This is a genomic window from Methylobacterium sp. 13MFTsu3.1M2, from assembly GCF_900112625.1.
GTDB lineage: Bacteria > Pseudomonadota > Alphaproteobacteria > Rhizobiales > Beijerinckiaceae > Methylobacterium.
Genome location: NZ_FOMM01000018.1, coordinates 110,043 through 158,879, shown reverse-complemented (window position 1 = coordinate 158,879; position 48,837 = coordinate 110,043). Strand labels below are relative to the sequence as shown.

The following is a 48,837-nucleotide window of genomic DNA, read 5'->3' as shown; positions in this document are numbered from 1 at the left end:
CGTGGTCAGCGGCACGGTCGCGGTCACCGGCCCGCGCGAGAGCCGCACGAAGGTCTCGTTGACCGGCGCGCGGTTGCCGCCGGCGGCGGCGATGACGTCGAGGATGCGGTCGCCGTGGCCTGAGAGCGGCAGGCGGGCGCCGGCGGCGCCCTCGCCGGTGACGGTGACGGCCTGGGAGATCGGGCGGGTGACCGAGACCAGCACCTGGGGCTGGATGGCCTTGCCGGCGAGTTCGTTCTCGATGAGCGCCTGGACGTCCTGGGTGCGGCGGCCGGCGACCTTGATGCGGCCGGCATAGGGCACCGAGATGGCGCCGTCGCGCCCGACGGGCTGCTCGGGGATGAGGGCGGACTTGGATCCGGCGGAGAAGCGGTCGGCGACGAGGGGTCCGGAGAACAGGCCGCCGGATCCGGCCTCCCAGATGGAGACCGAGACCATGTCGCCGATGCCGATGACCGGCTCGGAGGAGGGGCGATGGTCGCCGAAGGAGGCGAGCAGGCTGTCGAGGGGGCGGCCGCGCAGGGCCTCGACCACGGAGGGGGTGACGTCGATGATCTCGTAGCGGGCAAGGATCCCGCCGTCGGCCGTGGCGACCTCGGCCCCGGCCTGGATCGCGCTCGCCGTCGGACCCGCCGCGGGCATGTACGTGCAGCCGCCGGCAGATCCAGCCGCGAGGGCGGCCATCAGGGCGGTGCACGCCGTCTTACGCAGCATCACAAAGATTTCTCCTCGCCGAGCCCGCGCCATCGCTGGCCCGGGCCGGGATACCCAGTTTGACCGCCAAACGCTGCGATCGCTTTAACGACCGCGCCGGTGCGGCGGCCGCCGTGCGGACGGTCGCGCTATCCGTAGGCAATGCGTCACCAGCGTGGCACGGCCACGCTTATGCCGCGCAAGCTTAACCGTATCATGTCCCCGCGGCGATGTCCGCAGGTGCCGTCGCGAGGGCCCCGCGGAGCGCCCGACCGAGCTCGTCGGCGGCGATGTCGGCGCGGCGCGGGACCGCCTGCGGGCGGCCGAAGCGGAACAGGGCGTACTCGGTCGTCCGCCCGCCGAAGCCCGGCTTGCAGCTCGGCAGCGACGGTGCGTGGTCGCCGAACACGCAGAGCGTGATGGTCTGGCCGCGCTCGCGGGCGACGGCGTCCAGGCCCGCGACGAGATCCTCGACCATCCGCCCGGTATTGGCGACGTGATGGAGGTACTGCGCCTGCGGATCGTCGATGCCCGGCAGCCGCCCGGGCTTCCAGGGGCCGTGGTTCTCCATGGTCACGCAGAACAGGAACAGCGGCGCGCGCCGGGCTCGGACTTCCGCGAGGAGGCGCGCGCCGAGGGCGACGTCCCCGACATAGGGCCCGACGCGCGGCGCCTCCGCGAACGCTTCGCCCATCACGAGATCGGCGAAGCCGAAGGCCTCCATCACCCGCGCCCGGCGGAAGAAGTCGCGGTGGAACGGGTGCAGGAACAGGGTCCCGTAGCCCCGACTCCCGGCGAGCCGGGCGAGGCTCGTCGGCTCGTCGCCGCTGCGCGACGTGTAGGGGTCGTAGCGGCCGAAGCCGAGGCTCTCGGACGGACGGCCTGTGAGCACCGCGTGCTCGCTGCGCATCGTGTAGGCACCGTGCGCCGGAACCCGCAGGCGCCCGTACTGCGCGGCCCGGGTTCTGAACAGGTCCATCGCCGGCAGTTTCGCGCCGCCGAGCCGCTCCGGATCGACGAAGGATTCGAGCTGGATCACCACGACGACATCGTCGCCCGGGCCCTCCGGCAGGGTCGGCGCCGCGGGCACCGGCACGCCGCCCGCCATCGCGCGGGCGGTGTAGCCGAGGAGGCTCGCCGGGAGGCCGACCCGGGTCACGTCGGCCTCCAGGTCGGGCTCGGGGAACCAGCGGGCGATCAGCCGGGCGAGCGGCGGCCGCGGGGCGGCCTTGACCAGCAGCCAGAGCGCGAGCGGGAGGCCGAGCATCGCCAGCACCCGCGGCACGGTCGCGGCGGGCAGCACGCTCGGCTCGATCCAGTACCACAGCGCGGTGAACGCCGCGGTGAGCAGGACCGGCACGGCGATGCGCGGGTCCCACAGGGGCGGGATGTAGTAGAGCTGCGGATGCCGCGGCACCTGGGGCAGCAGGGCGAAATCGCTGAACAGCAGCGGCTCGCCGATCACCGAGCGCTTCGCGCGGCTGACGACGATCAGGATCGCCACGGTGATCACGCAGGTCAGCCCCGCGAGCCAGGGCCGCCAGGAGAACTCGAACCAGAACAGCAGGATCAGCAGGTAGCCGAGCAGCCGCAGGCCGAGATCCCGGGGCGCGAGGCTCGCCCGGGTGGTCGAGTCGCCCGCGAACACCTCCAGGGCGAGGCACACGGCGAGCGCGAGACCGGTGGCGATGAGGAACGTCGTCAAGACACGGGCACTCGGCGTGGGGCGGGCCTGCTCGCCGCCGGCATCCGGTCCGGCAGGAAACAGCGCGCGGGAGCAAGGGCTTGCGAGCCGTTCCTGATCCGGAATGATCGGAAACGGTCCCGGGGCGGGCGGTTGCGGGCGGACTCTAGCAGCGCGCGCTATCGCTTTGGTGTCACATCAGGGTCTCGCGGAACCGGATTCGCGCCGCGCGCCGCGCCCTAGCGCGGTCCGCCGCCGGCCTCGCGGCCGACGCCGCGCCGGCTGCGCAGGGCCCGCACGACGGGATTGAGGAGGCCGTAGCGGGCACGCATCACCAGGTGGGCCGTCCGGCCGAGGGAGAGGGCGTTGCGCGGCGCTGCCGCCCGGGCCGCGCTGAGGCGGTCGAGGAGCTGTTCCGGCGTGCACGGCTTCATCGCCACCGGGTCGAGGTAGCGCGCGTAGAGGATCATGGCGCCGGCCACCAGCTCATCGAGGCTCAGCCGGCGGCCGCGGTCGGCGCCCGGCGCGAGATCCTCCGACAGGCCCCAGCCGGAGTAGAACGGCCGGCCGTGGGTCGCCACGGTGAGGCCGCGGATCAGGGCCTCGAACCCGGCGAGGGACGTCATGGTCTCGACGTGATGCACCCGGTCGAGGAGGTCGACGATGCTGATGCCGCCCACGATCCGGTCGGCCAGGGTCAGGGCCTCCGCCTCCGGGATGATGCCGGGACGGAACCCGGCCTCCACGTCGGGATGCGGCTTGTAGAGCAGGAACGCGTCCGGGTTGCGCTGCCGCGCCGCCTCCAGCAGCGCCCGGTTCGAGCGGACCAGCGGCGAGCCGTGGCGCACCGAGGCGTCGTCCTCCACCTGGCCGGGCACGAGGACGATCCGCCGGCCGGCCGGCCAGTCGAGCGCGGCGGCGTCGAGGCCGACATTGTACTTGCTGAGCCGGCGCGCCACGACCTCCTCGCGCAGGCGCCGTGCCCGGGCGACGAGGTCCGGGGTGAAGTCGGCCTCGGCGAGCAGCCGCTGCAGGCGGCTCTCCCGGCGCGGGTCGTAGTAGATGCCGAGGTCGTCCACCACGATGGAGGCGCCGGGTTGCAGGCTGGCGCCGAGCCCCACGGAGCGCAGGAACCCGTCCTCCACGCGGGCCAGCGGCAGGCCGGCCCGCGCGCAGGCTTCCTCGAGCTGGCCGGGAGCCCGCGTCGCCCAGGCGAGGAGGCGGCCGCCGTGGCGCTGTCCCGCGGCGATCGCGGCCTCGGTGGTCATGGTGTGGATCGGCCGGCCGGCGGGGCCCGCGCCCAGGACGTCGAGGGCGGGCCGCTTCCAGCGCGACATCCCGACATAGACCACCCGCCGGTCGTTCTCGGCAAAGCGCGTGGCGAGCCACGCCACCCGCTCGGCGCAGGTCGCGCGGTCGATCGGCGCCCCGGTCCAGGGGTCGAGGTAATGGACGCCGCCCTCCCCGCCGAGAGGCGCCCCGTCGAGGGTGATCCGCAGGGATGCGAAGCCGGACTCCGGCGAGTCGTAGGGGCTCAGGAGCGGCCCGGGCGCGACCACGAGCCGGCGCCGTCCCGTCAGCGCCAGCAGGCGCCCGGCGAGGCTCCCCGCGCCCCAGGTCGCGCCGACGGCGCCGGGGCGCGCCGGACCGAAGGCGAGGCCCGTCGCGGCCTCGATCTCCGCCCGCAGGCGGCGGATCGTGCGGCCGGTCGCGTAGAGCGACGGGGTCGGGTCAGCGGGCATGGTCGGTGCGTCCGGCTCCGGTCGGGTGAGGTGCGGAACAGGCCTGTAGCGCATTTTCGCCGGCATGGGATGGTGATGCAACGCGGGGACAACCTGAGCGCGCGTCGCCGTCGCCACGTCCTGGAAAGGATTTGGACATATCGTCGCCGCGATTGCCCGCCTATTCCGGAGGCTAGGCCGCAGACGCGGGACCGTTGCAGACGGGCCACGCCGGCGCGGAAACGCCATGCCGCGGCATGGCTTCGGATTGCGGGCTCGCCGGGCACCGTGCCACCTCAAGAGTCTCTCGCCGGTTCGGTTCATCCGGCCCAGGGTCAAGGACAGAAGCGCCGCGGAATGCAACAGCCCGCCCTCGACGCCCTCCGCGACCGCCCCGCGACCTTCCTCTTCCTGCAGGGCATCGCGACGCCGTTCTTCTCCGATCTCGGACAGGCGCTGCGCGCGCGGGGACACTCCGTCCGGCGCATCAATCTCTGCCCCGGCGACTGGCTGTTCTGGAGCGGCGAGGCCGAGAATTACCGCGGTCGCCGCGAGACCTGGGGCGAGTATCTCGACGCCTATCTCGACCGCGAGGGCGTGACCGACATCGTGCTGTTCGGCGATTGCCGGCCGTTCCACAAGGCGGCCCGCATGATCGCCGAGTATCGCGGCCTGCGGGTGCACGTGTTCGAGGAGGGCTATATCCGCCCGAACTGGATCACCTGCGAGCTGGGCGGCGTGAACGGCTTCTCGTCCCTCCCCCGGACGGCCGCCGAGATCCGCGCCCTGGCGCGGCGCCTGCCGCAACCCGGCCGGGCGATGCCCTCCACGGGCGACATGGCCCGGCGCAGCGTCTGGGACGTCGGCTACAACCTCGCCAACGTCCTGTTCCCCTACCTCTTCCCCCATTTCCGCAGCCACCGGCCGACCCATATCGCGGCCGAGTATGCGGGCTGGATCAAGAAGTTCGCCCGCCGCGCGCATACCCGCCGCGAGGCGGCGCGCTGCGATGAGATCTACCGCGCGGTCGGCTGCGACTACTTCCTGCTGCCGCTGCAGCTCGACAGCGACTACCAGATCCGGGTCCACTCGCCGTTCCTCGGCGTCGAGGGCTTCATGGACCGGGTGATTAAGTCCTTCGCGGACGGCTCGTCGGCGCCGACCCGGCTGCTGGTGAAGCTGCACCCGCTCGACAGCGGCCTGATCAACTGGCGCAAGTTCGCCCGCGCCTCGGCCCGCCGCCACGGCGTCAGCGACCGGCTCGACTTCATCGACGGCGGCGACCTGCCGGCCCTGATCAAGGGCGCCCGCGGCGTGGTCATCGTCAACTCGACGGTGGGGATGCTGTCCCTGGAGATGGGCTGCCCGACCCACGCGGTCGGCACCGCGATCTACAACATGGCCGGCCTGACCCATCAGGGCGACCTCGACAGCTTCTGGAAGAATCCGACGCCGCCGGAGACGGACCTGATGGCGGATTTCCGCCGCGTGGTCCTGCACCGGACCCAGGTCAACGGCGGCTTCTTCTCCAAGGAGGCGATCGACCGCGCGGTGGCCGGCTCGGTACCGCGGATGGAGGCCGCCCTCCCCGACGCGATGCTGGCGGCGGCGCGGGCGGTGAGTGAGGCAGCCGAGCGCGACGGCGAGCTCGCGCCGGTCTACTGACCGGGCTCGCCCGGCTCCCGGGCCGTCGCCATTCGGCGGCCTTTGAAGCGCGTTTAACCGCCGGTGAGCCGTTCCCGGCCTTGATCTTTCCCCGCGCGGCGGCGTAACCCGCCCCATGCCCCGCATTCTGATCACCGGCGCGTCGAGCGGCATCGGCGCCGCGCTGGCGCGCCATTACGCGCAAACCGGCGCGAGCCTCATCCTCGTCGGCCGCAACGCCGAGCGGCTGGAGGCGGTCGCCCGGGACTGCCGCGCCAGCGGCGCCGCCGTCGAGACCGCCCGCCTCGACACCCGCGACCGGGCCGCCACCGTGGCGCTGGTCCACCGGTCGGATGCCGAGGCCCCCCTCGACCTCGTCATCGCCAACGCGGCGGTGAACGGCGGCAACCAGGAAGGGCAGGTGGAGGCCGAGGATGTGGCCTTCGAGACCGCCGACATCAATTACACCGGCACGCTCAACGTGATCCTGCCCGCCCTGACGCTGATGCTCCAGCGCGGGCGCGGCCAGATCGTGCTGCTGTCGTCGCTCGCGGCCTACGCGCCGCTCCAGGACGCGCCAGCCTATAGCGGTGCCAAGGCCGCGCTCGTCGCCCACGGTCTCGCCCTGCGCCAGAAGGTCGCGCCCCGCGGCGTGAAGGTCAACGTCGTCACCCCGGGCTACGTGAAGACGCCGATGGGCGGCGAGCTCAAGGGTTGGCGGCCGCTCGAGATCAGCGCCGAGGAGGCGGCCGTGCGGATCGCCAAGGGCATCGCGGCCAACCGCGACGTGATCGCGTTCCCGTTCATCCTCACGGCGCTCGCGCGCACCGTGCTGCTCCTGCCCGAGAACGTCCGCAAGGCCGGCCTCTACGCCTTCCGTTTCCAGCGCCGGAAGCGGCGCTGATGGCGCGACCCCGGATCGCGCTGTTCGTTCTGGAGGCACTGCCGAACGCCCGCGCGGTGCGCCGGCTCGTCGCCGATCTCCGGGCCGACATCGCGCTGGTCGGGCTCTCCAACGCCGAGCGGCCGTCGAGCGGCGGCCTCACTGGGCAGATCCGGCGGCACCTCGCGCGCTCGGGCCCCGGGATCCTGCCCTACCTCGCGGTCAATTTCGGCCTGCCGGACCTGCTGCGGCCCCTGGCACCCCTGACCCAAGCGGCGTCGGGAAGCGGCGACGCGCCGGAGGCGACGCCGCTCAGGACCCTGTGCCGCCGCCTCGGCGTCCCGACCCTGACGGTCGACGACGTCAACGGTCCCGACGTCGCGCGGGCCCTCCGGGACGCGGCGCCGGACCTGATCCTCACCTACCATTTCGACCAGATCCTGAAGCCCGAGACCATCGGGCTGGCGCGGCTCGGCGGGATCAACGGGCATCCCGGCCTGCTGCCCCGCCACCGGGGCCCGGTGCCGACGATCCACGCGCTGGCCGACGGGCCCGGGCAGTTCGGCATGACCCTGCACCGGCTGGCCGCCGCGATCGACACCGGCGCGATCCTCGCCCAGGAGGCGCTGGCGCTGCCCGAGGGTACCACCGCGACCCGGGCCTCGGTGGCGCTCCACGCCCACGGGCGCGGGATGCTCGACCGGTTGCTCGAGGACGTCACCCGGAGCGGAACCCTGCCGGATGGGCGGTCCGAGCCCGTTCTGCCCTACTGCCCGTTCCCCGACCGCGCGATGCTGGCCGCGCTGCGCCGCCGCGGCCTTCGCCTGACCAACGGGCAGGATCTTCGGGACGCGCTGAGCCTCTCCGCGCGGGCGTCTTAACCCCCGGTTAAGGCTGTTCGGCAAGGATTCGGTCAGATTCTCGCCGTCGACAGGGCCCGCGCATGCCGGATACCAGCGCCCTCAACTCGGCCGCTGGCGCCCTGGCCGCCGGCCGGCAGGTGCAGAGCGGGCGGATCCGCGCGATCTCCGAGAACCTCGCCAACGCCGATTCGGTCCCGACCACCCCGGGCGGTGCCCCCTACGCCCGCAAGATCGCGGTGTTCGCCCCGGTGGCGGCCGACAGCCCCCGCGACCCGGTCGGCCGGATCGTCCGCGACACCACCGGCTTCCGCACCCGCTACGACCCGACCAATCCCGGGGCCGACCCGACCGGCTATGTCCGTCTGCCGAACGTCAACGTCGCGGTCGAATCGGCCGACCTCCAGCGGGTGGTCCGGAACTACGAATTGAGCCTGAGCGCCTCGGCCTCGATCAAGACGCTCGCGCAGGCCACCATCAACCTGATCAGCTGAGCCGGCCGTGCCGCCGGCCGTAGCCGGCGTAGATCGCGAGGCCGATCGCCAGCCAGACCGCGAGGCGGATCCAGGTGTCGGCCGGGAGCGAGGCCATCAGCGTCACGCAGGACAGGATCCCCAGTCCCGCGATGAGGGTCACCGCCGGCACGCGGAACGGGCGCGCCCGGTCCGGATCGGTCCGGCGCAGGATCAGCACCGTCGCGCAGACGAGGCAGAAGGCCAGGAGCGTGCCGATACTGACGATCTCGCCCAGGACGTCGATGGGCACGAGCCCCGCCACGGCCGCCGTGAACAGGCCGATCACCAGCTGGCTCGCCACGGGCACCCGCGTTACTGGATGGACCCGGCAGAAGATCCTCGGGAGCAGCCCGTCGCGGGCGATGGCGAAGAAGATCCGGCTCTGCCCGTAGAGAGCGGTCAGCGCCGAGGTGGTCAGACCGATCAGGGCGCCGGCCTTGATGATCGTGGCGAAGCCCGTCAGGCCGATCACGTCGACCGCCTTGGCGACCGGGTCGGCGACGTCCAGGTCGCGATAGGGCACGAGTCCCGTGAGGACGGCCGCCATGGCCACGTACAGGATCGTGGTGATCAGCAGCGACCCGATCAGGCCGACCGGCGCGTCGCGCTGCGGCGCCCGGCACTCGCCCGCGGCCGTCGCCACGGTCTCGAAGCCCACGAAGGCGAAGAACACCACCGCGGCGCCGCGGAACACGCCGCTCCAGCCGTAGGCGCCGAAGGTCCCGGCATTCTCCGGCACGAACGGGTGCCAGAGTTCGGGCCGCAGATGGGCCACGCCGACACCCACGAAAGCCAGGATGATCGCGACCTTGCAGGCGACCAGCAGGCCGTTGACCAGGGAGGCTTCCGCGGTGGCGCGCATCAGCAGGGCGCTGAGCAGCAGCACGATCCCGGCCGCCGGGAGGTTGACGAGGCCGCCGGCGCCGGGCGCCCCGGCTAGGGCCGGCGGCAGATGCAGGCCGAACTCCGCCGCGAGGGACTGCGCGTAGCCCGACCAGCCCACCGCCACGGTCGCCGCGGCCACGGCGAACTCGAGGACGAGGTCCCAGCCGATGATCCAGGCGGGAAGCCGCCCGAGGCTCGCGCGGGTGTAGGTGTAGGTCGATCCCGGCTCGGGGATCATGGCGGCCAGCTCGGCGTAGCACAGGCCGACGAGGCCGCAGGCGACGCCGCCGATCACGAAGGAGAGGCTGAGCGCCGGGCCCGCGTACTGCGCCGCCGCCGTCCCGGTGAGCACGAAGATGCCGGCGCCGATCGTGGCGCCGAGGCCGATGGCGACGAGGCCCGGCGCGGTGAGGCTCCGGGCGAGTCCGCGCCCCGCGCCCGCCCGTTCACCCGTGGTCACCGCGGACTCCGCCATCGCGTCCGTTCTCCCTCGCCCGGATCGTCACCCGGCACTTTTCATGCCCGGACGGTGGCCTCCGCGGAACCGCCCGGACCGGCGCCGCACCGTCCTCATCCCGAGTCGATACAGCCTACCGCCGCACCGCGCCCACGGGATCGGGTTCAGGCGCCCCGCCGCGCGCTTCCGGGTCGCCCCCGCCGGGCGGGGACGGTGCGGCGGCGATCATCCGGGTGTCGGTCCGGAACGCCCGGGCGACGAGGCCGCAGAAGCGGATGAAGGCGCTGCCCTGCGAGGTGATGACGTAGCCGTCACCCGCTCGCGCGACGTTGCCGGAGGCCTGCTGCTCGGCCAAGCGCCGCTCCATCTGCCGGAACTCGCCGAGATAGACCCGCTCGAACACCGCCCGCGCGCGCTCAGGCGTGAAGCGCTCCCCGGGATGGGCGGCCATCTGGCCGAGCAGGAACACGCTGATCGACCGGTCGACCGTCACCGGCAGGATCACGAAGGCGCTGAGGTTCAGGGACAGCGACAGGACGCAGGCGCCGAGGGCGTCCCGTCGGCGCAATCCCCAGGCCCGGCCGAGCCCGGCCAGCGCCGCCGTGACCGCCAGGGTCAGCAGGAAGGCCACCGCGAGCAGGATCAGTCCGCGGTAGAACAGGATCGTCACGCCGGACCACAGATCCGTCTGGAACAGCAGCACGAAGCAGGCGAAGCCGACGACGACGGCGCCGGCCTGCAGCAGCGCCTGGGCGCAGAGCCAGCGCAGGGCCTGCCCGGCGCGCGGGCGGGTGGGTGCCGCGGGGCTGGGTTCAGTCACGGAGATCCTCCACGGAGATCCTGGACCCGCAGGATCCGGACGAGCGGATCGGCGTAGACCGCGGGGCTGCGCCAGACCCAGGAATCGGGGCTGCTCCAGGGGGCGTCCTGCGCGGTGACGACCAGGGCGCCGATCCCGGCCGCTTCGGCGCGCCGCCGCACCTCGGCGCCGTCCAGGCGGTCGCGGAAGACCGGCGCGACGTCGGCGAGCCGCGACGCCACGGCGTCCGGCGGGGCGCCGAACAGGCGCGCCTCCGCGTCGGCCACCCCCGTCGGCTGGAGGCCGTAGAGCCCGAAATCGAACACCCGGTGCGGCACCGGCGACTGCTGCAGCACCAGGTCCCGGGGCAGGTGCGTGCCCGCCCAGGCGTAGGCCGCGCGCAGCGCCCGGTCGATATCGGGACGGCCGGCGAGGCGGGCGAAGGCGGGCCGGTCCGAGGCGGGATAGGCGCGCATCCCGACGAAGCCGTAGAGGGTCGTCGCGTAGCCGAAGATCAGCAGCGCGGCGAGGAGACCGGGGAATCGGAGCCGCCGCGCCTCGCTCAGGCGGGTCAGGGCCACCACGGTCCAGACCAGGGTCGCGACCTGCGCGAGCAGGACCACGCGCGCGCCGAGGTCGTTGTTGAGGATCGCCGAGCGCAGGACGCCGCCGAGGAGCAGGCTGGCCGCGGCGCAGAGCGTGAGCAGGCGCCCGGCCTCGCGCCCGTGCGCCTCCCGGCGGGGCACGAGGCGCCAGAATAGCAGCGCACCGGCGGCGCAGACCCCCAGGGCCGTGTAGTAGTTCAGCGGCAGGAGGATCAGGCGGAGCGCGCTCAGGGCCGGCTCGTCGACGAGGCCGTCGAGCGGCCCGAATCGCCGGATCGAGAACCGGATCGGCGCGCCGCCGTCGGTCCGGTTGGCCAGGACGCTCAGCAGGTAAGGGGCGGCCAGCGCGGCGCTGAGCAGGCCGGCAACCGCCAGCCGGGCCGCGGCGCGCCAGCGGCGCTCCAGGCCGAGCAGCACCAGCCAGGCACCGGCCGCTCCCGCCGTGCCGAGGCAGACCCAGACGGACAGGCCCGCGCAGGCCGCGAAGGCGAGTGCCGCGACGCCGATCGCCGCCGCCTCCGCGCGCCTGTCCGGCCGTGTCCGGTCCGCGACCTCCGCCAGGGCCAGGAGTCCGAGCCACCCGGCCTGGGCGCCGGCGACGTGGTGCGGCACCCAGACCAGCGAGGCCGGCCAGTTGAGGACCTGCTCGTTCAGCCATTCCGGGACCGGCAGCCAGGTCCCGGACGTCGTCCGGTCGGCGAGGACCAGCAGGATGTCGAGGCTTCCGGCCGGCAGCAGCATCAGCACCGCGCGGCGCACGAGCCGGGGCGCGGCGTCCGCGACGAGTCCGGTCGCCGCGAGCAGACGGTCGATCAGGCCGAGGAGCGCGAGGCCGGTCCAGAAGGCCACGCCCGCGAAGGCGGTCCGCCCGTCGACCAGCCGTCCGCCCGCCCAGTCGACCAGGGCGGTGAGCGTGTAGAAGCCGTAATAGTAGCCCGCCCGCTCGGGCCGGGCGAAGAACGGGTCCACCGGCGGCAATCCGTGCTCCACGATCGCGCGGGTCAGGGCGGCGTGCTTGACGAGGTCGATGATCGTCACGGGCCGGTAGAGGGCGGTGCCGGTATCGACGTCGATCAGCGCGTAGGCCACGACGCCGAGCCAGAGCAGCGCGAGGGCGAGCGCCGCCGGGTCGAGGGACTCGCGCAGGCTCCGCGAGACCGGCCGCAGTGCGGCGAGCCCGAGGGCGCCGGTCGCGAGGGCCGCGACCGGGACGCCGCCCGCCTGGATCAGCAGGCTGTCGAGGGCCGGCAGCAGCCCGATCCCGAGGAGCGCCCCGCACAGGAGGCGGTCGCCGGGCGCGAGCGAGCGGAACCCGAGGATGCCGGTCAGGCCGCCCAGGGCATAGCCCGGCACGAGAACGAGGGGGATACCGAGCAGCGTCGCGACGGCGACGCCGCACGCATCCGAGAAGGTGCCGTTCATCGCCGGGCCGCGTCGCGTGAGCGGTTCCGGGTAGCACGGCGGCGTTAACCGTTCTTTGGACGGGCCCGGACAGCCGCGACGCGCCACCGCTGCGGCCCGCCCGGCTCGGGACTGGCATAACCGTCGGTTTCGTGTATGGATCGCGCGGCCTCGACCCGGGTTGCCGGGCGGGGCTTGAACCGCTTGGCGCTGTGACCGTGCTGGACGACATCCCGGCACCGGCCGAACGCCGAGCCCGCGCGCGCCCGTTTGGGGCGCCGCATCCGACCAGCACAACCCGAAAGGCACGCGATGTCGATCACGGCAGAGCGCAAGACCGCGCTCATCAAGGAACACCGCAAGGACGCCAAGGACACCGGGTCCCCCGAGGTCCAGGTGGCGATCCTCACCGAGCGGATCACCAACCTGACCGGCCACTTCAAGACCCACGGCAAGGACAACCATTCCCGCCGCGGCCTCCTGAAGCTGGTCTCGCAGCGCCGCTCGCTGCTCGACTACGTCAAGCGCAAGGACGAGGCCCGCTACCGCGCCCTCATCGAGCGTCTCGGCATCCGCCGCTAAGGCACGTCTCGCGCGGTTCCGGGCCCGGCCCGGGGCCGCGTTTCACCATCACGGGCTGCCGGAATGGGTCCGGCCTCCCGACAAACGGGCCGCTTCGAGGCGCCAGCGTCGGGGCAGGATCGCGAGACACTTCGCCGAGGATATTCCGGCGCAGTGTCTCGCCGTCTTGCCCCCGGGCGGCGCCGGGCTTGGGCCCGCCGCAGGCAAGGAAGAGATTGAGAATGTTCGACGTTCAACGCGAAGAGCTGATGTGGGGCGACCGCAAGCTCGTCCTGGAGACCGGCAAGGTCGCGCGCCAGGCCGACGGCGCCGTCATCGCCACCTACGGTGAGACCTCGGTGCTCGCGACCGTGGTCGCCGCCAAGGAGCCGAAGCCCGGCATCGACTTCATGCCGCTCACCGTGAACTACCAGGAGCGCGCCTACGCCGCCGGCCGCATCCCGGGCGGCTACTTCAAGCGCGAGGGCCGTCCCTCCGAGAAGGAGACTCTGGTCTCCCGCCTGATCGACCGCCCGATCCGCCCGCTCTTCATCGACGGCTGGCGCAACGACACGCAGGTCGTCGTCACCGTCCTGACCCACGATCTCGAGAACGATCCCGACATCGTCGCGATGGTCGCGGCCTCCGCGGCCCTGACCATCTCGGGCGTGCCGTTCATGGGCCCGATCGGCGGCGCCCGCGTCGGCTACATCAACGGCGGCTACCGGCTGAACCCGCTGGTCACCGAGACCAAGGAAGAGTCGAGCCTCGACCTCGTCGTCGCCGGCACGCAGGACGCGGTGCTGATGGTCGAGTCGGAGGCCAAGGAGCTCTCCGAGGACGTGATGCTCGGCGCCGTGATGTTCGGCCACAAGCACTTCCAGCCGGTGATCGAGGCGATCATCCGTCTCGCCGAGAAGGCCGCCAAGGAGCCGCGCGACTTCAAGGCCCCCGAGAACGCCGACGTCGAGAAGGCCGTGCTGGAGGTCTGCGAGGCGGAACTCCGCGCCGCCTACACCAAGACCGTCAAGCAGGAGCGCTACGCCGCCGTCGACGCCGTGAAGGCGAAGGTGATGGCCGCCCTCTGCCCCGAGGGCGCCGAGAAGTTCCCGGCCGAGAAGGTCAAGGCCGCCTTCAAGGAGGCCCAGTCGAAGGTGGTCCGCTGGAACATCCTCGACAGCGGCGCCCGCATCGACGGCCGCGACGTGAAGACGGTCCGCTCGATCCTCTCCGAGGTCGGCGTGCTGCCCCGCGCCCACGGCTCGGCCCTGTTCACCCGCGGCGAGACCCAGGCCCTCGTGGTTGCCACCCTCGGCACCGGCGAGGACGAGCAGTTCATCGACGCGCTGGAAGGCACCTACAAGGAGCGCTTCCTGCTCCACTACAACTTTCCTCCCTACAGCGTCGGCGAGACCGGCCGGATGGGCTCGCCGGGCCGCCGCGAGATCGGCCACGGCAAGCTCGCCTGGCGGGCGATCCGCCCGGTCCTGCCGCCGGCCCACGAGTTCCCCTACACGATCCGCGTCGTGTCGGAGATCACCGAGTCCAACGGCTCGTCCTCGATGGCCTCGGTCTGCGGCGGCTCGCTGTCGCTGATGGATGCCGGCGTGCCGCTGCGCCGTCCGGTGGCGGGCATCGCCATGGGCCTCATCCTCGAGGGTGAGCGCTTCGCGGTCCTGTCCGACATCCTCGGCGACGAGGATCACCTCGGCGACATGGACTTCAAGGTGGCCGGCACGGACGAGGGCGTGACCTCGCTCCAGATGGACATCAAGATCGCCGGCATCACCGAGGAGATCATGAAGATCGCCCTCGCCCAGGCGAAGGACGGCCGCGCCCACATCCTGGCCGAGATGGCCAAGGCGCTGACGGCGGCCCGTCCGGAGCTCGGCGAGTACGCGCCGCGCATCGAGACGATGCAGATCCCGACGGACAAGATCCGCGACGTGATCGGCACCGGCGGCAAGGTGATCCGCGAGATCGTCGAGAAGACCGGCGCCAAGATCAACATCGAGGACACGGGCGTCGTGAAGATCGCCTCGGCCGACGGCAAGGCGATCAAGGCGGCCTACAACTGGATCCGCTCGATCGTGGCGGAGCCGGAGGTCGGCGTGATCTATGACGGCACGATCGTGAAGTGCATGGAGTTCGGCGCCTTTGTGAACTTCTTCGGCGCCAAGGACGGCCTGGTCCACATCTCGGAGCTTGCCGCGAACCGGGTCGCCAAGGTGACGGACGTCGTCAAGGAAGGCGACAAGGTCAAGGTGAAGTTCCTCGGTCAGGACGACCGCGGCAAGATCCGCCTGTCCATGAAGGTCGTCGACCAGCAGACCGGCGAGGACATCACCGAGAAGGTGAAGGCTCAGCGCGACGCCGACCGGGCCGAGCGCGGCGACGAGCCGCGCGAGCCCCGCGAGGGCGGCCGCCACCGTGGCGAGCGCCGCCGCGAGGCCGGCGAGTAAGCACGCGGGACGCCCGCGCCGGCCTCGGTCGGCGGGGATGTCTTAGACGGGCGCGGTCCTCCGGGGCCGCGCCCTTTTCGTTGCGCCGCCGGGAGGGGGCTCCGCCGGTCGTCGGCCGGGAACGGGGCGCCGGATGCCGCGTTCCCCCGCGACTTCCCAATCGGAGACCCTCATGGCCAACGACATGATGCACGACATCTTCAGCGGGCAGCCGAATCTGTCGACGACGGAGCGCGCCGTCTCGGTGGCGCTGGGCCTCGGCATCGCCGCGGCCGCCGCGCAGCCCCGTCCCAACAAGCTCCTGAGCCTGCTGGCCCTCGTGGTCGGCGTGGGCCTCGCCGTGCGCGGCGCCACCGGCCACTGCGCCGTGAAGGCCGCGTCCGAGCATCTCTGAGCCTCAGCCCTCGGAGGGCTTCGGCGCCTCCGTCTTTAGGAGCGCAGCGAAGCATTCCAGGCAGCGCGACGTTCGACGTGGTCGCGCTGCCCTGGGTCACGTCGCTGCGCTCGTGATGATGGAGAGCGCTGTGTTGAGACTCGCCACCGGGATGCGTCGGTCAAAAAAAGGGGCGCCCCGCGGGGCGCCCCTCGTCGTATCCGGACCTGCCGGACGGATCAGTAGGTGGTGGTGCGGCGGCCGGCGATCAGGCCGTAGATGAACAGCACGACCACGGCCCCCACGATGGCGCCGATGAAGCCCGCGCCCTGGTTCGGCCCGTACCAGCCGATCGCCTGGCCCAGGAAGGTCGCCACGAAGGCGCCGACGATGCCGAGGATCGTGGTCAGGATGAAGCCGGCGGGCTCGTTCGGGCCCGGCATGAGGAACTTGGCGATGACGCCGGCGAGAAACCCGATGATGATGGTCCAGAGAATACCCATGACTGACCCCAAGGCGTGATTGTCGATGGCGGCAGAACGCTTCGAGGCCCGCGACGGTTGCCCGCACCCCGACCGCCGATGACGATTTTCCTCGGGTTCCCGCGGCGCGTGCGCGCGCGGCCCTTTACGGCTGGGCCGGTGCGGCGGCAGATACGCCGGTTCTCGAGGATGTGGAGACGGGTATGGACATTCAGCGGATCGAGCCGGGCAAGCGGATGTCGCAGGCCGTCACCTTCGGCGACATGGTCTACCTCGCCGGGCAGGTCGCGTCCGACACGGTCGGCACCGGGGTCACGATCCAGACCCAGCAGATCCTGTCGGAGATCGACCGGCTGCTCGCCGCGGCCGGCAGCGACAAGGCGCGGATCCTCTCGGCCACCATCTACCTCGCCGACATCGCGACGTTCGCGGAGATGAACGCCGCCTGGGACGCCTGGGTGTCTCCGGAGAACGCGCCGGCCCGCGCCACCGTCGAGGCCAAGCTCGCCGCGCCGGAGTACTTGGTCGAGATCGTGATCGTGGCCGCGAGGAGCCGGTGATCGGCCCGCGCCGGACCGTCCTGGCGGCGGCCGCGGCCGTCCTCGCGGGAGGGCTCCTGGCGGTCCTGCCCCTCGTGCGGCCGGCACCGGCCGCCGAGGAGCGGGTCGTCAACATCTACAACTGGTCGGACTATATCGACCCGCAGGTGCTCGAGGCCTTCACCCGCGAGACCGGGATCAAGGTCGTCTACGACACCTACGACAACAACGAGATCCTGGAGACCAAGCTGCTCGCGGGCCGGTCGGGCTACGACATCGTCGTGCCGTCGGGACCGTACCTGCAGCGGCTGATCCGGGCCGGCGCGTTCCTGCCCCTCGACAAGTCGAAGCTGAAGAACCTCGGCAACCTCTGGCCCGAGGTGACCAGCCGGCTGGCGGCCTACGATCCCAGCAACACCTACGCCGTCGACTACATGTGGGGCACGACCGGCATCGGCTACAACGTCGCCGCGGTACGCGAGCGCCTGGGCGCCGGCGCGGCGGTCAATTCGTGGTCCGTCGTCCTCAATCCCGCTTCGGCCAACAAGCTGAAGGAGTGCGGGATCATGGTGCTCGACAGCCCCGAGGACCTGATCCCCAGCATGCTCCCGGCCTTCGGCGCCAAGGCGGATTCCAAGCGCTGGGACGACATGACCCTGGTGACCGACGCCCTCTACAAGGTGCGCGGCGCCGTGCGGAAGTTCCACTCGTCGGAATACATCCAGGCGCTGGCCAACGGCGATATCTGCCTGGCCGTCGGCTATTCGGGCGACATCATGCAGGCCAAGCGCCGGGCCGAGGAGGCCAAGAACGGGATCGACATCGCCTACGTCGTGCCCAAGGAAGGCGCCCTGATGTGGTTCGACACCTTCGCGATCCCGAAGGATGCCGCCCACCCGGCCGAGGCGCTGGCCTTCATCGACTACATGATGCGGCCCGAGGTGGCGGCGGCCAACACCAACTTCGTCTCCTACGCCAGCGGCAACCTCGCGGCCAAGAAGTTCGTGAAGCCCGAGATCCTGAGCAATCCCGGCATCTACCCGGACGAGGCGACGATGCAGCGCCTGTCCATCAACACGGCCTGGGACGACCGCACCCAGCGCTTCGTCACCCGCCTCTGGACCCGGGTCCGCACCGGGCGCTGACGCGGATCCCGGCCGGGACTCCGTCAGCGTTCCGGATCCGCCGGGATGCCGCTGTGGGCGAGCCACGCGCGGACCGCCGCGCGGGTCTCGCGCCCGGAATCGTTGAGCAGGCGCTCAGGGGTGGTGAAGAAGTACGGCTGGAAAGTCTTTCGCTGCGCGTTGCGCAGGGTCGGGTCGATCCCGGCCTCGAGCAGCCTCAGCACCCAGGGATTGGCCGCGCCGACCTGTGCCGCCACGTGGAGCAGCGAGTTGCCGGTGGCGTCGACCCGGCTCGGGTCCGCGCCGGCCCGCAGCAGCAGCCCGATCTGTGCCTCGCGCCGGTTCTGTACGGCGCGGAACAGCGGCGTCCACTGACCGCGCGGGCTCACCGGGTCGACCGGCGCGCCGTGGCGCAGCAGGATCTCCAGGTAGGTCGGATCCTCGACCATCGCCGCCATGTGCAGCGCGGTCTCCTGATCGAGCCCCGGCACAGACGGGTCCGCCCCCGCGTCGAGCAGGGCCGACAGCGCGCGCGGCCGCGCGTTCCAGATCGCCCATTCGAGCAGGGTGAGGTTCCGGCCGCCGCGGACGGAGAGATCCAGGCCGGGCGCCAGCGCGGCGATGCGCGCGACGTCACCGCGGGCGACCGCCGCGGCGATCGCGGCGAGCGGGGACGCCTCGAAGGCGCCGCTGTGGTCCCCGGTCGGGGTCTCCATGACCGTTCGCTCCTCGGCGCCGCCTGATTCGGCGCTGCGCGACGCGGGTCATGTGATCGATAAACACGGAGGCGCCGCAAGGCCCCCTCCGCAAGTGTCGCCGCCGGGGCGCACCGGCGGCGCACGACGTGGTCAAGAAGCGATCTCGCCGCGGCGCCGGTCGAGACCGTCCGCGGCGAGCCTCGTCGATCCCGGAATCGATGACCTAGTGCTTCAGATCGTCCGGAACCTTGCCGCCGTTCTCGGCGAGCTTCTGCATGACCTGCTTGTGCAGCCAGATGTTCATGCTGGCCGAATCGTCCTTGTCGCCGGTGTAGTGGAGCTCGTCGGCGAGCTGCTTGCGCGCGGCGAGGCCGGAATCGAGGCCCAGCAGCTTCATCAGGTCGACGATCGAGTGCCGCCAGTCGAGCGTCTGCGGGTTCTTCTCGGCGAGGCCGGTGAGCACCGCCGCGACGTCCACGGGCTCGCTGCGGCCGGCCGAGCCGGGGGCCGACGTGGAGGGCGTGCTCGTGCCGGCCTGGCCGCCGGAGCCGGCGTTGGGCGCGGGCGCGGCGTCCGCGGTGCCGCCACCGAACGGATGGAGGATCTTGCTGACGATGCTGCCGAGGAGGCTCATGGATCCGCTCCGATAATCGAGGCCCGATCTCCGCGTCGGGCGGCCATTCAACTGGCTGTGAGCCTTGGCGTTCCGCGATCCGGCAGGCTCGGGACGGTCGGCGCGGCGCGGCCCGGAGCGATCACGACCTCGGCCAGAGGGCGAGGACGAGCGCGGCCCGCTCCTCCGCGAGCGTGCCGTCCGGGACCGGGCGGCCCGCGCGGGCGTACCAGTAGCGCGCGTTGCCGTCGTCGCCCTCGACCCGGTGGAGATGGGCGTGGACCCAGGCCGCGTCGGACCCGTCGGCGTCCTGGACGAGGCGGTGCGCCCGCTCCCAGGCGGCGGAGGCCGGGCCGGACGCGTCCCGGGCGAGCCACCAGAGCGCGGCGAGCGGGGCGTCCCAGACGCTCGGCGGCTCGGACGCAGCGAGTGTCGCGGCGAAGGCGGCGGGGAGGCTCTCGGTCACGGCTGTCTCCTTCCCGGGCGTTTCAGCGGCCGGCGGCGCGCTCCGGCTGCCAGCGCCCGCGGCGCTGCCGGGCCGACCACGCGTAGCGGGCATCGCCGTCGAGGCGGTCGAGATGGTCGGAGAGGCGGTTGCGCTCGAGCCACGACAGGGCCGCCTCCAGCTCCGGGAGGGTCATGGTCGCGCGGCCCTTGCCGAGCACGCGCTTGAGAACGGCGTTGTAGCGGTGGGCGAGATTGCCGCCGCGGGGCACGCGCAGCGAGGTCTCGTCCTCGACCGCCTGGGCGGCCACCGCGGCGGCGAGCCGCTGGCGCAGGGTCCGCTCGGTGACGGAGGGCGGTTCGGGCGCGGGCGCCGCGGCGACCGGTTCGGGGAGGCGCGGGCGCAGCAGGGCGTAGCGCATCCCGATCGCGTTGCTCTCCAGGGGCGTGATCCCGCCCGGCTCGTCGTCGCGCCAGCGGGTCCGCTCCGGCACGACGGCGCTCGCCGGCCGCTCGCGGGGCGGCCGGACGCTGCTGCCCTGCTCGGTCTCGAGTTCGAGGCGGAACCGCGCGAAGAGCGGGTCGTCGGGGTGGAAGATCAGCGCCTGCTGCCCGTCGTAGGGGCCGGCATGGGGATCGACCCGGGTGGCCCGGGCGAGCATCTGCTCGAGCCAGGGCCGGGAGCGGATATGGGTCAGGGCCGCGACCACCGCGACCTCCGGGGCGTCGAGCCCCTCGTACGCCATCGCCACCGTCACCAGCACGGCCGGTTCCGGCGTGAGCCGGAACGCGGCCAGGGCCGCGTGGGCGTCGCCCTGGCCGGAGGTCGCGAGCCGGACATCGCGCGCGCCCTGCCCGGCCGGCATCCAGTCCCGCAGGGTCGCGAGATAGGCCCGCGCACTCGCCTGATCGGGCGCCACCACGAGGAGCTTGCCGAGCCCCCGGGCCGGTTCGCCGGGCGGGAGATCGCGCTCGGCCCGGCGCCGGGCGCGCAGGCGCTTGGTGGCGAAGAACGCCTCGCTCAGAAGGTCGCGGGCGAAGCCGGTCCGCAGGGCGGTGAACAGCGCGGGCCGAGTGGTGATCCGGACCGAGCCCGCGCCGAGCCGATGCGGCCCGACGCGCGGGCTGTCGCCCGCGATCCGGCCGCCCTCCAGCCAGCTCGCCTCGCCGTCGATGGCGCCGAACGTCACCGGCAGCACCGCCCGCTCGGCCAGCGCCTGCGCCCGCGAGTAGCCGATGACCGCGAGGCCGGGGGCGTCGAGATCGAGTTCCGGCCCGCGGCCGGGCGCGGCGGGCTGGTAGGGCAGTCCGAGAATCCGCCGCCCGTCCGCCCGCTCCAGCGTCCCGGACAGGTACAGGCGCACGGTCGCCGCCTCCATGACGGGCAGCATCGCGCGGGACCACGCGCCCGCCTCGGCATCCTCCGCGGAGGCTTCGTCGGCGCCCGGGCGACCGGGGACCGGCAGGTGATGAACCTCGTCGACCACCAGCAGGGTGCGGTGCGCCCGCGCCTCCGCGAGGTGGAGCGCCGGGGCGGCGGCGACCGCCTGATAGGTGGTGACGTAGCCGGCCAGACCCCGCGCCGGGTCGCGCTCGTTGTCGGCGGCCCGGACGCTGAGGGCGTGCCCGAAGGCCGCGCGCCACAGCGGGTCGGCGAAGGCTTCCTCGGCCTGCAGCCGCAGGGAATCCCGCGGCACCACCCAGACCACGCGCTCGACGAGCCCCGCCTCGATCAGCCGGTGCGCGGCGATGACCGGCAGCAGCGACTTGCCCCCGCCCGGCGTGACCGCCGCCAGGATCTTCCGGACATGGGCCGCCTCCCCGCTCGCCATGGCCGCGACCAGGGCCATCAGCGTGCGCTGGTGCGACCGCAGGGACGGGGCGGGACGGGTCAAGGGCCGGCGAAGCAGGGCGACATCGCCACACCGTGGCCGATCCGGATTCCTTTGTGAATCCCCGGAGTCGCGGAACGTTCGCGTTTTCGTCCCAATGGCGGAGCCGCGGGCACCGCGAGGCCGGAAGAGGGTCGACTCTGCAAGCGCGGCCGCCCGTATCGCGGCGACGCCGAGCGAAACCGCCCCGCTCTCCACGATTGCCGCGTCCGGTGAGGCGGATCGGTCCACCATAAGCGTTGACACCCGGCCCACCCCTCACCATAAGGGCGCCGCGGGCGATGCCCGCCTTGGGGGAATGTCCCGAGCGGCAAAGGGGGCGGACTGTAAATCCGCTGCGTAAGCTTCGTAGGTTCGAGTCCTACTTCCCCCACCAAGTTCTTCCCGATCCCGTCAGCCTTGTTTCGCCAGCGCGGCCTCGATGCGCGCGGCCGCGGCGGCCGAGAAGCCCTTCCCCTCGAGCCCTTGTCCCGCGGCCGCCTGACCGGTGAGCGAGCGGCGCTTGCCCCCCGGCAGATGCGCCTGCCGCAGGGCGTGGGCGTCCCGGTGACTGGCATGGGTGATCGCGATGGCCAGCGCGTCGGCGGCGTCCGCGACGCGGAACTCGGCCTTCGGCAGAAGGAAGCGGACCATCGCCTGGATCTGCACCTTCTCGGCGTGGCCGGAGCCCGCGACGGTCTTCTTGATGAGGTTGGGGGCGTACTCGAACACCGGCAGTCCGGCGAGGGCCGGCACGAGCAGTGCCATCGCCCGCGCATGGCCCAGCTTGAGCGTCGCCTGGGCGTCCTTGTTGACGAAGGTCTCCTCCACGGCGACCTCGTCGGGCCGCACGGCCTCGACGACGCGGCCGATCCCCTCGAACAGCTCCCGCAGCCGCAGGGCCAGCGGAAGCTCCCCGTCTGAGGTCACGACCCCGCAATCGCCGTAGGTGAGCTTCGTGCCCTGCGCGGTGATCAGGCCCCAGCCGGTTCGGCGGAGTCCGGGGTCGATCCCGAGAATGCGGACGGCGCTGGTCATGAGGCTCCACGGCTCGGTGAACGGCCCGAGGCTGCCGTACGTATCGTGAACGCTTGGTTTCACCAAGGTTCCGGGCGCGGAAGCGGTCGGCCGTGGCCGGCCCGGCACGGTGCCGGGTCGAACTCACCCCCGGCGACCGAGGAGGATCAGCGCCGTTCCGGCGAGGCAGACCGCGCTGCCCGCGAGGTCCCACCGGTCGGGCCGCTGACCCTCCGCGAGCCACAGCCACAGGACCGAGGCCGCGACGTAGACGCCGCCGTAGGCCGCGAAGGCGCGCCCCGCCGCGGGGCTGTCCACGAGGGTCAGGAGGGCCGCGAAGGCCGCCAGCGAGGCGAGGCCCGGCAGCGCCCACCAGGCCGACCGCCCGAGCCGCAGCCAGGCCCAGAACGCGAAGCAGCCGGCGATCTCGGCGAGGGCGGCGGCCGCGTAGGCGAGGAGGGTCATCGCGTCAGCTTGGCACGGCGCACCGCGCGGGACGAGTCCAGCGCCGGGGACGGATTGCGACCGGCATTAAGCTCCCGGCAAGGAGGATCCGGTCGAGTGTCGCCATGAGCACGCATGCGAGCACCCGCGAGACCCAGGGCGACCGGCTGCTGTTTCCGGGGGACGCCCGCCTCCGCGACGCCGTCCTCGCCTGGATCGAGGCGCTGGCGCGGGAGCGGCGGATGTCGTCCAACACCGTCGAGGCGTACGGGCGCGACCTCCGGCAGTTCCTCCACCACCTCGCGTCCCGTCAGGGGACGCCGACGATCCCGATGCTGATCGGCCTCAAGGTGCGGGACATCCGCGGCTTCATGGCCGCGCGCCGGGCCGACGAGGTCTCCGGGCGCTCGCTGATGCGCATGCTGGCGGGTCTGCGCTCCTTCGCGCGCTTCCTCGAGCGGGAGGGCTTCGGCACCGTCTCGGCCCTGGGCGGTGTGCGCTCGCCCAAGGTCCCACGGCGGCTTCCCCGTCCCCTGCCTGTCTCCGCCGCGGTGGCGCTGACCGATACCGCGATCCGCGCCGGCGAGGAGCGGGAGCCCTGGGTCCTCGCCCGGGACGCCGCCGTTCTGGCGCTACTCTACGGCGCCGGGCTGCGCATCTCCGAGGCCCTGGGCCTGACCCGCCGTGACGCACCCCTGCCCGGGGTCGATCAGGTCACCGTGCTCGGCAAGGGCGGCAAGCAGCGCATGGTGCCGATCCTGCCCGTCGTGGCGCAGGCCGTGGCGGACTACGTCGCCGCCTGTCCCCTGCCGCTGCTGCCGGAGGGACCGCTGTTTCTCGGTGCCCGGGGTGGCCCGCTCTCGCCGCGCATCATCCAGTACACGGTCGCGCGCGCCCGCGGCGCCCTGGGCCTGCCCGAGAGCGCCACACCGCACGCCCTGCGGCATTCCTTCGCAACCCATCTCCTGGCGCGCCAGGGCGAACTCAGGGCGATCCAGGAACTCCTGGGCCACGCCTCGCTCTCCACGACGCAGCTCTACACGCAGGTCGACGCCGCCCGCCTCATGAGTGCCTACGCGGCGGCCCATCCGCGGGCTGGCCATTGAGCAAGATTGCTAAAAACTTCGACTTCGAGAGCCTTCATCATCGTCTATAGGCGCGTCTTCCGGTTCGCCCAGTGCAGAATCCCGCTCTTTAAGAGCTTCGTCACGATCTTCAGCCAATATGGGCAACGAACGGGATGGGGTTGGGCGGGCGTCATGGATCTTCAGGATGGGAGGGCGCCGGCACGTGTCGTAATCGCGGATTGCGATCCGGGCCGCCGCGTCTCCCTGAGAGAGATCGTCCTGCGATTCGATCCCAGCGCGGTGATCGATGAGGCGACCTCGGGTCAGGCGCTCTGCGACATCCTCCTCCGCCACCGTCCCACCCTGGCCTTCGTGGGAATGCAGCTCGACGATCTCAGCGGCCCCGAAGCCGTCGCCGTCGCGCGCCGGGCGGGTGCGGAGCCCCCCTGCCTGGTGCTGGTGGCGACCCGCGTGCTGCCGCACTGGCAGGAGATCGCTACGAGCCTCGGCGCCTACGAAGTCCTGAAGACGCCCCTCGACCCGAGCCATATCGAGCCGCTGCTCCACGCGGATGCCCGCCGTCGCGCACCGACCCGGGCCCTGCTCGCCTGCTCGACTCCGGCCGGGCGGTCGGCCATCAGCCGCGTCGTGGCGCGCAGCGGGTTCGCGATCGAGCTCGACGAGACGGATGACGGCCGCCACGCCCTCAAGCAGCTGAAGCTCGCCGCCTACGACTTCGCCTTCATCGACGTGAAGCTCGGCGGCATCGACGGGCTCGAACTGGCCTGCCAGATCCAGCCCCTCGGCCTCCCGACCCGGATCACCCTGCTGACCACATCCGAGCTGGAGCCCGTCGCTCAGGCTGGCCGCTACTTCGGCGTCGACGCCGTGCTGCGGATGCCGTTCTACGCCCGCGACATCGACCTCGCCCTGCACAACGCGCTGGGCCTGCGCCGGCCGTATCTGCTGAACGCCCTGACGGCCCCGCCCGCGCCGAGCGCGCTGCTGCGGATCGCCGACCTGCCGAATTCCAGGCGCAAGATCGCCTGACCCCGCGCCGGGCCGTCGCTCTGCGGGCCAGTCAGGTTCGAGGCGCGCGGTGTGTGACGGAACGCGAAGGCCCCTTTCCCGCAGGGGAGAGGGGGCCTTCGCGCAGGCGGTCGAGCCCGCCGAGGTAGCAATCCGCGCAGCCGTGGGCCTTGGCCCGTCAGACGTGGATGGCGCGCTTGTTGACCGCCAGCGCGGCTTCCTTGACGGCCTCGGTCAGCGTCGGGTGCGCGTGGCAAGTGCGGGCGATGTCCTCCGACGAGGCGCCGAACTCCATCGCGACCGCCACCTCGGCGATCAGGTTGCCGGCATCCGCGCCCACGATGTGCACGCCGAGTACCCGGTCGGTCTGGGCGTCGGCCAGCACCTTCACGAACCCGTCGGTGGTGCCGTTCGCCTTGGCCCGGCCATTGGCCGTGAAGGGGAACTTGCCGGCGTTGTAGGCCACGCCGTCCTTCTTCAACTCCTCCTCGGTCTTGCCGACCGAGGCGACCTCCGGGAACGTGTAGACCACGTTCGGGATCACGCCGTAATTCACGTGGCCGGACTGGCCGGCCAGCATCTCGGCGATCGCTACGCCCTCGTCCTCGGCCTTGTGGGCGAGCATCGGGCCGGCAATCACGTCGCCGATGGCGTAGATGCCGGTGACGTTGGTGGCGTAGTGGGAATCGGTGAGGATCCGGCCCTTGTCGTCCCGCTGGACACCGACCGTGTCGAGGCCGAGGCCCTCCGTGTAGGGCGTCCGGCCGATGCAGACGAGGACCACGTCGGCCTGCAGCGTCTCCGCCGTACCGCCCGCGGCCGGCTCGACCGTGACCGCCGCGCCGCCCTTCTTGCCGACCTCGACGCCCGTCACCTTGGTGGACAGCTTGAAGGCGATGCCCTGCTTGGTCAGGATCCGCTGGAACTGCTTGCCGACCTCGCCGTCCATGCCCGGCAGCACCCGGTCGAGATACTCGACCACGGTCACCTCGGAGCCGAGCCGGCGCCAGACGGAACCCAGCTCCAGCCCGATCACGCCGGCGCCGATGACGAGGAGCTTCTTCGGCACCCGGTCGAGTTCCAGGGCGCCGGTGGAGGAGACCACGACCTTCTCGTCGATGGTGACGCCGGGCAGGCGCGCCACGTCCGAGCCGGTCGCGATGACGATGCTCTTCGTCTCGAGCATCTGGTTGCCGCCGTCCTCGGCGATGACCTCGACGCGGCCGGCGCCGGCGATCCGGCCGGTGCCGTGGAAGGTGTCGACCTTGTTCTTCTTGAGCAGGAACTCGACGCCCTTGGTGTTGCCGGCGACGCCCTCGGCCTTGAAGGCCATCATCTTCTTGAGGTCGAGCTTCGGCGTGCCGACGTCGATGCCGAGATCGGCGAAGTGCGTGTTGGCCTCCTCGAAGGCCTCGGACGCGTGCAGCAGGGCCTTTGACGGGATGCAGCCGACATTGAGGCAGGTGCCGCCGTGCGTCGCGCGCTTCTCGACCACCGCGGTCCGCAGGCCGAGCTGCGCCGCGCGGATCGCGCAGACGTAGCCGCCGGGGCCGGTGCCGATGACGACGAGATCGTAGGACATGAGGCTTCGCTTCCGCTCGGTCGTGCCGCGTGCGAGACGGGCAGGGAATGTCAGGTGGGGCTTGGCCTCAGCGGCCGCCGCCGATGTCGAGGATGGCGCCCGTGGTGTAGGAGGCCTCGTCCGAGAGGAGCCACACGATCGGTGCGGCCACCTCCTCGGCGGTGCCGGCCCGCTTCATCGGGACGCCGGGGCCGAGACGCTCGACCCGGTCCGGCTCGCCGCCGCTGGCATGGATCTCGGTGGCGATGATGCCGGGCGCCACCGCGTTGACGCGGATGCCGTCGGCGGCGACCTCGCGGGAAAGCCCGATCGTCAGCGAGTCGATGGCGCCCTTGGAGGCCGCGTAGTCCACGAACTGGCCGGGGCCGCCGAGGCGCGCCGCCACCGAGGACAGGTTGACGATCGCGCCCCCTGCCCCTCCGCGCTTGATCGACATGCGCCGCACCGCCTCCCGCGCGCACAGGAAGCTGCCGACCACGTTGGTGGTCATCATGCGCTGCAAGCGGGCGACGCTCATGTCGGCAACGTCAGACTTCACGTCGACCACGCCGGCATTGTTGACGAGCGCCGCGAGGCGGCCGAGGCCGTCGGCCGCCTTGAACAGGGCGATGACGTCGGCCTCGTTGCCGACGTCGCCCTTCACGGCGAGCGCCCGTCCGCCCTTGGCCGCGATCGCGTCCACCACGCCCTGCGCGGCGGCGGTGTCCGACACGTAGCTCAGGCAGACGGCGTAGCCGCGCTCCGCCAGGAGGAGCGCCACCGCGCGGCCGATGCCGCGGCTACCACCCGTGACGATCGCGACCCTGTTCTCAGCGCTCGACATGGCTGCCTCAGAGGTCCAGCACGAGGCGCGCCGGATCCTCCAGCGCCTCCTTGACCCGCACCAGGAAGGTCACGGCCTCCTTACCGTCGACGATGCGATGGTCGTACGACAGGGCGAGGTACATCATCGGCCGCGCCTCGATCTTGCCGGCGCGGACCACCGGGCGCTCCTCGATGCGGTGCATGCCGAGGATGCCGGATTGCGGCGCGTTGAGGATCGGCGTCGACATCAGCGAGCCGTAGATGCCGCCGTTGGTGATCGTGAAGGTGCCGCCCTGCATCTCCTCGATGGAGAGCTTGCCGTCGCGGGCCTTCTTGCCGAAGCCGGCGATCTTCTTCTCGATGCCGGCGATCGAAAGGTCGTCGGCGTCGCGCACCACCGGCACGACGAGACCCTTATCGGTGCCGACCGCGATGCCGATGTGGTAGTAGTTCTTGTAGACGAGGTCCTGCCCGTCGATCTCGGCGTTGACCGCCGGCACGTCCTTGAGGGCGCCGATCACCGCCTTGGTGAAGAAGCCCATAAAGCCGAGCTTCGTGCCGTGCTTCTTCTCGAAGATGTCCTTGTACTGGCTGCGCATCGCCATCACGGCCGACATGTCGACGTCGTTGAACGTCGTCAGCATCGCCGCGGTGTCCTGCGCGTCCTTCAGGCGGCGCGCGATGGTCTGGCGCAGCTTCGTCATGCGCACGCGCTCCTCGCGCGCGGCGTCGTCCGGCGCCGAGGGGGCGCGCGGCAGGGTCGGACGGGCCTCCTTGGCGGGCGCCGACGGGGCCGGCCCCTTGGCGATGGCGCCGAGCATGTCGCCCTTCGTGACGCGGCCGTCCTTGCCGGACCCGCTCACCGACGACGGGTCGACACCCGATTCCCGGGCGAGCTTGGCCACCGCCGGGCCGTTGTCTCCGACCGGGCGCTGCTGGGCCGCGGGGGCGGCGGCATCGCCGTGGTTGCCGTAGCCGGCGGACGATTCCTGGGCCGGGGCCTCGGCCTTCGCGGGCGCGGCGGCCTTCGGGGCCTCGCTCCGGCTCTCGGCCTTGGTCTCGGCGCTCTCCTTCGGGGCGGCCTTCTTGGCCGTGCCGCCGCCGGCTCCGGCCTCGACGATCGAGCCGAGCAGGGCACCGGGCTCCACGGTCTCGCCGTCCTTGACCAGGATCTCGCCGAGCTCGCCGGCCGCCGGGGCGTTCACCTCCAGGGTGACCTTGTCGGTCTCGAGCTCGACGATCGGCTCGTCGGCCGCGACCGTGTCGCCGGGCTTCTTGAACCAGCGGCCGATCGTGGCCTCGCTCACGGATTCGCCGAGGGTTGGGACGAGGATGTCGGTTGCCATGCTCTCTTCTGCCCCGCGGGGGGCCTCCTCTGGATGTCGGGCCGCGACGTCAGCGCCGCAGGATCAGGGATGGAACGGGCGAGACGGTGTACCGGAAGCCTGCCTGCGCCATCAGGACGGGATCTGCTTCGCCGAGCGCCTCGGCCCGGGCCGCGTCGTCGGCCTCGACCAGGGCGAGGCCCCAGGTGCCGCCGGACTCGAAGACGGGTCCGACCGCGATGGCGGTGCCGGCGGCCGCCTGCTCCATCCAGTAGCCGGAATGCGCCGAGAACAGCGCCTTCTCGGCCTCCGTCGCGTCGAACGGGAAGCTCGGGCGGGGCGGTTCCAGGCGGAGCAGGAAGTAGGCCATGGCCGGACGATCAGACCGCCAGGGCCTCGTTGAGGAAGGCCTGGAGCTGCGCCTGGTGCTTCGACATCTGGCCGACCGCCGTGGAGGCGGAGGCCGGACGGCCGACGTAGCGGGCGCGCTTCACCGCGGAGCCGGCTTGGCCGAGCACCCACTCGAGGTAGGGCTCGACGAAGGACCAGGCGCCCATGTTCTTGGGCTCCTCCTGGCACCAGATCACGTCGGCGTTGCGGAACCGGGCCATCTCGTTGGCCAGCGCCTTCAGGGGGAACGGGTAGAGCTGCTCGACGCGCATCAGGTAGATGTCGTTGAGGCCGCGCTTCTCCCGCTCCTCCAGCAGGTCGTAGTAGACCTTGCCGGAGCACAGCACGACGCGGCGGATCTTGTCGTCGCGCACGAGCTTGTTCTGCGCGCCCTCCTCCTCGGCGTCGTCCCAGAGGACGCGGTGGAAGGTCGAGCCCTCGGCGAGCGCGTCGAGGTTCGACACGGCGCGCTTGTGGCGCAGCAGCGACTTCGGCGTCATCAGCACCAGCGGCTTGCGGAAGTCGCGCTTCAACTGCCGACGCAGGATGTGGAAGTAGTTCGCCGGCGTCGTGACGTTGGCGACCTGCATGTTGTCCTCGGCGCAGGCCTGGAGGTAGCGCTCCAGGCGGGCCGAGGAGTGCTCGGGCCCCTGGCCCTCGTAGCCGTGCGGCAGCAGCAGCACGAGGCCCGACATGCGCAGCCACTTGCGCTCGCCGGACGCGATGAACTGGTCGATCACCACCTGGGCGCCGTTGGCGAAGTCGCCGAACTGGGCCTCCCAGAGGACCAGGGCGTTCGGCTCGGCGAGCGAGTAGCCGTACTCGAAGCCGAGCACCGCTTCCTCGGAGAGCATCGAGTTGATGATCTCGATCGCGGCCTGCCCCTCGCGGATGGCGTTGAGCGGCGTGAAGCGCTGCTCGTTCTCCTGGTCGATCACCACCGCGTGGCGCTGCGAGAACGTGCCGCGCTCCACGTCCTGACCCGACAGGCGGACCCGGTTGCCGTCGAGGAGCGTCGCCCCGAAGGCCAGGGCCTCGGCGGTCGCCCAGTCGATGCCGACCCCCGTTTCCACCGCCTTGGCGCGGTTGTCCATGAAGCGCTGGATCGTGCGGTGCAGGTGGAAGCCGGGCGGCGCCTGCGTGATCCTGCGCCCGATCTCCTGCAGGGTCCCGGCCGGCACGGCGGTGCGGCCGCGGCGCGGGTCGTCCACGTCCTCGTGCACGGCCTTCACGCCGGACCAGCGGCCGTCGAGCCAGTCGGCCTTGTTCGCCTTGTAGTTGTTGGCGACGTCGAGCTCGTTGTCGAGCATCCCGCGGAACTCGGCCTTGCGGGCGTCGAGCGCCTCCTGGGTCACCGAGCCGTTCTCGACGAGCTTGCGGCCGTAGCTCTCCAGCACCGAGGGATGCTTGCGGATCCGCTGGTACATCTTCGGCTGGGTGAAGGCCGGCTCGTCGCCCTCGTTGTGGCCGAAGCGGCGGTAGCACAGCATGTCGATCACGACCGGCTTGCCGAACTTCTGCCGGTACTCCACCGCGACCTTGGCGGCGAAGGTGACGGCTTCCGGATCGTCGCCGTTGCAGTGGAAGATCGGCGCCTCGACCATCTTGGCGACGTCGGACGGGTAGGGCGAGGAGCGGGAGAAGCGCGGATCGGTCGTGAAGCCGATCTGGTTGTTGATGATGAAGTGGACCGAGCCGCCGGTGCGGTGGCCCTTCAGGCCCGACAGGCCGAAGCACTCCGCCACCACGCCCTGGCCCGCGAAGGCGGCGTCGCCGTGGATCAGGAGCGGCAGCACCGTGCGGCGCTCGATGTTGGGCTTGGCCCACTGGTCCTGCTTGGCGCGGACCTTGCCGAGCACCACCGGGTCGACGATCTCGAGGTGGGACGGGTTGGCGGTGAGCGACAGGTGGACGTTGTTGCCGTCGAAGGCGCGGTCCGAGGACGCGCCCAGGTGGTACTTCACGTCGCCCGAGCCCTCGACCTCGGCCGGGGAGGCCGAGCCGCCCTTGAACTCGTGGAACACCGCCCGGAAGGGCTTGGCCATCACGTTGGTGAGCACGTTGAGCCGGCCGCGATGGGCCATGCCGAGCACGATCTCGCGCACGCCGAGCGCGCCGCCGCGCTTGATGATCTGCTCCAGCGCCGGGATCATCGCCTCGCTGCCGTCGAGGCCGAAGCGCTTGGTGCCGGTGTACTTGAGGTCGAGGAACTTCTCGAAGCCTTCGGCCTCGATCAGCTTGTTGAGGATCGCGCGGCGCCCCTCGGGGGTGAAGGAGATCTCCTTGTCCTTGCCCTCGATGCGCTCCTGGATCCACGCCTTCTCGGCGGGATCCGAGATGTGCATGAACTCGACGCCGAGGGTCTGGCAGTAGGTCCGCTCCAGGATGCCGACGATCTCGCGGATCGTGCCGAACTGCAGGCCGAGGACGTTGTCGAGGAAGATCGGACGGTCCCAGTCGGCCTCCTCGGTGAAGCCGTAATGCTGCGGGTGCAGCTCCTCGTGATCGCCCCGCGGCGCGAGCCCCAGCGGGTCCAGCTTGGCGTGCAGGTGGCCGCGCATCCGGTAGGAGCGGATCAGCATGATCGCCCGCACCGAATCCTTGGTCGCCTGCTCCACCGACACGCCGGTGGTGGCGGTGACGCTGTCCTGCGGCTTGCCGGGCTTGGGCTCCTTGGCTTCCCGCGCGACGATCTTGTCGCCGATCGCCTTCTCCAGGGCGCCCCAGTTGCCGTCGAGCGCCGAGACCAGCTCGCCGTTGAGCGGCACCGGCCAGTGCGGCTTCTCCCAGGAGGCGCCGGCGGCGTTCTTCTCGACCAGGGTCTCGTCCTCGCCGAGCCCCTTGAAGAAGGTCTGCCACTCCGGATCCACCGAGGACGGGTTGCGGGCGTAGGCCGCCTGCAATTCCTCGATGTAGGCGGCGTTGGCGCCGTACAGGAACGAGGTTTCGAGGAGCGCTTCGTTCACGTCCTGGCGTGCCATGGTGCGTCCATCCTGATCGCGCTGGCAGGCTCCCCTGCCCTCCGGGCTCCCCGTCAGCGCGGCGGAGCGCCTTCGAACCGAAACGGGGCGGGTGACCGCCCCGCTGAGATCGTCTGCACGCCCGATATGGGCGTCGCGGCCCTGCGATGGCCGCGACGCAGGCGCGCGGGCCTTTAGCCCTTCAGCACCTCGACGAGCGTCGAGCCCAGCCGGGCCGGCGACGGCGACACGCGGATGCCCGCGGCCTCCATGGCGGCGATCTTGTCCTCGGCGCCGCCCTTGCCGCCCGAGATGATCGCGCCGGCATGGCCCATGCGGCGGCCCGGAGGCGCCGTGCGGCCGGCGATGAAGCCGACCATCGGCTTCTTGCGCCCGCGCTTGGCCTCGTCCTTGAGGAACTGGGCCGCCTCCTCCTCGGCCGAGCCGCCGATCTCGCCGATCATCACGATCGACTCGGTCTTCGGGTCGGCGAGGAACAGCTCCAGCACGTCGATGAACTCGGTGCCCTTCACCGGGTCGCCGCCGATGCCCACCGCCGTGGTCTGGCCGAGGCCGGCATTGGAGGTCTGGAACACCGCCTCGTAGGTCAGCGTGCCCGAGCGGGACACGATGCCGACCGAGCCCGGCCGGAAGATGTTGGCCGGCATGATGCCGATCTTCGACTCGCCGGCCGTGACGATGCCCGGGCAGTTCGGCCCGACGAGGCGCGACTTCGAGCCCGTCAGCGCCCGCTTCACCCGCACCATGTCGAGCACCGGGATGCCCTCCGTGATGCAGACGATCAGCGGCACCTCGGCGCTGATCGCCTCGCAGATCGCGTCGGCGGCGCCGGGCGGCGGCACGTAGACCACCGAGGCCTCGGCGCCGGTGGCCTCGCGCGCCTCCGCGACCGTGTCGAAGACCGGCAGGCCGAGATGGCTGGAGCCGCCCTTACCGGGGCTCGTGCCGCCGACCATCTTGGTGCCGTAGGCGATGGCCTGCTCGGAGTGGAAGGTCCCGTTCTTGCCGGTGAAGCCCTGGCAGATGACCTTGGTGTTGGCGTCGATCATCACCGACATGATCAGGCTCCCTTCACGGCGGCGACGATCTTCTGGGCGGCGTCGTCGAGGTCGTCCGCCGGGATGACGTTGAGGCCGGAATTGCGGATGATGGCCTTGCCCTGCTCGACGTTGGTGCCCTCGAGGCGCACCACCAGCGGCACCTGCAGGCCCACCGCCTTCACGGCCGCGATCACGCCGTTGGCGATCACGTCGCACTTCATGATCCCGCCGAAGATGTTGACGAGGATCCCCTTCACGTTCGGGTCGGCGGTGATGATCTTGAACGCCGCCGTGACCTTCTCCTCCGAGGCGCCGCCGCCGACATCGAGGAAGTTCGCCGGCTCCTCGCCGTAGAGCTTGATGATGTCGAGCGTCGCCATGGCGAGGCCGGCGCCGTTGACCATGCAGCCGATCGTGCCGTCGAGCGCGATGTAGGCGAGGTCGTACTTGGACGCCTCGATCTCCTTGGCGTCCTCCTCGGTCTCGTCGCGGAGCGCCATGATGTCCGCGTGCCGGTAGAGGGCGTTCGAATCGAAGGCCATCTTGGCGTCGAGGCACTTGAGGTGCCCGTCGGCGGTCAGCACCAGCGGATTGATCTCGAGGAGGCTCATGTCCTTGGCCACGAAGGCCGCGTAGAGCTTCTCGGTCAGCGCGGCCGCTTCCTTGGCCTGGGCGCCCGACAGGCCGAGCGCCTTGGCGACGGCGCGGCCGTGGTGGGGCATCACGCCGGTGGCCGGGTCGACCGCGATCGTGTGGATCTTCTCGGGCGTGTCGTGGGCGACCGCCTCGATGTCCATGCCACCCTCGGTGGAGACCACGAAGGCGACGCCGCCCGTGGCGCGGTCGACCAGCATCGAGAGGTAGAACTCCTCGGCGATCTGGGCGCCTTCCTCGATGTAGAGGCGGTTGACCTGCTTGCCGGCCGGGCCGGTCTGGATGGTCACCAGCGTCTGGCCGAGCATCTCGCCGGCGAACTGCTTGACCTCGTCGATCGACTTGGTGACGCGCACGCCGCCCTTGGCGCCCTCGGGCGCGCCCTTGAAGGTGCCCTTGCCGCGGCCGCCCGCGTGGATCTGGCTCTTCACGACCCAGACGGGGCCGCCGAGCTCCTTGGCGGCGGCCTCGGCCTCCGACGGGTTGAAGATGGCCACGCCGCGGGAGACGGGCAGGCCGAACTCCTTCAGCACGGCCTTGGCCTGATATTCGTGGATATTCATCGGAGCCTCGTAAGGAGGAGCGAATAGGTGGCAGCGGGCGGCGCGTAGAGAAATCGAGTGATCGAGATTCGAATCTCCGACCGCTACGCGCTGCCCGGTATCCGCTTACCGGTCAGGCGAGGCTGCTGTCGACGCCCTTGCAGGCCTCGATGAGTCCCGTCACCGAGGCGACCGACTTGTCGAACATGGTCTTCTCGGTCGCGTCGAAGGTCACCTCGAGCACGCGCTCCACGCCGTTGGCACCGATCACGATCGGCACGCCGATGAACATGCCCGTCACGCCGTACTGGCCGTCGAGGTAGGCGGCGCAGGGCAGAACCCGCTTCTTGTCGCGCAGGTAGCTCTCGGCCATGGCGATGGCGGAGGCGGCGGGCGCGTAGAAGGCCGAGCCGGTCTTGAGCAGGTTGACGATCTCGCCGCCGCCCTTGCGGGTGCGGTCGACCATGGCGTCGAGCTTCTCCTGGGTGGTCCAGCCGAGCTTGACGAGGTCGGTCAGCGGCACGCCCGCCACCGTCGAGTAGCGGGTCAGCGGCACCATGTCGTCGCCGTGGCCGCCCAGCACGAAGGCCGTTACGTCCTCCACCGACACCTTGAACTCCTCGGCGAGGAAGTGGCGGAAGCGCGCCGAATCGAGCACGCCGGCCATGCCGACGATCTTGCTGGTCGGGACGCCCGAGAACTTCTGCAGCGCCCACACCATGGCGTCGAGCGGGTTGGTGATGCAGATCACGAAGGCGTCCGGCGCGTGGGTCTTGATGCCCTCGCCGACGGCCTGCATGACCTTGAGGTTGATGCCGATCAGGTCGTCGCGGCTCATGCCGGGCTTGCGCGGCACGCCGGCGGTCACGATCACCACGTCGGCGCCCTTGATGGCGGCGTAGTCGCTGGCACCCGCGTAGGTCGCGTCGAAGCCCTCGACCGGGGCGGCCTCGGCGATGTCCAGCGCCTTGCCCTGCGGCACGCCGTCGACGATGTCGAACAGCACCACGTCCCCAAGATCCTTGAGGCCGGCCAGAAGGGCCAGGGTGCCGCCGATCTGGCCGGCGCCGATGAGCGCGATCTTGTTGCGAGCCATGTCGGATGTGTCTCCGCTGCGTTCGACTTCGGTGATGCGTTGCGCGAGGCCGGGGCCGCTCGTCCGTCAGGGTCCGAGGCCGGATTCGCCACTCTGAAATCTGCGCGGCTGTGTGGCCGAAAAGCACCGTGGCTTCAACCCGATGAGGGCCGCGCGGGCGGCGCGTCCGGGCCGTCGGATCGCCCTCGAGCGTCCCGACGGTGCCTCCGAAACGTCAACGTCGCGAGTGTTTTAGGTGCAGTGCACCCTGGCGCGGGACGGCCGCGAAGCCGCGATGACAGATCTGAAATCCTGTCATTTCGGGTCGCGGCGGGCGGCGTGCGGCGCGGGAGGGCGCACGAACGACGAAGGCCCGGACGGTCTGTCCGGGCCTTCGAGAGAGCCTGTGGGTACGCGCCGGATCAGAGGATGCCGGAGCGCAGGACCCGCTGGATCGCGTGGATGACGGCCCCGAACCGGGCCTCGATCAGGTCGCGCGGCACCTCGGCATCGTGCTGGATCGCCAGCGGATGCGTGAAGCGGTAGCTCGCGTCGAAGATGTAGGCGATCGCCCGTTCCCGGTCCCGGGCCGAGAAGATCCCGGAGGTGATGCCCTCCTCGACCACGCGCTCGACGAGGCTGCGCAGCCGCACGCGGTGCCGCCGCGCGATCGGCCGTGCCGAGACGGTGGCGTCGAGATGGACCGCGAACAGGTTCGGCTCGTCGAACAGGGCGTCCCGCTGGACCGTCGCGAGGGCGGTCAGGAGGCGCTCGATCTTGTCGTCGGCGGGATCGGGCGCGTCGGCGATGCCGGCGAGCCGGGCTTCGACCTCGCGCAGCCAGCGGCCCGCCACCGCGTCGAGGAGCGCGTCCTTCGACGGGAAGTAGCGGTACACGTTCGCGTGCGTCATGCCGGCCTCGGCGGCGACGGCCACGACCGTCACGCGCTTGGGCCCGAGCCGCGAGAGGTGCTCGGTGGCGATCCCGAGGAGCCGCACGTCGGCCGCGACCGGCGCCCGCGGGCGGGCGGGACTGGCCGCCTCACCGCTCTCGCGGAGTGTGCCGGATTCGGCGTCGGCGACGGTGATCTTGGCCTTGGCGCTGAGCGCCTCCTCCTTGGACCCGTCGGACTCTGGCTTGAGGAAAGGAAGCGGAAGGCGGGAAGTGGACAGGTGGTAGGGCGAGACGGACCCCCATCATACCGGCTGAAGCGTCCCGGCGCTTCGCGTTGACGTTACGGCTTCCCCCCGGGAGCCCGGTTACCTGAGCGGATTAGGACCGCTTAAACACCCCTATGTGTCAGTTTGCCTTGAGAAGGCAACAAATTTTTCTCGTTATCACCTGCGTCAGAAGCGGTTCTTCCACGCCCGTAAGGCGACGAACACCGACTCGGGATCGCTTTCCGGCGGAAGGTCGACGGATCGCGCCAGGGCCGGCTGCCCGCTGCGCAGGAACGGGTTTGTCGCCCGCTCCGCACCCATGGTCGACGGGATGAGGAACCGCCCCTCCGCCTGGGCGCGCTCGGCCTCGGCGAGGCGCTTCCTCAGCTCCGGGTTGTCCGGATCGGCCGCCTGGGCGAAGCGCGCGTTGGAGAGTACGTAGTCGTGGCCGCTGAAGACCCGCGTCGCGTCGGGCAGGTCGTCGAAGCGCCGCAGGGAGCGGTAGAGGGTCTCGGGCGGGCTCTCCATCACGCGCCCGCAGCCGAGGGTGAACAGGGTGTCGCCGGCGCAGACGAGGCCGGCTTCCGCGAACCAGTAGGTCACGTGGTCGGCGCAGTGGCCCGGCGTCTCCCAGACCTGCGCCTCGAGGCTGCCGACCGTGACCGTGTCGCCCTCCCGCACGGTCAGGTCCACCTGTGGGACCGCGTCGCCGGCCCTGGCGGGGGCGACCACCCGGGCGCCGCTCGCCCGCTTCACCTCCGGGATGCCCTCGACATGGTCGGCGTGCCGGTGGGTCACGAGGATGTCGGTCAGCCGCCAGCCGGTCTCGTCGAGGGCCCGGAGGACAGGTCCGGCCTCCGGCACGTCGATCGCCGCGCAGGCGCCGGTCTGCGGATCGCGGATCAGCACGCCGATGTTGTCGCTGCGGCAGAGGAAGGTGCGAATCTCGGTCTCGGCGGCCATCGGACGGGGTCTCCCAAGAACGCGAACGGGCGCGAAGCGGCGCGAAACCTGTTGCCGTGAACAGGTGATGGTCCGGCGAGGTTCCTCCGGCGCTTGCCGCGCGGCGCGCGGCTCACCATTGGTTACGACGACCGTTCCGTCCGCGATCTCCTGTCCCTCCATGCGCCTCGACGTCAACGGCTTGCGGGCCTTCTACGCCAGCCCTCTGGGCCGCACGACGCACCGCGTGGTCGGCCGCGCGCTCCACGATTTCCTCGGCTCGGTCTCGGGGCTGCGCGTCCTCGGGATCGGCTACGCGACGCCGTATCTCGGCCCGGTCCACTGCATCGCCGAGCGCACCCTCGCCTTCATGCCGGCCTCGCAGGGCGTGGTGAACTGGCCGGGCACCGGGCGCTCCTGCGCGGCGCTCGCCGATCCCACCATGATGCCGCTGCCGGAGGCCGCCATCGACCGGGTCATCCTGGTCCACGCCCTCGAATCGGTGGAGAGCCCGACGGAGCTGCTGCAGGAGGTCTGGCGCACCCTGACACCGGGCGGTCGCATGATCCTCGTGGTGCCGAACCGCCGGGGCGTCTGGGCCCGCCGGGAGGCGACGCCCTTCGGCCACGGCCAGCCCTACAGCCGCTCGCAGCTCGGGCGGCTCATGCGCGACACGCTGTTCTCGCCGGTGAGCTGGGCCGAGACCCTGTACATGCCGCCGGCCCGCTCGCGCCTGATGCTGCGCACCGGGCCCGCCTGGGAGTGGCTCGGCACCGGCCTGTCCCTGCCCTTCGCGGGCCTGCACGTGGTCGACGCGACGAAGCAGCTGTACCGGCCGGTGGCCGTCCAGCAGGTGCGGCGCGCCCGCCGCCTCGCGCCGGCCCGGGTGCTGGTGCCGGCCCCCTCCCCGGGCTGACCTCGATGAGCCTCGACTTCACCACCCAGCAGTTCCTGCTCGCCCTGTCGGCGCTGTTCTCGATCGTGAACCCGGTCGGGGGCGCCTTCATCTTCGCGCAGGTGGCGGGCGCCTTCAGCCACGCCGAGCGCGTGCTGCTGTCGCGCCGGATCGGCGTCTACGCCGCCCTGGTGATGCTCGGCGCCCTCTGGGCGGGCACGCCGATCCTGAACTTCTTCGGCGTCACCCTGGGGGCGCTGCGCATCGCCGGCGGCCTCGTGGTCATGTCGTCGGCCTGGACCCAGCTGAACCGGCCCGAGGCCCGGGAGGCGCGCAAGCAGGCCGAGGCCTCCGGGTCGGCGGGCCGCGGCCCGGCCCCCGCGGAGCCGCCGGGCGACCCGGCGCCCGGCCCCCTCTCCGACATCGCCTTCTTCCCCCTGACGCTCCCGTTCACCACCGGGCCGGGGACGATCGCGGTCGCCATCACCCTGGGGGCCAACCGGCCGGAGGCCTACGCGGAGCGCTTCGGCTTCTACATCGGCGTCACGCTGGCGGCCCTCGCGGTCGCCGCCACGGTCGCGGTTCTCTACGCCTCCGCCGACCGGGTCGTCGCCTTCATCGGCCCGGCCCGCGCCCGGGTGATGGGCCGCCTCTTCGCCTTCCTGCTCCTGTGCGTCGGGACCCAGATCTTGGTGAACGGCCTCATCGACGTGTTCGCGCCCCTCGCCGCGGCGCGGTGACGACCGGGTCACCGCCGACAGGGCCGGGCAAGGCCCGCATCCCAGATGACCCGCGCGGATTCCGGCCGGCCGAATCGATCGAATTGCGGACGATGTCCAGGATGTTGTGTGTTCATGCAGATGTAATAGTCGTAATTCGCTCATTATTGCATATTCTATAAATATAAATCTTCATTAACGATCTCATTCTAGAGCATTCGTCGAGAAGAGATCCGATTTTTCGAGGCTTGCGTCCTCCCTAGGTCCGAGCATGATCATGCATGGCCCTCGGACGCGGCGAGGAAGACTTGCGGCCGGAGCCGTCGGCGAAGCGGATCCAGCAACGGAGTGCAGATCGTGGCGACGGACGTCATCGCGGAACCCGAGCGTCGGCCGTCCGCATCCGGGCCTCGAGCACGAGGCGGCCGCGCCTCTGGCGACCCGTGCACGACCGGATCCCGCGCGTGAGGCGACCGGCATCCCGGGCGCGCCGTCGAGCCGGCGCGCGCCGCGTCCCGCCCACGCGGGCCGTGCGGCCCGGCCCGAGCCCGTGAACCCCCGAGATCCCGCAGCCCGGTGCCGCGCGCGGAGCGCGCGTCCGGCGGCCACCCCGCGCGTATCAGCAAGGAGACACCGCATGACCGACACGACGCAGAGCAAGGTTCCGGCCTGGTACAGCCCGGACGAGATCCAGGACATCCAGCGCGATCTCCTGGGCGCCGCCGCGAAGGTTCTCGTGCTCTGCCTCGGCGGCAAGGGCGGCGTCGGCAAGACGACCATCGCCCTCCAAGTGGCCGATCTCTGCGCGGAGGTCGGTCCGGTGCTGGCAATCGACACCGACCCGGCCAACCGGCACTTCCACACTGCGCTCATGCAGGAGACCACGCCCGGCAGCGACAACTTCGTCCCGCGCCGTCCCGGCATCACCGCCATCCGGCAGCGCCTGCGCGCCGAGGACAGCACGGGCCGCGTCGACCCGACCCTGTGCCAGGACCTGATCGAGCGCGTGACCGAGGCGGCCGAGCGCCTCGTCGTGGTCGACTTCCCGGCCGGCGACACCGAGACGACCCGCCGCTGCACCGAGATCATCGTGGAGAGCTGCCGGGAGGCGAATGTCCGCCTCGCGGTGGTGGTCGCGGCCGGCGCGGTCGATCCCACCGCCCTGGAGGTCCTGCGGGAACTCCGGCCCATGCTGATCGAGTGCGACCGGGCGATCCTGGCGAAGAACACCGCCCAGGCGACCAATTTCGACTATCTCGAATCGTCCGACCTCGTGCGATCCCTGCGGAAGCAGTCGAACTTTCGCGTCATCGAGATCGAGCGGATCGGCGAGCGGCTGATCGAGGCGCTGCGGGTGCAGAACACGACCTGGCAGGCCTTGGCGAACAGCGCGCCGATGCGCCTGCGGGTCGAGGGCCGCCGCCTGCGGCGCAACTTCCACACGGCGTGGCGGGATGCCCTCCGGCCGTGACCAACCTCGAGCGGTTCTACCGGTCGGTCCACGGCCGCGATCTCCAGCCCTGGGAGCGTCAGCTCGCCGTGCGGATCGCGGCCGCCCTCAACACCACGACGGACGACGACTTCGTCGTCCACCTGCTGCTGGTGTACATGTCCACCAACGCCATCACGAACATGTACAACGAGCTGGTGGCGGCGCGGAACGGTCTCGCCGAACACAACCGGGACCTCATCGGGGCGCTGACGGCGGACCTGCGGCGCAACAGGCTGATCACCGCCGTTCTGCTCGGTGCGGCCGCCCTCGGCGTGCTCGTGAGCGTCGGGATCCTCTCCACTGTCCTCAACCTGTCTTACGGGTCCGCGGCCAGCGCGGCGCGCCTCGCCGCGGCGCTGGAATCCTGCGAGGTGCGCGGCCCAGCCGGCGCCCAGCGCGGCCTCGGTCGCTGAGCCGAAGGAACCCGCCGTCGGCTCACTCGAGGCGGACGGACACGCTGTCGCTGGCGCCGGTCGCGTCCAGGACCGAGATCCGCGCGAAGCCCGCGCCCCCCGGGGCCCACTCGGCCTTCCGCCGCGGCGTCTGCACGACCGGCTGACCGTCGACCAGCCAGGTGAGCGGCGGCACGCCGCCCAGGGCCTTGAGGGCGAGACCCGGGCCGCCCGCCGCGGCGCCGTGCCGGTCCGCCGCGAGGCCGAGATCGATCCGCGCCCCGTCCGGCGGATAGGCGATCCGCAGCGCCGGTCCCGCCGCCTCGGCCGCCTCGCGCCGCAGGTGCCGCAGCGGCGGCGGCAGGCCCGCCGTCCCGACCACCAGCGCGTCCCGCGGCTGGGGGACCGGCTCGGTCTCGATCCCGAGGCGCGCGAAGGCGTCGAACAGGATCGGCGCCGCGACGGTGCGGCCCACCAGCCCCGGCACAGCGGCGCCGTCCGGGCGCCCGGCCCAGACGACGATCGTCGCGTGACGGTCGAAGCCGGCGGCCCAGGCGTCGCGGTACCCGTAGGAGGTGCCGGTCTTGTAGGCGATGCGGTTCGGAAGGGCGTTCTCCGGCGGCGGCGTCCCACGCAGGATGTCGGCGACGTACCAGGCCGCCACGGGCTCGGCGACGCGGTGCCGGGATTCGGCCGCGACCCCGTCGGCGCGGCGCAGCAGGTCCGGAACCGCGCCGCCGCGGGCGAGCCCCGCGTAGAGCCGGGCGAGGTCGGTGACCGTGATGCCGAGGCCGCCCAGCGCGACCGGCAGCCCCGGGGCCGCCTCCCGCGGGAGCTGGATCCCAGCCCCGGCGGCGCGCAGCCGGGCGATGAAGCGGGCGGGACCGACCGCGTCCATCAGCTCGACCGCCGGCACGTTCAGCGAGAGCTGCAGGGCCCGCCGGGCCGTGACCGTGCCCTGGAAGGTCAGGTCGAAATTCTCCGGCGCGTAGCTCGCCGAGAAGCGCGCCGGGCGATCCTCCAGCAGGGTCTCGGGATGCGCGAGACCGTCCGCGAAGGCCATGGCGTAGACGAAGGGCTTCAGCGCGGAGCCGGGCGAGCGCACCGCCAGGGTCATGTCGATGGCGCCGCGCCGGGCGGGGTCCAAGTAGCCGGCGCTGCCGACCTGGGCGAGCACCCGGCCGTCGCGGTTGTCGAGGACGAGGATCGCGGCCGAGAGGTCCGGGCCGGCGGCGGCGGCGCGCTCGGCCGCCAGAGTTTCCAGCCGCTCCTGCAGGCGCCCGTCGATCGCGAGGCGGATCGTGGCGGCACCGGGATCGGCCGCCACCGCCTCCTCGGCGGCGTGCGCCGCGAGCATCGGGAACGGCTTGCGCGTCGTCGGCACCGGCTCGGCCCGGGCGGCCTCGGCCTCCGCCGCCGTGAGGATGCCCCGCGCGACGGCCACCGCCAGGACCCGGTCGCGGGCGGCGCGGGCGCGCTCGGGGAACCTGTCCGGACGGCGGGTCTCGGGCGATTGCGGCAGGGCGACGAGCAGGGCCGCCTGCGCGGCGGTCAGCCGGACCGGCTCGCGCCCGAAATACGCAACGCTCGCCGCGCGCACGCCCTCCAGCGGGCCGCCGTAGGGGGCCAGCGCCAGGTAGAGGTCGAGCAACCCGGCCTTGCCGAGGCGCCGCTCCAGCGCGACCGCCCGCGCCATCTGGCGGAGCTTGGCCTCGAGCGACCGCTCGCGCCGCGGCTCGACGAGGCGCGCCACCTGCATCGACAGGGTGGAGGCGCCGGACACGATGCGGCCGCGGGTCAGCCACTGGCCGGCGGCGCGCAGCACCGCGGCCGGGTCGATGCCGGGATGCGCGGCGAAGCGGCGATCCTCGTAGGCGAGCAGCATCGCCCGGTAGCGCGGATCGACCGCCTCCGCGGTGACCGGCAGGCGCCAGCGCCCGTCCGCGGTCGCGAAGGGGCGCAGCAGCGTGCCGGACCGATCCAGCACCACCGTCGAGCGTGATTCGGCCGCGGCCAGGTCGAGGGGCGGCAGCGCGTCGGCGTAGCGCCAGAGCGCGGCGGTGCCGGCCCCCAGGAGGCCGAGACCGAGCGCCGTCGCCCCGAGCGCCGCGCGCAGGCCCCTCGCCCGCTTCCGGGGAGGCGCCGACGCGCGCGGATCCGACCCGTCGTGCGGCACGCATCCTCCCGGTCTCGGCTCCGACGGCGCAGGATCCCGTGTTCCCGCGCGCCCGGCAAGCCCCCGGCGGAGCCGGCCTCTAGGCCGTGCCGACGCCCCGCAGGTCCTCGAAGGCGGGTCGATCCGGCCGATTCATCCGGATCGGGAACGGCACGACGTTGGAGGGCATCGCGGCTGCCGGTGTCTCAGGGGGCTGCGCCGCCTTGCGCGCCTTGCCGGGCTTCGCCCAGCGCTCGATCCGCTTGAAGTAGGTCCGCCTCGCCAGCCAAGCCGGAACTCGCCTGCCCTTCCGCATGATCTGTCCCTCGCCGTTGCGTACCGAGTCCCCCTCAGACCCGCGCCCCGAACGCGTCAAGCGGTTCGAATCACGGCTGTATTCACGATACGAGCGGATCCCGGGGAGCACCGCATCCCCCGTTTGGGTGACGCGGGAGGCTTGGCCGCGACCGTCAAGCCGCCGCGTTCTCCTTCGCCCGCTCCAGCGCGAGCTTCGTGACGGCCACTTGGTCGACCTTGCCGGTGCCGAGCATCGGGATCGCGTCCAGCACCACCACCTCGGCGGGGATCGCGACGTCGGAGGCGCCGCGGCCCTTGGCGAAGCTCTGGTAGGCGGCCCGGGTCGCGCCCTTCTCCTGCGTGAACAGGATCAGCCGCTCGCCCTTGCGCGCGTCCGGCACCGCCGCCACCGCGCTCGGACGGTCGGGCCACAGTTCGGCGGCCAGCGTCTCGATGCCGGCGAGCGACACCATCTCGCCGGCGATCTTCGCGAAGCGCTTGGCCCGACCCTTGATCGTGACGAAGCCCATCGGGTCGATCGCCACGATGTCGCCGGTGTCGTGCCAGCCGCCCGGCGGCGGCTCCAGCACGCCGGGCTTCTCGGCGCGCAGGTAGCCCAGCATGATGTTCGGCCCGCGCAGGGACAGGCGGCCGCCCTCGTCGATTCCCGGCACCGGCTCGAGGCGGGTCTCGATGCCGGGCAGGATCCGCCCGACCGTGCCGAACCGGTTGAACATCGGCGTGTTGAGGGCGACGACCGGCCCGCACTCGGTGACGCCATAGCCCTCCAGGATGCGCAGCCCGAACTTCTCCGCCCAGGTCTTCCGGGTGGTCTCCTTCACGGCCTCGGCACCGGCCACGACGTAGCGCAGGGAGCGCAGGTCGTAGGAATGGGCCGACCGCGCGTAGCCCGTGAGGAACGTGTCGGTCCCGAACAGGACGGTGCTGTTCGAGCCGTAGATCAGCTCCGGCACGATCCGGTAGTGCAGCGGCGACGGGTAGAGGTAGACCGGCACCCCCGAGACCAGGGGCAGGACCAGCCCGGCCGTGAGCCCGAAGGCGTGGAACACCGGCAGGACGTTGAACACCTTGTCCATCGGGCCGAAATCGATCCGGGCCGCCACCTGCGCCACGTTGGCGAGCATGCAGCGGTTGGCGAGCACCACGCCCTTCGGCGTGCCCTCGCTGCCCGAGGTGAACAGCACCGCCCCCGGATCCTCGCCGGCGCGCGCCACCAGGGGGCGGCGCGGCGCCAGGAGGCCGCGGATCTTGTCCCCCGTCGTGATGCCGGCCCGCACGTCCTCCAGGTAGATCAACTCGACCGAGCCGCGGATCGCCTCGACGAGCGGGCCCAGCCGTCCCTTCTCGATGAAGGCCCGGGAGGTCAGGATCTTGCTGACCTCCGCGGCCCGGCAGGCCGAGAGCACGTTGGCGGGGCCAGCGGAGAAATTGATCATCGCCGGCACCCGGCCCGCGGAGGCGAGGGCGAACAGCGTCACCGCGGCGCCGTTGGCGTTCGGCAGCATGACGCCGATCCGGCCGCCCACGGGCGCCAGCGGCATCAGCTTGCGGCCGAGGATGTTGGCACCCATCACGAGCCGGCTGTAGCTGAGGCGGCCGCCGACCGGATCCTCCAGGGCGTTGCGGCTCCAGCCGTGGCGCTCGCCCGCCTCGATCAGCGCCGCCATCAGGCCGCGGTCGATGTCGGCGGTGCGGAACACGAGGTCCGACATGATCCCGTAGAGGGCGGCGCCCGCCGCCTGCCGCCGCGCCTTGCCCTTGAGCGCGGGGTCCACGGTCAGCCGCACCGGCGGCATCACCGTCACGGTCACCTTGGGCCACCAGCGGCGGCGCACCTGCCCGCGCGACAGCCGCGAGAAGACGGTGCGCTCCAGGCCGTCGAGCTTCACCGGGACGACCATCGCTCCCGACTTGTCGGCGATCAGCCCGGCGCCGTCGTAGACTTTCATCAGGCTGCCGGTGACCGTGAGCCGGCCCTCGGGGAAGATGATCAGGGTCTCGCCGCTCTTGACCGCGTTGATCAGCGTCCGGGTGGCGAGCGGCCGGGTCGGGTCGAGCGGCATCGCCTTGGTGATGCGCAGGAACGGGCGCACCCACCAGCGCTGCGCGATCCCGCTGTCGATAGCGAAGACCGGCTCCTGCTCGAGGAGCGACAGCGCGAGCGGTGCGTCGAGGAACGAGACGTGGTTGAGGGCGATGATGGCGTTCGGGCCGGCCGCCGCGAGGTTGTCGAAGCCGCGGACCTCCAGCCGGTAGAAGGCCCGGAACAGGATCGACAGGAAGTCGCGGAACGGGCTCGTCGGCAGGGTCGCGAACACGAGCGCGCCGACGATCAGGTTCAGCACCGCCACCACCGCCAGGAGGCTCGCGATCGTGAGGCCCGCGCCCTGCAGCGCCGCGAGCGCCAGGGTGCCGGCGACCATGAAGGCCGCCGTCATGACGTTGACCGCGCCGATGATCCGGGCGCGCATCGCCTTCTCGGCCCAGGCCTGCACGGCCGCGAAGGACGGGACGATGTAGAGGCCGCCGGAGATCGCCAGCCCGAGGAAGTCGATCCCGGTGCGCAGGCCGTGGCCGGTCTGCAGGAAGCCGAGGGGGCCGATCGGCTCGGCGGGCGGTGCCGGCAGGTGGCCGATCGTCCACGCGAGGTCGAGGCCGAACAGGCCCATCAGCACCGCGCCGACCGGCGTCGGCAGCAGCACGATCCGGCCGCTGGCGAGCCACGAGGCGAGGCCGGAGCCGACCGCGATGCCGATCGAGAACAGCGCCAGCAGCAGCGTGATCACCGTCTCGGTGCCGTTGAAGGCGCCGCGCACCAGTACCGGCAGCAGCGACAGCACCACCACGCCGACCAGCCAGAACCAGCTCACCGTGAGCGAGCCGCGCCACAGCCGCGTGTCGGCCCAGAGGTCGCGCAGCAGCGCGTAGGTCGAGCGGGCGACGTTCGGGTCGACGCGCAGGTCCGGCGCCCCCTCGCCGGTCGCCGGGATCATCCGGGCCGAGAGCCAGCACAGGACGGCGAAGCCCATCACCAGGACGCCGAACACGAGTCCCGAGCCGCCCATCGCCGAGGCCGCGCCGGCCGCGATCGTGCCGAGCAGGATCGCCAGGAAGGTCGCCGCCTCCACGAGGGCGTTGCCGGCGGGCAGCTCCTCGCGCCGGAGATGGTCCGGCAGGATCCCGTACTTGATCGGGCCGAACAGCGCCGCGATCGTCCCGAACAGGCCGAGCGCCACGAACAGCACCGGGATCGAGTGCAGGAGGAAGCCGAGCACGGCGGTTCCGGCCGCGAAGATCTCGGCGAACTTGAGCCGCCGCGCCATCAGCGCCTTGTCGTAGCGGTCGGCCCACTGGCCGCCGAGACCCGACAGGATGAAGAACGGCCCGATGAACACGGCGCTCGCGAGCGTCACGAGGACGCCGGCATGGGCGTCCGCCTGGCCGCCGATCCCGAACAGGATCAGGAAGGCGAGCGCGTTCTTCAGAAAATTGTCGTTGAACGCCGAGAAGAACTGGCACCAGAACAGCGGCGCGAAGCGCCGCGCAGACATCAGGGTACGGAACATGGCGATCTCTCGGTTCCGAACCTGACTGGCCCACGAGAGACCGTCAGGTCAAATCGGACCGAGGCGAACGCACAGGGATCGCGGGGGCCGCGCGGCCGGGCCGTGTGGACCGGCACGGCTCAACGCCGCCCGGCCGTCGATCCGCTCCCGCGCGTCAGGCCTTATGGACGAGCCGGCCGCGCCGCGCGACGGCGGCCCCGGCATGCCGGGCGATGAACGCGTGCAGGGAGGCGCCGAGATCGTAGGACCAGTACACGTGGGCCGCGAGCGTCGTGAACACGAGGAGCGCGGCCCCGACCGCGCAGGCCGGCACGAGCAGCAGGCCGGTCAGGACCATCCCGACGGCGGTCCGCTCGGCCAGGGACGCCTGCGGCCAGGGATCGATCGGGAGCGAGAAGAGGGAGAAGCGTCGTCCAGTGCGCATGGCTGCGACCCTCGATGGTTCGGCATGACGCGGTACAGGCAGTCAACAGCGGCCGCGGTCGGACGTTGCGTCCCGGTCCGCGAAATCGGTATCGCGATCGCTATCCCCGTGACGTTCCGGCCCAATCGGGCGGCGCAACCGAGCGCGCCGCACCGTGTTGCCGGTTCGGTCTGTCGCGGATGAGGTCGGTATGGCACGGGTTGCGGTCGTTACGGGGGGCACGGCCGGAATCGGGCTCGCCACCGCGCATGAATTCGCCGCGCGCGGCTGGTCGGTCGCGGTGATCGCGCGGGATCCCGGCCGTCTCTCCGCGGCCGAGCGGGCGCTCGCCGCCTACGGGCAGCCGGTGCTGGCGATCGGCGCCGACGTCGCCGACCCGGAGGCCGTGGACGCGGCCGCCGAGCGGGTCGAGCGCGAGCTCGGCCCGATCCGCGCGTGGGTGAACAACGCCATGTCGACGGTGGTGAACCCGGCCGACCGAATCACCCCGGACGAGTACCGGCGGGTGACCGAGACCACCTATCTCAGCCAGGTCTACGGGACGCTCGCCGCCCTGCGCTACATGAAGCGGCGCGACCGCGGCGCGATCATCCAGGTCTCGTCGGGCCTCGCGATCCGGGCGGCGCCCCTGCAGGCGCCCTACTGCGCGGCCAAGTTCGCGGTCTCGGGCTTCACCGACGCCCTGCGCTGCGAGCTGCTGCACGACCGGGTCAATGTCAGCCTCAGCGTGATCTACCTGCCGGCGGTCAACACGCCGCAGTTCAACTGGGCGCGCAACCGCACCGGCCACCGCCAGTACGCGCCGGACCCGGTCTTCGACCCGCGGCTCTGCGCCGACGCGATCCTGTATGCGGTCGAGCACCCGCGCCGGGAGGTCTGGGTCGGCCGGTCCTCGGTGATGATGGCGGCCGCCCAGGCGCTGGCGCCGGCGCTCGCCGACCGCAAGGCCGCCTCCATGTGGTCGGCCCAGCTCTCCAACGAGACCATCCCCGAGATGGCGGGCAATCTCGAGGCCCCCGTGCCCGGCCCGGCCGGGATCGACGGGCGCTTCTCCGGTCGGACCAAGGCGAGCCGCGCCGAGTTCGTCACGAGCCGCACCCGCGACGTCGTGGTCGGCGGCCTCGTCGGCTTGGCCCTCGTCGGCCTCGCCGGCACCGTCCACGCCGCCCGGTCGGCGCGCCGCCTGCCCGGGCGGACCTGACGGCTGTAACCGACCGCGCCGCCTGTTACACCCGTTCCGGTTGATAGGCGTGCCGCCGTCTCTGCGAGCGGAGCGAAGCAATCCAGCCGGCGCTACGCTCCCCGGTGTCGCGCTGCCCTGGGTCGCTTCGCTGCGCTCGCGATGACGGAGAGGGCGGCTGAACCGGGACCATCTATAGACACTGCCCCGAGGAAGGTCCCAGACGATGCCCGGCTATCTGCCCTTCGCGGGCGCCCTGAAGCTGCCCGCCTACACCTGCGACAATTGCGGGTTCTGGCAGCGGCACTTCGAGGTGCCGGCCGCCTGCCC

General features: G+C 71.8%; 44 protein-coding genes and 1 tRNA gene (1 of these 45 cut by a window edge). 18 read left to right on the top strand and 27 right to left on the bottom strand.

The annotated features are described in order from the left end of the window. The 3 genes from BM314_RS19095 to BM314_RS19085 all read right to left on the bottom strand — a co-directional run. Positions 1-714: polysaccharide biosynthesis/export family protein (locus tag BM314_RS19095; RefSeq protein WP_139237843.1), on the bottom strand; the 714-nt coding region annotated here is incomplete at its 3' end. Positions 715-907: 193 nt separating this feature from the next. After that, positions 908-2,398, bottom strand: a complete 1,491-nt coding sequence (locus tag BM314_RS19090; protein WP_091979540.1) for an LTA synthase family protein — start codon at positions 2,396-2,398, stop codon at positions 908-910. Positions 2,399-2,616: 218 nt separating this feature from the next. Then, positions 2,617-4,119: a capsular polysaccharide export protein, LipB/KpsS family gene (locus tag BM314_RS19085; RefSeq protein ID WP_091979539.1), complete on the bottom strand. Its 1,503-nt coding sequence runs from the start codon at positions 4,117-4,119 to the stop codon at positions 2,617-2,619. Positions 4,120-4,455: 336 nt separating this feature from the next. Here BM314_RS19085 and BM314_RS19080 point away from each other — a divergent pair, with 336 nt between their 5' ends. The 4 genes from BM314_RS19080 (at position 4,456) to BM314_RS19065 (ending at position 7,979) form a co-directional block, all read left to right on the top strand. Continuing rightward, positions 4,456-5,763: a capsule biosynthesis protein gene (locus BM314_RS19080; protein WP_020093750.1), complete on the top strand. Its 1,308-nt coding sequence runs from the start codon at positions 4,456-4,458 to the stop codon at positions 5,761-5,763. Positions 5,764-5,878: 115 nt separating this feature from the next. Then, positions 5,879-6,646 (top strand): SDR family NAD(P)-dependent oxidoreductase, encoded by a 768-nt coding sequence (locus BM314_RS19075; protein WP_020093749.1) that lies wholly within the window; start codon positions 5,879-5,881, stop codon positions 6,644-6,646. Then, positions 6,646-7,506 carry a formyltransferase family protein gene (locus BM314_RS19070; RefSeq protein WP_091979537.1) on the top strand — a complete coding sequence of 287 codons (861 nt, stop codon included), beginning with the start codon at positions 6,646-6,648 and terminating at the stop codon, positions 7,504-7,506. The genes BM314_RS19075 and BM314_RS19070 overlap by 1 nt, the downstream gene beginning before the upstream one ends. 62 nt (positions 7,507-7,568) lie before the next feature. Continuing rightward, the gene (locus BM314_RS19065) at positions 7,569-7,979 is read left to right on the top strand and encodes a flagellar basal body rod protein FlgC (RefSeq protein ID WP_020093747.1); all 411 of its coding nucleotides are present in this window, start codon (positions 7,569-7,571) and stop codon (positions 7,977-7,979) included. On the opposite strand, the gene BM314_RS19060 is transcribed toward BM314_RS19065, so the two are convergent. The 3 genes from BM314_RS19060 to BM314_RS19050 form a co-directional block, all read right to left on the bottom strand. Further along, complete coding sequence (locus BM314_RS19060; RefSeq protein ID WP_091979536.1) at positions 7,972-9,360, bottom strand: amino acid permease; 1,389 nt, start codon at positions 9,358-9,360, stop codon at positions 7,972-7,974. The two genes, BM314_RS19065 and BM314_RS19060, sit on opposite strands and share 8 nt — an antisense overlap. Before the next feature lie 115 nt (positions 9,361-9,475). Next, a complete protein-coding gene (locus BM314_RS19055; protein WP_020093745.1) occupies positions 9,476-10,162 on the bottom strand; it encodes a hypothetical protein in 687 nt (228 codons plus the stop codon). Continuing rightward, a complete protein-coding gene (locus tag BM314_RS19050) occupies positions 10,159-12,168 on the bottom strand; it encodes a hypothetical protein (RefSeq protein WP_091979534.1) in 2,010 nt (669 codons plus the stop codon). The genes BM314_RS19055 and BM314_RS19050 overlap by 4 nt, the downstream gene beginning before the upstream one ends. A gap of 291 nt (positions 12,169-12,459) precedes the next feature. Between BM314_RS19050 and rpsO the strand changes: the two genes are divergently transcribed. From rpsO to BM314_RS19035, 3 genes are all read left to right on the top strand, one after another. Continuing rightward, complete coding sequence (gene rpsO / locus BM314_RS19045; protein ID WP_012317943.1) at positions 12,460-12,729, top strand: 30S ribosomal protein S15; 270 nt, start codon at positions 12,460-12,462, stop codon at positions 12,727-12,729. Positions 12,730-12,950: 221 nt separating this feature from the next. After that, complete coding sequence (pnp, locus tag BM314_RS19040; protein ID WP_091979533.1) at positions 12,951-15,170, top strand: polyribonucleotide nucleotidyltransferase; 2,220 nt, start codon at positions 12,951-12,953, stop codon at positions 15,168-15,170. Between the two features lie 172 nt (positions 15,171-15,342). Then, positions 15,343-15,564 (top strand): YgaP-like transmembrane domain, encoded by a 222-nt coding sequence (locus tag BM314_RS19035; RefSeq protein WP_020093742.1) that lies wholly within the window; start codon positions 15,343-15,345, stop codon positions 15,562-15,564. Between the two features lie 218 nt (positions 15,565-15,782). Here the strand turns inward: BM314_RS19035 and BM314_RS19030 are convergent, their stop codons facing one another. Then, positions 15,783-16,046, bottom strand: a complete 264-nt coding sequence (locus BM314_RS19030) for a GlsB/YeaQ/YmgE family stress response membrane protein (RefSeq protein WP_012317940.1) — start codon at positions 16,044-16,046, stop codon at positions 15,783-15,785. A 182-nt stretch (positions 16,047-16,228) separates the two neighbouring features. Here BM314_RS19030 and BM314_RS19025 point away from each other — a divergent pair, with 182 nt between their 5' ends. Both BM314_RS19025 and BM314_RS19020 read left to right on the top strand, forming a co-directional pair. Continuing rightward, positions 16,229-16,585 carry a RidA family protein gene (locus BM314_RS19025; RefSeq protein WP_020093741.1) on the top strand — a complete coding sequence of 119 codons (357 nt, stop codon included), beginning with the start codon at positions 16,229-16,231 and terminating at the stop codon, positions 16,583-16,585. Continuing rightward, on the top strand, positions 16,582-17,709 hold the full coding sequence (locus tag BM314_RS19020; protein ID WP_170868144.1) for a polyamine ABC transporter substrate-binding protein: 1,128 nt from the start codon (positions 16,582-16,584) through the stop codon (positions 17,707-17,709). Before BM314_RS19025 ends, BM314_RS19020 begins: the two co-directional genes overlap by 4 nt. 23 nt (positions 17,710-17,732) lie before the next feature. Here the strand turns inward: BM314_RS19020 and BM314_RS19015 are convergent, their stop codons facing one another. From BM314_RS19015 to BM314_RS31290, 4 genes are all read right to left on the bottom strand, one after another. After that, positions 17,733-18,404 (bottom strand): ankyrin repeat domain-containing protein, encoded by a 672-nt coding sequence (locus BM314_RS19015; RefSeq protein WP_091979531.1) that lies wholly within the window; start codon positions 18,402-18,404, stop codon positions 17,733-17,735. A 205-nt stretch (positions 18,405-18,609) separates the two neighbouring features. Then, the gene (locus BM314_RS19010) at positions 18,610-19,020 is read right to left on the bottom strand and encodes a DUF3597 domain-containing protein (protein ID WP_091979530.1); all 411 of its coding nucleotides are present in this window, start codon (positions 19,018-19,020) and stop codon (positions 18,610-18,612) included. Positions 19,021-19,141: 121 nt separating this feature from the next. Then, positions 19,142-19,465: a hypothetical protein gene (locus BM314_RS19005; RefSeq protein ID WP_091979528.1), complete on the bottom strand. Its 324-nt coding sequence runs from the start codon at positions 19,463-19,465 to the stop codon at positions 19,142-19,144. A gap of 22 nt (positions 19,466-19,487) precedes the next feature. After that, on the bottom strand, positions 19,488-21,338 hold the full coding sequence (locus BM314_RS31290; RefSeq protein ID WP_091979526.1) for a DEAD/DEAH box helicase: 1,851 nt from the start codon (positions 21,336-21,338) through the stop codon (positions 19,488-19,490). 289 nt (positions 21,339-21,627) lie between these two features. Here BM314_RS31290 and BM314_RS18995 point away from each other — a divergent pair. Next, positions 21,628-21,711, top strand: a tRNA-Tyr gene (locus BM314_RS18995). Between the two features lie 17 nt (positions 21,712-21,728). Here BM314_RS18995 and ruvC read toward each other — a convergent pair. Further along, positions 21,729-22,352, bottom strand: coding sequence for a crossover junction endodeoxyribonuclease RuvC (gene ruvC / locus BM314_RS18990; RefSeq protein WP_020093735.1), 624 nt, complete (start codon positions 22,350-22,352; stop codon positions 21,729-21,731). A gap of 123 nt (positions 22,353-22,475) precedes the next feature. After that, positions 22,476-22,796 (bottom strand): YnfA family protein, encoded by a 321-nt coding sequence (locus tag BM314_RS18985; RefSeq protein ID WP_020093734.1) that lies wholly within the window; start codon positions 22,794-22,796, stop codon positions 22,476-22,478. A 104-nt stretch (positions 22,797-22,900) separates the two neighbouring features. Here BM314_RS18985 and BM314_RS18980 point away from each other — a divergent pair, with 104 nt between their 5' ends. Together BM314_RS18980 and BM314_RS18975 are read left to right on the top strand one after the other, a co-directional pair. Beyond that, positions 22,901-23,881, top strand: coding sequence for a tyrosine recombinase XerC (locus tag BM314_RS18980; RefSeq protein WP_091979525.1), 981 nt, complete (start codon positions 22,901-22,903; stop codon positions 23,879-23,881). A gap of 261 nt (positions 23,882-24,142) precedes the next feature. Then, positions 24,143-24,892 (top strand): response regulator, encoded by a 750-nt coding sequence (locus BM314_RS18975; RefSeq protein ID WP_020093732.1) that lies wholly within the window; start codon positions 24,143-24,145, stop codon positions 24,890-24,892. 157 nt (positions 24,893-25,049) lie between these two features. Here BM314_RS18975 and lpdA read toward each other — a convergent pair whose 3' ends face one another. The 10 genes from lpdA to gloB form a co-directional block, all read right to left on the bottom strand. After that, entirely contained in the window at positions 25,050-26,453 is a 1,404-nt protein-coding gene (gene lpdA, locus BM314_RS18970) for a dihydrolipoyl dehydrogenase (protein WP_091979523.1), read from the bottom strand. Between the two features lie 67 nt (positions 26,454-26,520). Further along, entirely contained in the window at positions 26,521-27,276 is a 756-nt protein-coding gene (locus BM314_RS18965) for an SDR family oxidoreductase (RefSeq protein ID WP_091979521.1), read from the bottom strand. 7 nt (positions 27,277-27,283) lie between these two features. Continuing rightward, positions 27,284-28,603, bottom strand: a complete 1,320-nt coding sequence (gene odhB / locus BM314_RS18960; RefSeq protein WP_020093729.1) for a 2-oxoglutarate dehydrogenase complex dihydrolipoyllysine-residue succinyltransferase — start codon at positions 28,601-28,603, stop codon at positions 27,284-27,286. 49 nt (positions 28,604-28,652) lie between these two features. Then, positions 28,653-28,952, bottom strand: a complete 300-nt coding sequence (locus tag BM314_RS18955) for a YciI family protein (protein WP_042671905.1) — start codon at positions 28,950-28,952, stop codon at positions 28,653-28,655. A gap of 10 nt (positions 28,953-28,962) precedes the next feature. Further along, positions 28,963-31,953 carry a 2-oxoglutarate dehydrogenase E1 component gene (locus BM314_RS18950; protein ID WP_091979520.1) on the bottom strand — a complete coding sequence of 997 codons (2,991 nt, stop codon included), beginning with the start codon at positions 31,951-31,953 and terminating at the stop codon, positions 28,963-28,965. 173 nt (positions 31,954-32,126) lie between these two features. Further along, positions 32,127-33,011, bottom strand: coding sequence for a succinate--CoA ligase subunit alpha (sucD, locus tag BM314_RS18945; protein ID WP_010685286.1), 885 nt, complete (start codon positions 33,009-33,011; stop codon positions 32,127-32,129). Between the two features lie 2 nt (positions 33,012-33,013). Continuing rightward, on the bottom strand, positions 33,014-34,210 hold the full coding sequence (gene sucC, locus BM314_RS18940) for an ADP-forming succinate--CoA ligase subunit beta (protein WP_020093726.1): 1,197 nt from the start codon (positions 34,208-34,210) through the stop codon (positions 33,014-33,016). 112 nt (positions 34,211-34,322) lie between these two features. Beyond that, a complete protein-coding gene (gene mdh / locus BM314_RS18935) occupies positions 34,323-35,285 on the bottom strand; it encodes a malate dehydrogenase (protein WP_091979518.1) in 963 nt (320 codons plus the stop codon). Positions 35,286-35,686: 401 nt separating this feature from the next. Then, positions 35,687-36,262: a TetR family transcriptional regulator gene (locus BM314_RS18930; RefSeq protein ID WP_012317921.1), complete on the bottom strand. Its 576-nt coding sequence runs from the start codon at positions 36,260-36,262 to the stop codon at positions 35,687-35,689. A gap of 348 nt (positions 36,263-36,610) precedes the next feature. Continuing rightward, entirely contained in the window at positions 36,611-37,387 is a 777-nt protein-coding gene (gloB, locus tag BM314_RS18925) for a hydroxyacylglutathione hydrolase (RefSeq protein WP_091979517.1), read from the bottom strand. 160 nt (positions 37,388-37,547) lie between these two features. Between gloB and BM314_RS18920 the strand changes: the two genes are divergently transcribed. From BM314_RS18920 to BM314_RS18905, 4 genes are all read left to right on the top strand, one after another. Then, the gene (locus BM314_RS18920) at positions 37,548-38,282 is read left to right on the top strand and encodes a class I SAM-dependent methyltransferase (RefSeq protein WP_042671901.1); all 735 of its coding nucleotides are present in this window, start codon (positions 37,548-37,550) and stop codon (positions 38,280-38,282) included. Positions 38,283-38,287: 5 nt separating this feature from the next. Then, a complete protein-coding gene (locus BM314_RS18915) occupies positions 38,288-39,001 on the top strand; it encodes a MarC family protein (protein WP_042671900.1) in 714 nt (237 codons plus the stop codon). Positions 39,002-39,617: 616 nt separating this feature from the next. Further along, positions 39,618-40,451 carry a nucleotide-binding protein gene (locus BM314_RS18910; protein WP_091979515.1) on the top strand — a complete coding sequence of 278 codons (834 nt, stop codon included), beginning with the start codon at positions 39,618-39,620 and terminating at the stop codon, positions 40,449-40,451. Beyond that, the gene (locus tag BM314_RS18905) at positions 40,448-40,885 is read left to right on the top strand and encodes a hypothetical protein (RefSeq protein WP_091979514.1); all 438 of its coding nucleotides are present in this window, start codon (positions 40,448-40,450) and stop codon (positions 40,883-40,885) included. The genes BM314_RS18910 and BM314_RS18905 overlap by 4 nt, the downstream gene beginning before the upstream one ends. A gap of 22 nt (positions 40,886-40,907) precedes the next feature. Here the strand turns inward: BM314_RS18905 and pbpC are convergent, their stop codons facing one another. From pbpC to BM314_RS18885, 4 genes are all read right to left on the bottom strand, one after another. Then, positions 40,908-42,980, bottom strand: coding sequence for a penicillin-binding protein 1C (gene pbpC / locus BM314_RS18900; RefSeq protein WP_244539980.1), 2,073 nt, complete (start codon positions 42,978-42,980; stop codon positions 40,908-40,910). A gap of 139 nt (positions 42,981-43,119) precedes the next feature. Then, positions 43,120-43,335, bottom strand: coding sequence for a hypothetical protein (locus BM314_RS18895; RefSeq protein ID WP_020093718.1), 216 nt, complete (start codon positions 43,333-43,335; stop codon positions 43,120-43,122). Positions 43,336-43,489: 154 nt separating this feature from the next. After that, positions 43,490-46,903, bottom strand: coding sequence for an acyl-[ACP]--phospholipid O-acyltransferase (locus BM314_RS18890; RefSeq protein ID WP_091979510.1), 3,414 nt, complete (start codon positions 46,901-46,903; stop codon positions 43,490-43,492). A gap of 154 nt (positions 46,904-47,057) precedes the next feature. Then, positions 47,058-47,327: a hypothetical protein gene (locus tag BM314_RS18885; protein WP_020093716.1), complete on the bottom strand. Its 270-nt coding sequence runs from the start codon at positions 47,325-47,327 to the stop codon at positions 47,058-47,060. 190 nt (positions 47,328-47,517) lie between these two features. Here BM314_RS18885 and BM314_RS18880 point away from each other — a divergent pair, with 190 nt between their 5' ends. After that, positions 47,518-48,528 carry an SDR family oxidoreductase gene (locus BM314_RS18880; RefSeq protein WP_091979509.1) on the top strand — a complete coding sequence of 337 codons (1,011 nt, stop codon included), beginning with the start codon at positions 47,518-47,520 and terminating at the stop codon, positions 48,526-48,528. Positions 48,529-48,733: 205 nt separating this feature from the next. Then, on the top strand, positions 48,734-48,837 hold the start of the coding sequence (locus tag BM314_RS18875; RefSeq protein ID WP_091979507.1) for an MBL fold metallo-hydrolase. It continues 772 nt past the right edge of the window; the window shows 104 of its 876 coding nt (coding positions 1-104); it begins with the start codon at positions 48,734-48,736; its stop codon lies beyond the right edge, outside the window.

What these genes read in the sequence shown, in the direction of transcription:
- BM314_RS19085 (WP_091979539.1), bottom strand. Translation starts at nt 4,119, where the DNA reads ATGCCCGCTGACCCGACCCCGTCGCTCTACGCGACCGGCCGCACGATC.
- BM314_RS19080 (WP_020093750.1), top strand. Translation starts at nt 4,456, where the DNA reads ATGCAACAGCCCGCCCTCGACGCCCTCCGCGACCGCCCCGCGACCTTC.
- BM314_RS19075 (WP_020093749.1), top strand. Translation starts at nt 5,879, where the DNA reads ATGCCCCGCATTCTGATCACCGGCGCGTCGAGCGGCATCGGCGCCGCG.
- BM314_RS19070 (WP_091979537.1), top strand. Translation starts at nt 6,646, where the DNA reads ATGGCGCGACCCCGGATCGCGCTGTTCGTTCTGGAGGCACTGCCGAAC.
- BM314_RS19065 (WP_020093747.1), top strand. Translation starts at nt 7,569, where the DNA reads ATGCCGGATACCAGCGCCCTCAACTCGGCCGCTGGCGCCCTGGCCGCC.
- BM314_RS19060 (WP_091979536.1), bottom strand. Translation starts at nt 9,360, where the DNA reads ATGGCGGAGTCCGCGGTGACCACGGGTGAACGGGCGGGCGCGGGGCGC.
- BM314_RS19050 (WP_091979534.1), bottom strand. Translation starts at nt 12,168, where the DNA reads ATGAACGGCACCTTCTCGGATGCGTGCGGCGTCGCCGTCGCGACGCTG.
- rpsO (WP_012317943.1), top strand. Translation starts at nt 12,460, where the DNA reads ATGTCGATCACGGCAGAGCGCAAGACCGCGCTCATCAAGGAACACCGC.
- pnp (WP_091979533.1), top strand. Translation starts at nt 12,951, where the DNA reads ATGTTCGACGTTCAACGCGAAGAGCTGATGTGGGGCGACCGCAAGCTC.
- BM314_RS19035 (WP_020093742.1), top strand. Translation starts at nt 15,343, where the DNA reads ATGGCCAACGACATGATGCACGACATCTTCAGCGGGCAGCCGAATCTG.
- BM314_RS19030 (WP_012317940.1), bottom strand. Translation starts at nt 16,046, where the DNA reads ATGGGTATTCTCTGGACCATCATCATCGGGTTTCTCGCCGGCGTCATC.
- BM314_RS19025 (WP_020093741.1), top strand. Translation starts at nt 16,229, where the DNA reads ATGGACATTCAGCGGATCGAGCCGGGCAAGCGGATGTCGCAGGCCGTC.
- BM314_RS19015 (WP_091979531.1), bottom strand. Translation starts at nt 18,404, where the DNA reads ATGGAGACCCCGACCGGGGACCACAGCGGCGCCTTCGAGGCGTCCCCG.
- BM314_RS19010 (WP_091979530.1), bottom strand. Translation starts at nt 19,020, where the DNA reads ATGAGCCTCCTCGGCAGCATCGTCAGCAAGATCCTCCATCCGTTCGGT.
- ruvC (WP_020093735.1), bottom strand. Translation starts at nt 22,352, where the DNA reads ATGACCAGCGCCGTCCGCATTCTCGGGATCGACCCCGGACTCCGCCGA.
- BM314_RS18985 (WP_020093734.1), bottom strand. Translation starts at nt 22,796, where the DNA reads ATGACCCTCCTCGCCTACGCGGCCGCCGCCCTCGCCGAGATCGCCGGC.
- BM314_RS18980 (WP_091979525.1), top strand. Translation starts at nt 22,901, where the DNA reads ATGAGCACGCATGCGAGCACCCGCGAGACCCAGGGCGACCGGCTGCTG.
- lpdA (WP_091979523.1), bottom strand. Translation starts at nt 26,453, where the DNA reads ATGTCCTACGATCTCGTCGTCATCGGCACCGGCCCCGGCGGCTACGTC.
- BM314_RS18965 (WP_091979521.1), bottom strand. Translation starts at nt 27,276, where the DNA reads ATGTCGAGCGCTGAGAACAGGGTCGCGATCGTCACGGGTGGTAGCCGC.
- odhB (WP_020093729.1), bottom strand. Translation starts at nt 28,603, where the DNA reads ATGGCAACCGACATCCTCGTCCCAACCCTCGGCGAATCCGTGAGCGAG.
- BM314_RS18955 (WP_042671905.1), bottom strand. Translation starts at nt 28,952, where the DNA reads ATGGCCTACTTCCTGCTCCGCCTGGAACCGCCCCGCCCGAGCTTCCCG.
- BM314_RS18950 (WP_091979520.1), bottom strand. Translation starts at nt 31,953, where the DNA reads ATGGCACGCCAGGACGTGAACGAAGCGCTCCTCGAAACCTCGTTCCTG.
- sucD (WP_010685286.1), bottom strand. Translation starts at nt 33,011, where the DNA reads ATGTCGGTGATGATCGACGCCAACACCAAGGTCATCTGCCAGGGCTTC.
- sucC (WP_020093726.1), bottom strand. Translation starts at nt 34,210, where the DNA reads ATGAATATCCACGAATATCAGGCCAAGGCCGTGCTGAAGGAGTTCGGC.
- mdh (WP_091979518.1), bottom strand. Translation starts at nt 35,285, where the DNA reads ATGGCTCGCAACAAGATCGCGCTCATCGGCGCCGGCCAGATCGGCGGC.
- gloB (WP_091979517.1), bottom strand. Translation starts at nt 37,387, where the DNA reads ATGGCCGCCGAGACCGAGATTCGCACCTTCCTCTGCCGCAGCGACAAC.
- BM314_RS18920 (WP_042671901.1), top strand. Translation starts at nt 37,548, where the DNA reads ATGCGCCTCGACGTCAACGGCTTGCGGGCCTTCTACGCCAGCCCTCTG.
- BM314_RS18915 (WP_042671900.1), top strand. Translation starts at nt 38,288, where the DNA reads ATGAGCCTCGACTTCACCACCCAGCAGTTCCTGCTCGCCCTGTCGGCG.
- BM314_RS18910 (WP_091979515.1), top strand. Translation starts at nt 39,618, where the DNA reads ATGACCGACACGACGCAGAGCAAGGTTCCGGCCTGGTACAGCCCGGAC.
- BM314_RS18895 (WP_020093718.1), bottom strand. Translation starts at nt 43,335, where the DNA reads ATGCGGAAGGGCAGGCGAGTTCCGGCTTGGCTGGCGAGGCGGACCTAC.
- BM314_RS18890 (WP_091979510.1), bottom strand. Translation starts at nt 46,903, where the DNA reads ATGTTCCGTACCCTGATGTCTGCGCGGCGCTTCGCGCCGCTGTTCTGG.
- BM314_RS18885 (WP_020093716.1), bottom strand. Translation starts at nt 47,327, where the DNA reads ATGCGCACTGGACGACGCTTCTCCCTCTTCTCGCTCCCGATCGATCCC.
- BM314_RS18880 (WP_091979509.1), top strand. Translation starts at nt 47,518, where the DNA reads ATGGCACGGGTTGCGGTCGTTACGGGGGGCACGGCCGGAATCGGGCTC.